Below are 55,997 nucleotides of genomic sequence, written 5' to 3'. Positions count from 1 at the left end.
TCCCTGGTAGCGGTGACCTTTACATTCGGCGGCATCATGTCGATCGGCACGGCAGCTGGCGAGACAGAGCACCCGGAGAAGACGATCCCACGCGCAGTGAACTCTGTTATTTGGCGCATTTTGGTCTTCTACATCGGTGGCATGAGCGTCATCTTGCTGCTCGCGCCGTGGGACGAACAGGATATTTCCGCCAGCCCGTTCGTCAGGGTGCTCTCCTCTGTGGGAATCGACAGCGCCGCCCACTTGCTCAACCTTGTTATTTTGGTAGCGGTTGCGTCAGTGTGTAACACAATGACGTACTCGGGAAGCCGTATGCTGCGCGATCTCGCGCGCAATGGCCAGGCGTCCTCATTTTTCGCAGCAACAACCAAAAAGGGGTTGCCGCTTCGCGCTCTGCTGTTCAACGGTTCGCTGATGGGCATTGTGGTCTTCATGAACTACTTCTTTGAGGGTCGTGTGTTCGCCATCCTGCTTGCCATCATCGTCGGCTCCGAGCTGATTACTTGGGCTGCTGTGTGCTTCGCGCACCTGAACTTCCGGAAGACGCACCCCGATGTGTCGTTCCGCGCTCCGTGGTACCCAGTGGCAAACTGGATCTGTGCAGGGTTCTTCATCCTGGTGCTGGTCCTGATGGCATTCCTGCCTGATTACCGCACCGGCCTGTTCGCTCTGATCGGCTGGGTGATCGCGCTTTCAATCATTTGGGCGTTGAAGCCGAAGTCGCGCGCCTAAAATTTTCTATTCTCTACTCAAGGAGCATCCGAGTTGATTCGCAAAGATCTCGATAGCCTTCCGTCCTACGTCCCCGGCCAGAGGAACGAGCGTGCGGTGAAACTTTCCTCCAATGAGATTGCTGAGGGCCCACTGCCCGCAGTAGAGGAGGCGATGGCACAATCACTGCGGTCGGTGAACCGCTACCCGGACATGGGTGCGATGCAACTGCGCGAGGCGATTGCTGCCTCGCTCGGCGTGCGGTCGGAGCAGGTCGCTGTCGGCACCGGGTCTTCAGCGCTGTGCCAGCAGCTGGTGACCATGACCTCGCAGCCGGGCAACGAGGTCGTCTTCCCATGGCGGTCGTTCGAGGCGTACCCGATTTTCGCTCAGATCGCGGGAGCTACGCCGGTTGCAGTGCCATTGACCGCTGACCACCGGATGGATTTGCCAGCGATGGCGGATGCAATTACCCCACGAACTTCCCTGGTGTTTGTGTGCAACCCGAATAACCCGACGGGCACCACAATCACGGAGCGTGAGTGGGCTGACTTCATGGCCCGCGTCCCTCAAGACGTTATCGTCGCGCTGGACGAGGCCTACTTCGAATACAACGCAGCTACCGACTCCCCGCGCGGTGTCGATGAAATTCAGGTGTATCCCAACGTTGTGTGCCTTAGGACCTTTTCCAAGGCGTATGGGCTGGCCGGAGCGCGCGTTGGCTACGCGTTCGGCCAGGAGGAGACGATCGATGCGCTGAATAAGGTCGCCGTTCCGTTTAGTGTGAGCTCGGTGGCACAGGTCGGTGCGCTTGCTTCCTTGTCTTCACAAGACGAGCTCCACGACCGCGTCGCCCGGACGCGCGCGCAGCGTGAGCGGCTGCAGGAGTTCTTCGCTGCATACGGAACTCCCCACTCCGAGGCGAACTTCGTGTGGGTTCCGGCAGAGAGTTTGAACGAATCACCGCAGGAGTTGGCGGCGCAGCTTGCTTCGCACGGGGTGCTTGTTCGCGCCTTTGATGAAGGCATCCGTATTACGGTGACAAACGAGGAAGAAACCAATGCGTGCACTGCCGCCTGGCGGGCGCTTGACAATGGTGGGCGTCGAAACCTAAGCTAGCTGGGTCTCGGCGAGGGCTGATTTTGGCCGTTATCGACGCGATATGTATCTCAGACTTTGGCCTGTGATCACTCGACGAGCAATTTGTCCGTTCAGTGGTCACAGGTTTTTTGTGGCCCAATTACAAAAGGAGTCACAAACATGGCTATTACCCCAGTTGTTGTCCCAGGTCAGAAGCGCGAAGAGTTCGGCAAGGGCGCTGCACGTCGCCTGCGTCGCGACGGCCGTATCCCAGGCGTTCTCTACGAAGCTGGCATCGACAACATCCACTTCTCTGTCGACCGCATCGAGATGACCTCCATCGTGCGCAACGAGGGCGTCAACGCCATTGTTGAGCTGGAGCTCGACGGCGAGAAGCTGCTCGCGATGGTCAAGCACATCGACCAGAACGTGATCACCCTCGATATCGACCACATCGACCTGCTCGGCATTAAGCGCGGCGAGAAGGTTGTCGTCGAGGTCCCTGTTGTCACTGTCGGCGAGGCTCACCCAGACGCAGTCGTCCTGGTCGAGTCCGACCTGATCGAGATCGAGATCGACGCTCTGAACATCCCGGACGAGATCGAGGTCAACATCGATGGCAAGGAGATCGGCGACCTCATCACCGCTGCCGACGTCACGCTGCCTGAGGGCGCTGAGCTGGTGTCCGCTCCGGATCACCTGCTGGTGAACTTCACCTACGAGCAGGTTGACGAGGATCTCGAGGCTGCAGCTGAGGAAGCTGAAGAGGGCGGCGCTGAAGCTGGCGCAGAGTCCACTGAGGAAGCTGAGTAATCCTCCCGCTGCGTTTCACAACGTTTCGACGCCCCGTTCCACATGCGAGCGGGGCGTTTTGCCATCTGTGCCTATGATGTGGGAATGACTGCTTCACCTATCATCGTCGTGGGCCTTGGAAACCCTGGCCCGAAATATGAGGGAACGCGCCATAACGTAGGCGTGCATGTTATCGAGGAGCTCGCGGGCCGAGCAACGATGTCGCCGGCGACGCTTGCGCTGCACAAGCGCACGAATACCCAGGTTGCGGAGCTCGCCGCAGGCAGGCTTCTGGCGGACCGTCGAGTGGTCCTGGCACGTACGCAAAGCTACATGAACGTGTCTGGCGGCCCGGTCAAGGCACTGCTTGACTACTTCGACGCCTCCCCCGCGGACCTTTACGTGGTCCACGACGAGCTTGACCTTCCGTTGGGAGAGGTGAAGCTGCGCACCGGCGGGGGCGACCACGGGCATAACGGGCTGAAGTCAGTGACCCAGTCGCTGTCGAAGCTGAAAAACGGCAAGAACTACAACAAGCTTGCGGTCGGGATTGGGCGCCCGCCGGGCAAGATGCCGCCGGCGGACTTTGTGCTGCGCCAGTTCGCGGCGAAAGAGCAGATCGATGTCGCGATTGCTGTTGCCGATGCGGCCGACGCGTTCATCGCCCACGCGCAGGGTTAAACAGGGTTAACGGGTACCTGCCATCCACGCTTCCACGGCCGCCGCGGGCCCCGTAGGCAAGGTGCCTCGGCGGGCACCGACTAGGCAGTAGTCATTGCTCGAGGTCATGGGGCGCAGGTAGGGGTAGAGTGGCGGCAGATCGGGGTGTTCGTCTGTGAACGCGCTCTGGATACCCCTGGCGACCCGTCCGCTGAACGCCCTGCTGGCAATCGTCGACCGATCGCTTTGGAGAAGCTCTCGGTTGCGCAGGCTCGTTCCGGCTTCGTCCGTCATGAGGAATATGCTGCCGCAGGATACCGCCGTGGCGCCTGCTTCAATGAGGCGATCGACGTCGTAGGGCGTGCGCGCTCCCCCAGCCGCGATGATTGGCACTCTGATGTCCTTGAGCACGCGGACAAGCTCCAGGGTGTCCCGCGGGTCGGGTGTCTCGTTCGGCGACCACGTTGCGCGGTGGCCTCCTGCAGAAATTCCTTGCACCACAAGTGCGTCAACGCCACGCGCGACGGCAACCTTCGCTTCTTCTTCGTTGGTGACGGTCGCCCAGGCCTGCGCGCCGGCGTTGTGTGCGCGTTGAATTTCGCGCTCGGAAAAACACCCAAACGTCGAGGAGACCACTGCAGGGCCAGCCTCGAGCGCAATCGCAAACTTATCCTCGAAGCCACAGCTCAAGTCAACATCCGGCACCTCCACCCCAAGTTCCGCGGCCAGCGCGCGGACGTCACGCTGATCGGGCGCAATCCGCTGTGGCATGAAGAAGTTCACGCCAAAGTTGCCGGTGACCTCCGCAAGTTCTTCGCGGGCCTGCGAGACGCTGCAGGTCCCAAACGCGAGGAACCCAAACGTCACGGCGTTGACAAGGGCCGGCGTGGAGGGTCCTCCCGCCATCGGAGCCGCAATAATCTTCGGTAGCTGCATACCCATACGCTAACGGCTCCCACCGTGAGAATCGAGAGGTTCTGCCTTACACTAGCCTCCGTGTTGAACTTCTTCCGCCGCTTCAAGCGCGCCAACCCCGCCCCTGAGAACATCGACTGGCTCGTAGTTGGGCTGGGCAACCCTGGTACCGAGTACGAGCGGACGCGACACAACGTCGGCTACCTCGTTGTGGATGCGCTCGCGAAATCGCTTCCGGTCATCGCAGGTCGCGATTACTCGTTCGCGGTGAAGGACGGTGTGGCCTACGCCCGCGCGCACACCTACATGAACGAGTCTGGCAAGGCCATCGCTCCGCTCGCCGCGCGCTACAACCTTCCTCCGGAGCGGATCGTGATCGTCCACGACGAGCTGGACCTGCCTCCGGGCAAGGTTCGTTTGAAGCAGGGCGGCAACGAGAACGGCCACAACGGGTTGAAGTCGCTCACGCAGGAGCTCGGGACGCGCGACTACGTGCGGGTGCGCGTCGGCATCGGCAGGCCGCCGGAAGGAAGCGGCATCGCTATCCCCGATTGGGTGCTTGCGGAATTCACAACCACCCCCACTGACGCAATCGCGTTAGCTGCCGATGCCGTCCACGCAATCACCAGCACCGGGCTTGCGCAAGCGCAAAACGAGATCCACCCGCGCAGCTAACCCGGCTCTCCTACTGGGAAGCGTGGTGGTGACGCAAAAACTGTTCCAGCGCATTCAGCATCTTTGTCAGGTCTGTGTTCTTCTGCGGGCGCGGGGTGAGGGTGCCGTTGGTGGCGTCGTCGAAAAGTGAAAGGGCAACTTGGTTGCGCACGTCGAACATCGAAAAGTTTGCGACGATCTGCCGCCAGTGCTCCACCGCGCGAATCGCGCCGTCGGCACTGTATCCAACGAATGCGACGGGCTTCATGGCCCACTCGCCGCTGAGGCTGTCGTAGGCGTTCTTCATCGCGCCAGGCACGGAGTGATTGTGCTCAGGGGTAACGAAGATGTAGCCGTCGCAACTATCGACTGCGCGAGACCATGCGGTAACACGCTCATCGGCGTACTGTTTGTTCGCGCCCCCTGGTAGCGTCGCCGTGTCGAGCAGCGGGACTTGAAACTCCTGGAGGTCAAGGATTTCGTAGGTGATGTCGGGGCTGTTCGCAGCAGCGTCAGCAACCCAGTGGGCAACTTGCTCGCCGAAGCGGCCTTGGCGAATGGATCCGAGCACGATTCCGACTTTCATCACAAACCTCACAGTGTTGCGTTACGTTGACCTATTTCTTTCCCAACCGCGGCGACTATAGCACCGCCCTCCTCACCCTACCTGCCTCCGGTTGTCTATCTCCCCCGCCTTGCGACTACGCTTGAGCACTTATGAGCACGTCTACTGGTACCCGCGCAGAGGCCCACCGTCGCCGCACGTTCGCAGTCATTGCCCACCCCGATGCTGGTAAGTCAACGCTGACGGAGGCGCTCGCGCTGCACGCGCACGTTATTTCGGAGGCAGGTGCGGTGCACGGAAAGGGCAACCGCAAGTCGACGGTCTCCGACTGGATGGACATGGAGAAGGAACGCGGAATCTCCGTAGCGTCCTCGGCGCTCCAGTTCGAGTACCTCCCCGAAGGCTCAGAGGCAACGACGCCGTACATGATCAACCTGGTTGATACGCCTGGCCACGCCGACTTCTCCGAGGACACCTACCGCGTGCTGTCCGCCGTCGATGCCGCTGTCATGCTTATCGACGCCGCCAAGGGCCTCGAGCCGCAAACCCTCAAGCTCTTCCGCGTCTGCAAGGCGCGCGGCTTGCCGATCGTCACTGTAGTCAACAAGTGGGACCGCATCGGTCGCGAACCGCTCGAGCTGGTGGACGAGATTGTCCAGGAGATCGACCTGCAGCCGACGCCGCTGTACTGGCCTGTCGGCGAGGCTGGCGACTTCCGTGGGCTCGCCCACATCAACGCTGACGGCGAGGCAGACAACTACATCCACTTCATCCGTACCGCCGGCGGGTCCACCATCGCGCCGGAGGAGCACTACTCCCCTGATGAGGCCGCCGATCGCGAGGGCGAAACCTGGGAAACCGCCGTCGAGGAGGCCGAGTTGCTCGCCGCTGACGGCGCTGTGCACGACCAAACCCTGTTCGAGCAGTGCGTGACCTCGCCCATCATCTTCGCCTCCGCGATGCTGAACTTCGGTGTCCATCAAATCCTGGACACGCTGTGCGCGATCGCGCCAGCTCCTCAGGGCCGTGACGCCGACCCCAAGGCCGTCGAGACTTCCACCACCGCGATGGATACTCACCGTGACCTCGACGACGACTTTTCCGGTGTGGTGTTCAAAGTGCAGGCAGGCATGGACAAACACCACCGCGACACACTGGCGTTCATGCGCGTCATCTCGGGCGAATTCGACCGCGGTATGCAGGTCACGCACGCCCAAAGTGGCCGTACGTTCTCCACCAAGTACGCGCTGACGGTCTTCGGGCGTAACCGCGACACCGTGGAAACCGCCTTCCCCGGCGACATCATCGGTTTGGTCAATGCCGGATCGCTTGCGCCGGGCGACACGATCTACGCGGGCAAGAAGGTGCAATACCCGCCGATGCCGCAGTTCGCACCGGAACACTTCCAGACGCTGCGCGCTAAGTCTTTGGGCAAGTATAAGCAGTTCCGTAAGGCCCTCGACCAGCTGGATGCGGAAGGCGTTGTCCAGATCCTGCGCAACGACCTGCGCGGCGACGCTGCTCCGGTCATGGCGGCCGTCGGCCCGATGCAGTTCGAGGTCATGCAGGCTCGCATGGAGCTGGAGTACAACGTGGAAACAGTCACGGAACCAATCCCGTACTCGGTGGCCCGCCGGACTGACGCCGAGTCTGCGGAGGCGCTTGGACGCCAGCGCGGCGTCGAGATCTTTACGCGCTCCGACGGCGAGCTGATCGCTCTGTTCGGCGATAAGTGGCGCCTGGCCTTCATCCAGAAGGAGCACCCGAACCTGACGATGGAGCCGCTCGTCGCGGACTAGGCCTCCAGGTCCTTCTCGACGTCGTCATCCTCCTCCTGCGCTTTGAGCGTTGAGGCACTGCGGTCGATCCAGCGCTGCACTTTCAGCCGGAAGTCGACCGCTTTCGTGCTTCTCGGCGGGACCTGAATGATTGTTTTTGCGTCATAGCCGACCTGCAGCTGTTTCACGCGCAGCACTTCCGCGTCGATCTTGACGCCTTCAAGTAGCACGACGTTCATCACCCACACCAGAACAAGCACGGCACCTGCCGTACCGAACGCCCCGTACGCGCTCGAAATCCCGATCGTGCCGATGAACCACGAAAAGCCAAGCCAAATAATGAAAATCGCCGTCAACGCCATCGAAGATCCGAGGGTGAGCAGGCGAAACTTCTCCGGCCGTACGTTGGGCGAAACGTAGTAGAGCACGGAGATCAACGCGATCGCAGTCACGATGATGACTGGGAAGCGGGCGTAATCCCAGACAGGCAGGAAGATCTTTGTCAGGTAATCAACGGTATCTGTCATCCCTAGAGGTTCTGCGATCGGCTGCAGCAGACCGTTCACAATTGACTCGCGCAAAAACGTGCCGACGATGATCACGATCACCCCAAGCACCATTATCAGCGTGGTGACCCACATGGTGAACCACGTGCGGACCAGGTTGCGCCCCTCTATGCGGCCGTACATGACGTTCGCGTTCCGGGAGAAGGACCGCACGTACGCGGATGCGGAAAGAAGCGAGACCACGATCGATACCACCAGCGCAATCGTGCTCTGCGCCGGGGTGCCAATCACCGTCAGGAGGAAGCGCAGGGCCTCATCCTCCAATGCTTCGGGTACATAGAGTGCAATGAAGTCGTCAATGATGTCATTGACGGCGGCCTCGTCACGTGGCAGCAGCAGCGTCGCGATCGAGTAGACCGCCAAAATCATCGGAGCGATAGACAACACGGCGTAATAGGTCAGCGCAGCCGCGCGGTCAAGCATCGCGTCAACGGAGAAGTCTGCAATGACACGCTTGGCCACGTATACCCAGCCCTGCGGCGTCACTCGGTTATCTTTTGTGAACACGTCAGGCCTGTCGCTGTGCTGCGGCACGTGCACGAGTTCGCCGGGACCATAGGGCACGACGTAGTCTGTCGCCGGAGGCGATTCGCTGTGTTCCATGGCGTTTACCCTAGTACAGGGTATCGTGTGCACCATGAGCGTGTTGGGTCAGATCAAGAAATGGTTCGGGGCGGGCGCTGCTCCTGCACTCGCAGAGTACCCGACGGAGTATGAGCGTGTGGAGCTCCCGGTGCTCAAGGTCACGACTGCGGCGCTCTCTCCAGGTTCGGACGAACGATTGGTCGTCGTGACCTCTACACCGGCGGCACTCGCGGAGCTCCAGCGTATCGACGGCCCGCTCCAAATGATCTGCCCCGGCGCGCGCACCGTGACTTGGGTGCCCGTCAAAAAGCCCGCTGTTCCTGTACTCGACCCCAATGCTGGATGGGTCATCCCGCTGACCGCTGAGGCGCGTCAGGAAATCGCTTCGCTGCCGGCGACCGAAGGCGAGCTCGAGCTGCAGACCATGCACCTCGCGTTCATTCTCGAGTCTGTACAGTAAGCCCCATGGATTCCGTTTCCCAGCTCTCCACCAGTACGCAGGACTATCTCAAGTCACTCTGGGCGCTCACCGAATGGTCAGACACGAAGGTGACCACCAAGGTGCTGGCGGATTACATGGGGCTTCGGCTCTCGAGCGTGTCGGACGCCGTCAAGAAGCTTGCTCAGCAAGGGTACGTACACCATAAGCCTTACGCGCCCATTACGCTGACGGAGGAAGGCCGCGCGCACGCCGTCGCGATGATTCGCCGTCACCGCCTCATCGAAACATTCCTCGTGGAAACGCTCGGATACTCGTGGGACCAGGTGCATGACGACGCCGAGGTCCTCGAGCACGCCGTTTCGGAATTCATGCTGCAGCGCCTCGACGCCCACCTCAACTACCCTTCCCGCGACCCACACGGCGACCCCATCCCCGCCGCCGACGGCACCGTGCCGCAATTCCACGCTGAGCCGCTGAGCACGATCGCCCCAGACAACGACGTCGTGGTCCAACGTGTCTCCGACGGTGACCCGAGTCTGCTGCAGTTCTTCGACACCTCCGGTATCACGGTGGGTACGCACTTGCGTACCCAGCAGGCAGCCCCGTTCTCTGACACCGTCGAAGTGCTTATCGACGGCCAGCAACCTCCACTTGCGCTCGGGAAACGCGCAGCGGACGCCGTGTGGGTGACCGCCGAGTCTGCCGAGTCCACCGGGCCCACAAGGCGCAGCTGAGGAACTCGAGCCCGTAGATGACAGTCATCGTGGCGGAGGTGGGGGCGTCGAGAAGGTAGGCGACGCCGAAGCCTGCGACTGCCCCAACCGCAGCGAGCAGAACCGTCAGGGCCATCATGCGAGGTACCGTCGTGGCCAACTGTTTGGCTGCTGCCGCGGGGATGACCACCAGCGCAATGACCAGGATCGCCCCGACTGCGTTGAACGCTGCCGTTACGGTCAACGACACCAGGAACATAAACGCGATCGACAGCATGCCCACTGGCACACCGATGCTGCGCGCGAACTGGCCATCAAACGTGGACGCGAGAAGCTGCGGGTAGAAAAGACCAATCACAGCCACGTTGAGTACGAGCACGGCAAGCATGATGTAGAGGTACACCGGCCCGATCTGCACCCCGCCGAGGCTGAGCTGGTGCCACGCGGCCAGGTTCAAGTCCCCGACGAGCACCGCGTGCGTATCCAGGTGCACGTTCGAGAAGTGCGAGGTAATCAGGATGACGCCCACGCTGAACAGTGCGGGGAAGATAAGCCCCTGCGGCGCGTCACCAATCACCAGGCCCGAATCCCCGAGCCACTGGGCGCCGAGGACCACCAGCACGCCCGCCAGCGCGGCACACACGATCACCACCGGCGAGTTCAGGTTGTTCGTAAATAAGTACCCCAGGGCAATGCCTGGCAGAATCGCGTGCCCGATGGCATCAATGAGCATGGAATGCTTCCGCAGCACAACGAATACCCCCGGCACCGCGCACGCGCTAGCCGTCACTACCGCTAACAAGAGTGTCCCGACGATAAAACTCACGATCCCACCTCCGCTTTCGTTGCAGTTTCCAGCCTGGCGCGTAGCGCTGCGGTTGCGCGCCGCTGTGCGCGAGCCCGTGCGATAACGCTGCGTTTCGGAGCGAAGAGGAACGACACCAGAAAAATCGCGAACAGGACAAGCACGATGACGGGGCCCGTCGGCACGTTGCCAAGCGCGATCGATAAGTAGGATCCGACACCGCTGCCGACCGCCCCAAACACGCCCGCGAGCACGACCATCGCTGGCACTGTTTGCACCCACTGACGCGCCGCAGCAGGCGGAGTTACAACGAATGCCACCATCAGCACCAGCCCCACCGATTTGACCCCGATCACCGTCGCGAGCGCGATCGTCATGAACATCGCCGTGTCGATGACCCTCGGGTGGAACCCAAGCATCGTGGACTGCACGGGGTCGAAGGAGCGCAGCTCGAACTCCTTAAACAACACGCACATCACGCAGACCGCGAGCACCCCGACGATGATGCTGATTCGCAGGTCCGCTCTGGTAATCACTGACGCGTTGCCGAACAGGTAGTCCTGAATCCCACCTTTGCCTGGGAACGGATTGTTTGTGATCACGTCCAGCAACAACATACCGAAGCCGAAGAAGAACGACAGGCTGATCGCCATCGCTGCATCAATCGACGTCCGTGTCCGGGCAGTAATCGTGTTCGCCACCATCACCGCACTTGTACCAGTGATGACAGCGCCCACGAGCAGCGCAACCATGTTACGGCCGTCGACTCCCAGCCCGACGCACAGCAAAAACGCCAGCAGCGTGCCCGGAAGTGCGGAGTGGGAAATCACATCACTGGTCAGCGATTGCTTCCGCAGGTACGCAAACGTCCCGAGCATCCCCGCCACAGCGCCGATGATGGTGGTCCCCCAAAACACCATGGAGTAGGTGTGGTTTGCAAAGAATGCACCAAGGCTTATCGACGTCCCCATCACAGCACACCCAACAATCCCATAGAGTCCGCACTCAATCCGTACGTCTTCGCGATCATCTCCGGCGTAAATGTCGTAGACACCGGGCCCGATGCAATCACTGTCTTGTCCAACAGCGTCACCGCATCGCAGTACGTTGGTACCGTTGCGAGGTCGTGATGGACCATCACCATCGTCGTACCTGCCTCGCGCATGTCGCGGAGCACGTCGATAATTGTCGCCTCACTTTTCGCATCAATGCCCTGAAACGGCTCGTCGAGGAAGAACAGGTCCGGGTCCTGTACTAACCCTCGTGCGAGGAACACCCGCTGGCGCTGCCCACCGGAGAGCGCACCAATCTGGCGGCTGGCGAAATCCTGCATCCCTACGCGCTCCAACGCACCGTACGCGGCGGCGCGTTCGCGCTTCCCCGCCCTGCGGAACCAACCGAGGCTCCCATACGTGCCCATCGTCACCACGTCAAGCACCGTCGTAGGAAAATCCCAGTCAACGCTCGCGTGTTGAGGCATGTAGCCCACACGGTGGCGCACTGCCTTGAGAGGCTGGCCGAAAAACTCGGTCGCCCCGGTCAACGTCGGAACAAGACCCAGCATTGCCTTGATCAGGGTCGACTTGCCGGCGCCATTCGGCCCGACGACCCCCATAATGACGCCTTCTGGGACCCGCACCTCCACCTGCTCCAGGACCGGATCAAGGTGGTAGGCGACGGAAAGATTATGCGTCGCGCACGCAAACGTCTGCGTAGTCATGGGTTACTTGCCCCCGAGCGCTGCAGCAACTGCTTCAGCGTTATGCAGGAACGCCCCGATGTAGGTATCCGTTGGCGCGGTGGGGCCGAGGGTGTCGGCGAAGAGCTCCTCGTCAGAAATGGCGACATCCCACCCGCGGGCGTGCACAGCCTCCTGCAGGCTCTTAATCGCCTGCGGGTTCGCCTGATTGTCCTGGAAGATCGTCGGCACCTTGTTGTCCGCGATGAGATCCGCAAGGTCCGAAAGTTCCGACGCCGACAGCTTCGCCTCTGTGGAAACAAAGTCCGTCGCGTACACATCCAACCCGTAGGTCTTGCCGAAGTAGTTGAAGGCATCGTGGCCGGTGATCAAGATGCGTGGCCCAGTGATGTTCGCCAGCATGGTTGCAGCCTTTTCGTTCGCATCCGCGATTTCCGCCTGGTATTTCGCGGCGTTCTCGTGGTACTCATCGGACTTCGAAGGGTCGACCTCTGCAAGCTTGTTTGCGACCTCGCCGACAACCAGGCTCCACGCCTCTGGACTGTTCCATACGTGCGGGTCATGCAGAGGGTTGCCCTCAGCATCGGTTTCTGGCCAGTCAAGCAGCAGATTGTTCGGCAGCTTGTCTCCTACTGCCAGCTGGCGGTCCCCGAGGCTCTCCAGCTGCTTGATCATCTGAGCTTCGAGGTGCAGGCCGTTCCAGAACACCACATCGGAGGACTGAATCTTGTCGATGTCCTTCGTTGAGGGCTGGTAGGTGTGCGGGTCCCCGCCCGGGCCAACCATCGTGGTGACCTCCGCCTCAGGCGCAATGTTGGCGATGGCATCCGCGAGGTAACCCGTGGTTGCGTAGACCTGCAGCGCACCGTCGGCGTTGATGCCGTCCTGTGTCGCCTGGTTGTCCTCGGTAGACGAGCAGCCTGCGAGCCCTACGCCCAAGGCAAGCGCGCATGCAGTGAGGATCCTGGATGTGCGTGACATGAAGTGTTTCCTTTCAAACTAAGGTGTACCTCACCAACTCTAAAGTTCGCCCTACCGAACTTGCAACTTATTATGTGCAAACTCACACGAAGATATGGTTGAGCTGCACAAATAGAGAAAGGCCCCGCGGGAGAATTCCCACGGGGCCTTTGTAGAGAGAAGTTTAGAACTTCAGAAGACCTGATGCCCATGCCGCAGCGTAGACCGCCGCCAACACACCGCCGACTGCAGCGATAATGCCGACGATCATCCCCACGTTGTCGGACGCGGACGACTTGTCCGACTGGCCCGTGTTCACACCTGTACCGATCTGGGGATTCTGTGGCGTCGGCGTCTCCACCTCAATACGGTCCGGCTCTTCCGGCGCCTGACGCCCGGCCTTCGGGTCCAGAATGCGGCGCGCGGACTCCTTCAGTCGGTCACTAGCGTTTGGATCCTTCTCGATCTCCTTACGGATGCGCTCCATCTCTTCCGCGGTGTAGTCAAGAACGGAGACCTGGTACTCCTCCTTGAATACTTCCTCGCCTTCGCTGTTGACGATGCGGATTTCAAGCGGCATCGTCGAGTCCCGCAGCGAGGTTGCATTCTTGATCGGGATTTCAACACGTGCAGAAGGTTCCGCACCGCTGGCGTTAATCTGGCCAGGAACAGTGACTTCGATTGGCTCCGCACCCGTGATCGTCGGGTATTTGGCGTACACCGTGAACTTGTGCAGATCCAGACCGAGGTTGCGGATCTCGCCGGTCAGTACGTCGGTCGAACGGTTCGTCACCACCGCTGCATCCTCACCGCCAGCCAGGCGGAAACCAGCCTTCCCAGGGTTCTGATCCGCCGCGATAATTTCAAGCTCGCGAGCAGAAATGTTGTGGCCCGTTTCCGGAATGTCGTCGGTACCAATCGTGCCTTCGCCCGAGCCAATGTACTTACCCTTGAGGTTCAGGTTCTCCCAGTCTGCTGGCACGGAGTACTCGCCCTCGTAACAGACGACGCCGTCCTGCTCGCACTTCTCTGTCGGGTACATCTTATCGGTCTTGGGAACCGACTTATAGACCTGGTCGGAGTAGTCGAAGTGCGACCACTGGTAGAGGTAGTTCATGACCGACTTGTACGTCGGCAAGTACTCCTCGGTGTCCACGGGGTTCGTCGACAGCGCACCGTTGTGGGTGAGGCCTAGGTTGTGGCCGAACTCGTGCAGGATCGTGTTGCGCAGCTGCTCTTGGTTCGTCACGTTCTCGTGATACGACACATAGAACGCAGAGTCGTTGACCAGGCCGGTACCCGTCGACCAGTCGCCTTTCTCCATCTGGTCGCCGATAATGCCGACGCGGAACACCGACTCACGAGTACCGAGCAGCTCCTGGCGCTTTTGCCCTAGCTTGTCTCGCTTCGACATACCATCCGCGAAGTACAGCGGGGTGAAGTCCTCCGTTGGGCCACCGTGCCTGTTCTCGTAGTTAGGGATGGAGGTGTAGAGGTCACCAGCATCGATATGGAGACGAATCCCGTGCGCAGCGAACTTATCCTCCAGCTCCATCAGGGACTCACGGGAAGGCCGGTACACGTTCGCGTTCGCCTCAGCGCACTTCGCAAACTTCTCAAAGTCTTGGATGTTCGCGCCGAACTTATTCACCTCGTTGCAGTTCAGCGTCTCCCACTCAGACTTCATCCAGTTCAACTGCAGGAACAGATCTTTCTGTCCTACTTTCGCCCCCCACCTGTCGAGTGGAAGCTGGGTCCCGTCAGCAGCGGTAAACCCCACCTTCTCCCACTCATCCGGCAGCCCATCCTGGTCAGTGTCTTTCGCCGTGGGCTGCGTCTGGATGAAGATGTTCGCGGTAACCGACGCCGTCCCCTGAACTGGTAGTTCCTTGTTCCACGCCGCGTACTGGTAGCCGGCGCCGTCTTCGGCAACTTCACCCACCCGGCTAGCTTCGCCAGACTCGATCGCGTGCCCCGCCGCCTTTGAGACGTCAGCACCACGGAAGTTCACCGAAACATCGTAGCCAGGTTTTTCGGCAGGACCGAAGTTAAACCTTCCGCCTCGGTAGGTACCTTGATACTGCGCATACTTTGGAACGGCAGAGAACATCTCGATGGCGATCTTGCGGTCGCGCTTCGACTTGTTCGTAGCCTCGACCGTCACGTCCATCGAATTTGTGCCGATCTCAATCGTACGCGTGATCTCGATTTCGGTGTTCGCATCGTAGTGCGTCAGGATGACCTTGTAACCGATCTCGTTTTCTTCAACATCAGACTTCGTCTCAGTCGGGAGGAACGCCACCTGCCGCCCGTCGACGGTCAGTACAGTCTGCAGGCTGCTTTCGAGCAAACCGCCGACCGACTGCGGGTTCTGGAACGTCGTGGTCAGCTTCGACCCGTACGCCAGGTCCGAGATAGCAAAGCCTTCAGTCTTCGAATCGTTCTCGATCCAGACGCCGCCGGGAATCTTTTGAACGCCAGCCTCAGCGATGGGCTGCACCCCACCGAAGGCAAGGCCTGCGCACAGCGCGATAGCAAGAGCTCGTTTCATCTTCACTTTTCTCGTCCTTTATCCCGAAACGTCAAATCCGGCGTTCTTCAACGCATGCGTCACCGCATTAAACGGCGGAACATGCTTATTACTGTCCCACAACCAGAAGAGTAAGACACCAAGGCCCTCAGCGGCGATCATGAACGGCACGATCCACCACACGCGCTCCCAGTTCAGCTCCTTTTGCGTCGCTGTTTGCTTAGGCACAACGTGTAGGTCGATCAGCTGCTGTGAGCCATCTTCCCACGTCACAACAACAGGAACGTTAATCTCTTTTGGCTTCTGACTACGTGGCACCGTAGCTCGCACCTCGCCCGTTTCCGGGTTGATATCGACGTTCGCGTCCTGGTTCTTGTAGCTCTTTGGCAGCCCGTAGTGCACACCAGAGAACTGATCTTTCGGCTTGGCAAAGCCCTCTTGCACAGCGTAGTCGACTGTGTTCTTCCTAGCTAACGAGTTAGCAGTTGCCTTCAACTCGATGATTTGGTGCCCACCGGGGAAGTCAACGCGCAGCTTCGCGGTGTAGGTGCTGTCTGCCTCGGTATCTGCCGGAATCTTTGCAGTGACGCGGCCTGTCGCGCGGTCAATGGTGATCGGAATGCCACCGTCGTTTTCGATGGAGAACACGCTGCCGTAGACAGGATCGCCCTCTGGTTCAGCGGTGAACGCCTTACCAGGGGTCACGATTTGCTGTGCATAGCGCAGCTTGTGTGCCTCGAGTTCCTCCGGGCTGAGTTGGTTCACGATGTGCACAGGCAGTGTTACGTACTCCCTTGACCCATCCATGTAGCTGGCCAGGATGTGTAAGTTGTAATCCTTATCCTCGACGCCTTCGGGAACCACAGCCTCGACGACCCCCGTGGCACTGTCGACGGCGACGTTCCATCCGCGGAGGTCAGCGTTCTTTCTAGCGTCCCAACGGAACTCGGTGCCAACGGGCAGCGGTTCGCGGGAGTTGAGATCTGCAACGAACTTTCCACCTGGCGCCACGCGGGCGTCATCATAGGAGATGTCCGTTACTGTCTTGAGCAGTGGCGGAATCACCTCAAAAGCGGCGTCCGTCTTCAGCTGGCTGCCGTCGGGCATCGTCACGGTCACCGGAATTCTGACGGTCTCCCCGACCTTGGTACCCCTCGAAGCGACGTACTTGACCTCGCCGGTGTTCTTATCGATCGTAGCTTCTGGGTATGAAGTCTCAAACGTCGTCCCACGAGGCACCGGCTGGTTAATGAAGTCGTAGCCGTCTTTACGCAGCGTCAAGCTCGGTGTGATGCTTGAACCGACAGAACCGGGACGAACGTAGCTAGTTGGGTACTTGAAGGCGTACCGATCAGCGCCACTAGCTGATTCCTGCAACTCAATCCTGACGGCAAAGTCAGGTGCATTCGAAGCGCGAATCTTGACGGTGTACACACCGGCCTTCGTCGTTTCGAGTGGTGCAACCTCCACCGTGCCGTCACGGTAGACAGTCACCCATTCAGGAGTCCCACCGATCTTTTCAAACTCGGTACCGGTCTCATTCTCCTCGTTTGGCATGACCACTTTGCGCTCACCTGGCTTCAAGTCAATCTTCGGCCACGTATAGAAAATGGTTTGCTCAGCAGGCAGCTTCAGCGAGGTGATGATGAACGTGTCTTCTTTGACGGTGATCCAACCCGAAATAAAGCGCGGTTTCTCCGGGTCCTTTCCGCCATAGATTTGGTAGCGGTACGAACCTGGGTCGACGATAAACGCAACTGCACCATTCTCGCTGGTGCGCGCAACGTGCGAAGTCTTCCCATCCTGGCTCACGAACCGTACCTCGGTGTCCTGCAGTGGTGAACCATCGGTATCGAGGAAGAGGTACGAGCGCTTCGCTTTCCCTTCCGGAAGTTCCTCAAACCCCAGCGAGTTTGAAGTATCGACGGCAACTTCGTCGATCACTTCCGGAGAATCTTGCTCGGCATGGGCATATGTTGGAGCAATACCTGCGGACACAAGCATGATTGAAGTCGCCGCTGCGACCGCGAGCCCGGTTTTACACTTACCTCGACGCACTCTTGCCTCTGCCTTACACTTCTTCGAATCACCCATACCGAAAGACGTACGCTTCTAACTTAGTGTATGAACGTCAATTTGCGAACTCCCAGCGCAAAACGTACACCCCCCAATAACTCATCATGCCCCAGGAACTGCCATGTGCAGCCTGGGGCATGGAAAGAAATGACTACTTCAGATCCTCCGGAACGGTCCGTGCGGGGTAAATGCGCGGGCGAACACCCGCGATCTCCTCAACAACTCGCACTACCTGGTGGGAGTAGCCATACTCATTGTCGTACCAGACGTAGAGCACGAGGTGCTTGCCGGCCGAAATCGTCGCCAACCCGTCAACGACACCAGCGTGCGTGGTACCGAGCAAATCTGTCGAGACAACCTCAGGCGACTGGATGTAGTCAATCTGCTGGCGCAGGTTAGAATCCGTCGAGACCTTACGGAGGAAGTTATTGACCTCATCCTTTGTCGTCTCGGTTTCGAGCTCGAGGTTGAGCACCGCCATGGAAACGTCAGGCGTTGGAACGCGGATCGCGTTGCCGGTCAGCTTGCCCTCGAACTCGGGAAGCGCCTTCGACACAGCCTTTGCAGCACCTGTTTCCGTCAGCACCATGTTGAGACCAGCAGCGCGACCGCGGCGGTCCCCCTTGTGGAAGTTGTCAGCCAGGTTCTGGTCGTTCGTGTAGGAGTGCACTGTCTCAACGTGGCCGTGCACCACACCGTAGCGATCGTTGATGACCTTCAGCACCGGCGTAATACCGTTCGTGGTGCATGAAGCCGCGGACAGGATCTGGTCGCCGTCCGCAATGTCAGCATGGTTGATGCCGTAGACGATGTTCTTAATATCGCCCTTACCTGGAGCGGTCAGCAGAACGCGGGAGACACCCTTGGACTTCAGGTGCTGGCTCAGCCCAGCCTCATCGCGCCAGACACCGGTGTTATCAACGACGATCGCATCGTTGATGCCGTACTCGGTGTAATCGATGGATGCCGGATCGTTCGCGTAGATCATCTGGATCGGCGTCCCGTTGGCCCAGATGACTTCCTTCTCGTGATCCACAGTGATAGTGCCGTCGAATGGGCCGTGCACCGAGTCGCGGCGAAGCAACGATGCACGCTTGACGATGTCGTCGTCACCCTTCTTCCGCACGACGACGGCGCGCAGGCGCGCTCCCCCGTACATCGCCTCACGAGCAATCAGAATGCGAGCCAACAAGCGGCCGATGCGACCGAAACCATACAGCACAACATCGCGTGGCTCGAGCTCCGAGTCCGTATCGACGACGTCGGCAAGCGCCTCGTTCAAGTAGGCCCGCAGATCGCTCGCGCCGGACTTCTTGTAGTCGCTGGCAAGACGGCCAAGGTCAATCGATGCCGTGCCGAGGTTCATCTGAACAAGCTCACGAAGCACCGGCAACGTGTCCTCGAGCGGAAGCTCCTTCTCCACAATGCGACGCGCGTACCGGTGCGCCTTAATAATGTCGATGTCCGTCACACCTACCAGCAGTCGGCCAAAAATCGAGGTGACAACGTTGTTTTCACGGTGAAGCTGGCTGATGAGCGGAAGCATTTCCTGGGCCAGGGTCAGCTTGTGATTCCAGTCCTGTTGGTGCGTTGTATTCGTAGGCGTAGACACAGTCATCCTCTTCATGCGGTAATTGAACAATTGGGAAACGTTTGCCTTGGGGGTACATGACACAGCTGCCGTACCCCCAATACAGGAATTATCGTAGCGTGTATTGGTCCATCTTTGTTACAAATACTCCAGCTAAACCAACCGCACCGCGAGATATGGTTACATCAGTCGCCTTAGGTGGGCTTTGTAGTGCAACGCCAAGTAAACCCGCACCCCACCCCCAAAACACACCCCCGGTGCTGGATGGCGGTATTTGTCCAACGTGGCGTCGACAAGCTGGCGCGAAACTACCTTCGGTACCCTGTGCACGTACATCAACGCATTGGAGGAAACGAATCTATGCCTTGCCCGAAGATCATCGCCCTCGACATGGACGGCACCCTGCTCAACGAACACGGGCGCATTCCCGACGCCTTCTGGGAGCTCCTTCGCCTTGCCGACGACCGCGAAGTCCTGGTCACGCCGGCATCGGGACGCCAGCTCGCGACGCTTCGTGATATGTTCACCACTCATCAGCCTCACACGTTCATCGCGGAGAACGGTTCCGTCGTCTTCCACGACGGCCGCATAATCGACGTGACTGCCATGCCGGAGCAGCCAGTACGCGAGTTTCTACGCGCGTTTGAAACAGCGCCGTTTTCAGCGTCGGCGGTGCTGTGCACTCCCGAGCAGTCCTACTCGCTGCGCGGTGCATCCAAGGAAGTCGAGCAGGAGATTGCAAAGTACTATCACGCCAACACAAACGTGGATTCGCTTGTCGACGTCCCCTTCGAACAACCCGTGAAAGTCGCGCTCTACGTGGACGGTGATGCAGAGCGTGACGCGCTGGCGTGGGTGCAGGCGCACGCGCCTGGGCTGCACCACGTAGTTAGTGGCCAGCACTGGATCGACATCATGAGCCCAGAGGCAGACAAGGGCAAGGCGCTGCTGGCGATCGCGGACGCCTTGGGCGTGCCTCAGGAAGCAACTGCCGCGATCGGTGATTTCCTGAACGATTACACGATGCTCCAGGCGGCTGGAACAGCGGTTGCGATGGGCAACGCCCACCCGGACCTTAAGAAGGTCGCAGACGAGGTCATCGGAACCAACGCTGAGCATGCAGCAGTGCATCGACTTGCTGCATGGCTCAGTGAGCAATAGCGCTTACTTTGCGGACTTGCGCTCCGCAATAGCTCGCTCAAGCTCAGCTTGGCGCTCTTCGAACTCCTGGACTTTCGCCTTCATCTGCGCCATGAGTTCTTCGTGGTGCTTACGGCCGAGCTCGAGGCGTTCCTCAAGCTCGGCCAGTTCCTTCGCGCGTTGTGATTCATCTAGGGTCATGCCCCTATTGTGGCAAATTTTCCACGCCGAAGCGAAGCGCTACTTCCCTTTCGCTAGAAACGACTCCGCGTTCGCAGATTCCCAGTCCTCGCGCCAGTTCTCCGGGACGTCGCCGTCGACAAGCTGACCGTCGCGAAGCCACTCGTAGCGCTCGCGGTACGTCTGGGGTTTCCCGTAGTCGTCGTTGCAGCGAATCATCTCGGGGCGCAGGTCCTTCGGATCTTGCACTCCCATCGCGGCCATGAGGCGCAGCGCTGACGAAACGGTGGCCTTCTGGTACCGCATCACGCGCATTGATTTGTCCTCGACATCCAGGCCACGCTCACGCCACGGGTCTTGCGTCGCGACACCAGCCGGGCACGTACCGAGGTGGCACTCCATTGCCTGCACGCAGCCGACGGCCATCATCATCGCGCGGGCGCTCAGCAGGAAGTCCGCGCCCTGCACCATGCGACGCACCAAGTCGTTGCCGGCGGCGATCTTGCCGGCAGCACCGATCTTGATCTTGTCGCGAAGGCCGCAGCCCACCAGCGCATTATTCACGAACGTCAGGCCCTCTGTGAGTGGCAGGCCCACGTGGTCCTCAAACTCCTTCGGCGCCGAGCCAGTACCGCCCTCGGAACCGTCGACCACGATGAAGTCAGGCAGAATGCCAGTCTCGAGCATGGCCTTGCACACCGAGAGGAATTCCCGACGAGAGCCTATGCACAGTTTGAATCCAACCGGCTTCCCCCCGGAGAGGGTACGCATCTGGTCGATGAAGTGCAGGAGGCCGATTGGGGTATCAAATTCAGAGTGCGCACCTGGGGACGTGAACGCCTTCCCTTCCTCGATCCCGCGAATTTCAGCAACTTCCTTCGTCGCCTTCGCGGCTGGCAGCTCACCGCCCAAACCAGGCTTCGCTCCCTGTGAGAGCTTGAGCAGCGTCATCTTCACCTGTGGCCGCTTTGCCTTCTCTGCGAAGGTATCTGCATCAAATCCCCCCATCGGGGTGCGTGCGCCGAAGTACCCGGTGCCGATTTCCCACACCAGGTCACCGCCGTACTTTTCGTGGTGCGGGGACAGACCGCCTTCACCGGTGTCCTGGTAGAACCCGCCCAACTTGGCTCCCTTGTTCATCGCTTCGACGGCGCGCCCAGACAACGAGCCGAAGCTCATAGCGGAGATGTTCAGCAATGCTGCACTGTACGGCTGGGAGCACTGCGGGCCTCCAATCAGCACGCGCGGCGGCTCCGCAGGCATATCTACGGGGCGCATCGAATGCACCAGGGAGCGGTGTCCCTGCTCGTAGACGTTTTCTTGCGTACCGAACGCCGTGGTCGAAGTCTGCCCTTTCGCGCGCGAGTAGATGAGACTACGAGTGCGGCGGTCGAATGGGCGGCCGTCCCAGTCACGCTCAATAAAGTACTGCTGAAGCTCCGGTCGAATCTTCTCGAGTGCCCACCGCGCACGCCCCAAGACTGGGTAAATTCTTCGAATGGAGTGTTTCTTCTGAGTCAGATCCACAGCTGCAACAGTTCCTACCCCCAACGCTGCCGCGATCGACGCTGTTGCTGCCCAGTTGCGCTTGCCTGCCATGATGCTCCTTAGACTAAGTGGCGTGTAGAAAAGCGTTCCTGTGTTCACCGTACGCAAAAAAATAACAAAACAAACTCCAGCCACACTTCATGTGGTGTTTCCCCCTTTCGTTCAACCACCATTGGGGAACTCTCGTTAGGGTGGGGCCATGATTGACTTTTCCCGCCCCGCAAACATCGTCGCGCCCAAACTACTCGGGTGCACACTCACTCATGGCGGGGTCAGCATCGTATTGACCGAGGTCGAGGCATACCTCGGCGAGGAAGACGCCGCCGCGCACACCTATCGCGGCAAAACGGCACGAAACGCTGCGATGTTTGGCCCTCCCGGACGTTTCTACGTGTATCTTTCGTACGGCATTCACCACAACGTCAACATTGTGTGCGCACCGGAGGGCATCGGCCAGGGATGCCTACTGCGCGGAGGCAGGGTCATCGAAGGCCACGATATCGCCTATCGACGCCGCCAAAAACCCGACCGCCTTCCCATCGAAGAAGACAACCTGGCGCGTGGTCCCGGAAACCTGGGCGAAGCGTTGGGGTTTGAACTCACCGACAACCATAAATCCGTCTCTTTGACCGCACCTACCGCTCCCCCGGAGTGGGTTTGTGGCCCCCGTATTGGCATCTCGAAGAATGCTGATGCCCCCTGGCGATTCTGGATCCCCGGAGACAAAACTGTTTCCACGCCACGCGGTTATAAAACGAGCAATAAATACAAGGCATCAATCCTAAACTTTTGGGCGATTTTCTTTAGGTAAGCCTTGCCTTACTATTGGTGCGTCAGCTTGGAGCGCTCGCTCCCCACCTACACACGATCGGAGTCACCGATGACCCTCATCGCCCCTGCACAGATGCCACTGTCCGTCGCCCTGAAGGAGCAGACCACAGCCGCACACGCAAGTGCCGAGACCTCCCGCTTCATGTCTAACCTCAGCGGAGGTCAGCTCAGCGCAACAGCCGTCGCCGAGCTCACCGTGCAGTACTTCCACATCTATTCCGCACTCGAAGCCGCGGTGCGCCGCACAGCCACTCACCATGCCGTAGCCCAGATCGCCGACCCGAGACTTGAGCGGGTAGACGCAATCTCCGCCGACCTCACAGCGCTACTCGGCGCGGATTGGCAAAATCACCATCACCCACTCGAGGCAACGTCACGCTACGTTGCCGAACTCAACGCACTCACCCCCAACAACGGCCCCGAGGTGATAGCACACCACTACGTTCGCTACCTCGGCGACATCGCTGGTGGTCAGGCGCTTGCCCGGGTATTTCGCAGCGAATACAACCTCGGCGATAACGCCCTCAACTTCTACGACTTTTCCGCGATTGGGAAAATCCCGCCATATCGTGCGCAATACAAAGCATCCCTGGACGCCATGCAACTGAGCGACGACGAACGCGCCCAACTCATCGAGACAGCAAAGCACGTCTTCACGCTGAATGAAGCGGTGTTCCAGGAGCTCACATCACGACTCGACTAGCCCTCGACACTTGGCGTCACTGCTGTCGAGATACACAAGCACACCCCACACGGCACTTGCCGCCACAAAGGCGGCAAGCACGCCCCCGGTAAGGGTGTAGCTCTCAGGCACCGCAAACAACACCATCAGTGAGACTGCAATCACCCCAGCCCATACCACCCCAACGAGAAGGCCGGAGCGACGATCTCCGCGTGGTGCTGCCTGATAACTACGTCGCGACGGCAGCGCTGCTAGCGCAAGAACTAGCACAATTAACCCCAAGCAGGCCAAGGAGCTTACCCACACATTTCCGGCGCTCACGCCAAAGACCACAATCCCAGCAATCACAGCTGCCAGTGCACGCTCCCACGGCGCGAACCGCCCTCGAGGCACCTCTGAGACGACTGGTATGAGCTCGGTTACAGGCTCCTGATCCACTACCACAACAGCATCCTTCCATAAGGCTACGCTTACCTAATTTTTATTAGGTAAGCTTACCCTCATTTATCCCGACGACGAAGAGTATTTTCCAAGAACTATGTCTATCCGCTACGTATGCGCGTTGGCCGCTTCTGCCTGCATGCTTGGCTTTGCAGCAACAGCGTTCAGCCCGCTCCTCATTACCCCTCCCCCTGCTCCGGCACAGGAACAAACCGCGTCACACCGCACTGTATCCACGGGAACAATGGATTGGGGTGTGCGGGAATCGTTCCGTAAGTACATCGAAACTGGCGTCGCCAAGGGGTCCATCTCCACAGATGAAGGGGCGACTCGCTCAGGGGCGGCATTCGAATTCCCAGCCGAATCCTCCGCGATTACTGGCCCATCCTCCGGACAATTCAACTTCACCGGCTCAGTCCACTTCAGTGGCCACGATGGCTCTCTCGAGCTGACGCTCAGCAACCCGATCTTGGTGGTCAACGGCACTAACGCAGAACTCCGGGTGGACTACAGCACACGGAAGTATGTCGGCGCAGGAGCTGTGGGCCCTGTCGAAGAAGGACAAAAAGAAGTACTGGCCACCATCACCCTTGATGCCGCACCGGACTTCACCGCAAACCAAGTGACGATAAGCGGCCACACCTCACTTACCGCTTCTGGGGAAACTATCTTCGCCGGATTCTACGAAGCAGGCGAGCCCCTCGACCCGATCAGTATCGATCTCTCACTCACGGAGGCTTCGGGTGCCGGACCAGTCCCGGACTTCACACTCGGGTCCCCATCAGGAGACAATAGCAACGCAGCTGCTCAGGGGCACAGTGGCGCCACACGTTCAAAGGCGACAAGCGGACCGGCTTTCTGGCTCGGACAGGTAAACGACACGCTCATCGAGGTCAACGGGCTGTTTACCAACGCCGACAAGGTCTTGCGAAGCGCAACGTCGTTACACGAGCGCGCTACATCGTCGCAACAGTCAGCCCGTCCCAACCGCTCTTCGACGGCGCCGGGGACGACTGCTTCGGCTGCCAACACGGCCCCGGCGCGCAACCAAGCATCAGCGCCGACTTCCCCATCGAGCAACGCATCGGCCCACAGCAATCGCGATGCCTCAGCCACAGCACCGTCAGGCGGTAATGCATCTTCAAATACCGTCTGTGATGCTGGCACCTCACACGGAGTCACCTCTGCTGAGGCACAGTGGGGAATCCGGCAGTCGTTCCGTACATACATCCGTGGCAATATCGCGAAAGGAAAGTGGGAGCTCCAAGGCGTTGGAGACAGCGGTAACACCTTTACTTTCAACGGCAATTCGGGAGCAGTTGATTCTGCGACGCGGTCGGGGTCCATCCTCTACCCCGGTTCGATCCGTTTTACCGGGCACGGGGGCGTATTGGACACTCGTTTTTCCAACATGGAAATCCAGTTCTCCGGCAATACCGGCCAGCTGATCCTCAACGCGACGTCGAACACCATGGAAGGCGACCCCCGCGACTACGGGCGCATCGCCATCGCAGACCTCACTTTCACGAACCTCGATGTGAGCGACTCTGCGGTAACCGGTACAGCAGAAGCAACGCTTACGAGCACAGGTTCGGAAGCGTTTGGGCAGTTCTACCCTCCTGGCGATCCGCTCGACACAATTCACTTCACCGCTCAACTCGGCGGATCGGCTAACTGCGCCGAAGGCCAGGGCTCCATCGGAGGGGCGTCCTCTCCATCCAACAATGCGGCGGGGGCCGACGCTCGAGCGAAACTTCGGAAGTCTACAACATCCTCGTCTACGCCTTCCCGCGGAAGCGTTCTCGACGAGCATTTGGGGGACGCAACTGTTTCGTCCTCTGATCAGCCAGAAGGCGGAAAGTTCCAGATTAAAAACACCGCGCCCAATTCGCGTACAGGGGCGGATGGTTGGGATGACGCGACCGTCGCGACGCTCTTGGTGCTCATTGCCTCGCTGCTTGGCGCAGGCGGTGCGCTCATCAGATTCGCGGTCATCGGATAGGGAGATATGACACTATGAAAATGCTGCAAACCACTCTTTCCTTGGTTACCGCGACTGCGATAACGCTGAGCCTCGGCGGGTGTGCGGAGTGGGACAACCCAACACAACACACCACCAACGAGCTCGCGGAGTCGCTGCAGACAAACGGGGACCCACACCAGGCGCAAGGGGTTTCGATGGTCTCTGAGATCTCCGAGGTCGAGCCAATCGATACGCCACGGGAACAAGCTCTGCCCGTCGAAGTGACCGATGCGGACGGTTACGACGTCACTATTACTGATACCTCCCGCATCCTTGCACTGGACCTATACGGCACATTCACCAAGACGCTTCGTGGTGTCGGCATGGCAGACAACATCGTCGGGCGGACCGTAAGTTCCTCGGAGCCGTCGCTTGCGCATCTGCCCGTAGTCACGGAAAACGGGCATTCGCTCAACGTCGAGGCCATTCTGAATCTTCGTCCCACCTTGGTGCTTGTCGACCGCTCAGTAGGACCAGTTGAGGCGATCGACCAGCTACGGGCAGCCGGTATCACCACTGTGATGCTGGAGCCGACGCGTTCGCTGGCCTCGATCGCGGAGGACATCACTAATGTGGCAACCCTCGTCGGTGAGCCTGAGGCAGGCCGCCTCCTCGCCGAACGCAGCGAGAAAGAAGTCCAGCAAGCGCTCGACGCAATCGCTGCGGTGGCACCTGAAGAACCACTGCGAATGTCGTTTTTGTATGCTCGCGGCACCGGTGGCGTCTTCTATCTACTCGGGTGTGAAGAAGGAACTGAAGAACTCATCACTGCTCTAGGTGGCAGGGACGTCAATTCCGAGCACGGCATCGGTCAGCCTTCGCCTGCAAGCCCTGAGGCGCTCGCCGAGGTAAACCCCGAAGTGTTCGTCATGATGAACGGTGGGCTCCAGTCCACAGGCGATATTGAAGGCCTCCTCCAACGTCCCGGCGTCGCACAAACCACCGCGGGGCAGCACCGGCGAGTCCTGGCGCTTCCCGACGGTGACTCACTTGCGTTCGGACCTCAAACTGGCGAACTGCTGCTGCGCGCGGCGCACGCTCTCTACGGAGAGCAGCTATGAGCGAGCACCACGGAGCAATCCATGCACGACGCATTGGAAGAATTGTGCTTTTCGCAGCCACCGCTTCCCTGCTAGTGCTCACGGCCATTGCCTCTCTCGTTGTAGGCCAGTTTGAGTTCTCCCCCGGCGAGCTCTGGCCGATCCTTACCGCAGGGCCAATGTCAGCGTCCACACTCGAAGCATCAGTATTGTGGCAAATCCGCATCCCGAGGCTCGTTCTAGGACTCTGCGTCGGCGCGGCACTGGGAACAGGCGGGGCGCTCATGCAGTCCGTGTTTGCCAACCCCCTAGCAGAACCAAGCGTCGTTGGCGTCAGTACCGGGGCAGGTGTAGGCGCAGCAATCGCCACCGTATTCGGCATCACCACATTCGGAACGATGACCGTGCCGATCTTCGCGTTCGCAACGGGCATATTCGTCACCGTGGTGGTGTACCAGCTAGCGCGTTCAGGTGGCAGAGTCCGCGTCCTGAACCTGGTTCTAGTAGGCATCGCAGCGAACGCTATCTGCGGCGCATGCATTTCAGCACTCACATTCATCGCCCCCACCACGGCGCGGGAACAGATCGTTTTCTGGCAGATGGGCAGTCTCGCTGGGGCGAGTTGGGCGCAAACTGGGGTGGTAGCTGCTGTTGTCACCTTCGCATTGGCATGTGCCATGTGTTTTGTGCGCAAGCTCGACATCCTCGCTTTGGGCGACCAAGCTGCATTCCATGTAGGCATCAACGTCGCACGCCTGCGCATGTTGGCGATCGCACTATCGACATTGCTTACAGCCGCAGCAGTCTCCTTCGCTGGGTTGATCGGGTTCGTAGGACTCGTCGTCCCACATATCGTGCGCACTGCGGTCGGCCCGTCCAATACGGTGCTTGTCCCGGCTTCTGCACTCGGTGGCGCGCTTTTGATCGGTGCTGGCGATATCCTCTCCCGCACAATCATTCCATTCGCTGACCTGCCAATCGGTATTTTCACAGCGCTGATTGGCGGGCCGACCTTCTTCTTCCTGCTGCGGCAGATGATGCGAAAGGGCCATGCACAATGACAGTTACCGCTTCACATGTCACAGTCCATAGACAGGGGCGCGAAATACTCCACGATGTCAGCATGTCCGCGCAGAGTGGAGAGGTCACCGGCCTCATCGGCCCCAACGGAGCTGGCAAGTCTACATTGCTCGCTGCGCTCTCCGGCGATACATCCCTCTCGAGCGGAAGCGTCCAGCTTGTAGGTCAGGATGTATCTGGGTGCACCGCTCATCAACTCGCTCGGACGCGTGCCGTCATGCTTCAGGATGTCAGTGTCGCCTTTTCGTTCTTGGTGCGCGACGTCGTCGAGATGGGGCGCCATCCGTGGGGCACTCAGCCTGACGACGCCACCATCGTCAACCAAGCGCTCGCCGCGACGGGCATCACGCACCTCCAGGAACGAGAGATGTTCACGCTTTCCGGTGGTGAGCGCGCCCGTGTGGCCTTTGCCAGAGTCTTGGCACAGCGAACACCTGTGGTGTTTCTCGACGAACCAACTGCCGCGATGGACGTGCGCTTCCAAGAGCAGACGATGGGCGTCGCCCGCACCTTGGCACGTGATGGCGCGACCGTGATCGTCGTGCTCCACGATCTTCAGCTTGCTGCGCGGTACTGCGACCACGTGGTGTGCTTGAAGCAGGGGGCTGTTGCGGCAGCGGGGCCGGTGGCCGAGGTGTACCAGGACCACATTCTGAGCGAGGTCTACGACTGGCCTATCACGGTCCTGCACGACGGAAATCGTGTTTTCATCGCGCCTCATGAGGTGAACTGCTCCCCTATGACAGGTGCGACCTAGCCCCATTACCCCCGGCCGTTGACCAAACCCCAACCAATATTTAAGGTTAGCCTAACCTCACCATTCGGTGTGGTTGCGATTACTCATGAAAGGACGTACATGTCTCGCTCCACCACTCTGGCAACCCTCACCGCTGCCTTCCTTGCTTCTACTGCCCTCGTCGCGCCGAGCGCATTCGCGGAAGCCCCAACGCTCGAGTCCGGGCACGCAAACTGGAACATCAAGGGATCATTCCTGAGCTACATCCAGAAGCCGTTTGCCGCAGCAACCATCACGGCGTCCGATGGGGCAGAAAAGGTACTTGACGCGAGCAAGCTGGTTGACTTCGCCTTGCCAGTAAATGCAAAGGAGTCCAAGCTCACGGCAACTGGCGAAGGGGTCATAGACCTCGACGGCGCTATCAGTATCAACGCACACCACGGTGCGATGGATATCCAGCTGTCTGATTTCAAGGTCGTCATCGAAGGGGCTAAAGGGTTCCTCCAGGCAGACTATGTCCGCAAGGGCGCTATGCCCGGTGCAGAGACCACCACGTTGACCGGCGACGATAAGCGCATCGTCGAGTTCGACGTCCAACAGCCGCTGAAGGCTAACAAGAACAACCAATTCGCTGCGACCTTCACCCCGACCAAACTGACAGAGGACGGCTCCGCGATCTTCGATAAGCAGTACAATGCCGGTGAGCCTTTCGCGGATTCCAAGGTAGCCCTTGCACTGAAATTCAAGGATGCTCCCGCACAGACGACGCCCACTCCCACGCCGGAAGGATCAAGCCTTGGAACCGGCGCGATCGTCGGAATCGTGCTTGCCGCAATCGCGGCCCTCGGTGGCCTTGCATTTGCAGCGAGCCAGCCAGGTTTCCAGGCGATGCTCGGGAAGCTCGTATGAGCGCCGTCGATAACGTCGGCGGACACATCACCACGGTGATCACTTCACTCATGGCGATCGCTGGCGTCGTAATGACCGTCGCCGCACTCGCCCAGGGCGCAGGGACGATTCTCGGGATCCAGCTACCAACGATTCCTTGATATACAGAGATATACAGACCGCAAAACAAGAAACCCAGCCACCTCATGGTATGGCTGGGTTTCTCCATTTGGGCAACACACCAAACTAGGAGTTCTTCTTGCCCTTCTTCTTTTTCTTGCTGCTCACCTTGGAGAGTTCCAGCTTTGCAGCAGCATCGGGCACGTAACGGAACTCGTCGCGCGGAGGTCGCTCGTAGTCAATAATCTCTGGGCGTTCAGGGATCTCTGGCAGATCAGGGTCAATGTGCTCGTAGGGGATCGTCGACAAGAGGTGAGAAATCACATTGATGCGCGAGCGCTTCTTATCCTCCGACTCAACCGTGTACCACGGCGCCGCAGGAATATCCGTGTGGATAAACATCTCATCCTTGGCTCGGGAGTAGTCCTCCCACTTTGTAATGGACTCGAGGTCCATTGGCGAGAGCTTCCACTGGCGCAGCGGGTCTTCCCGGCGGGATTGGAATCGCTTGTACTGCTCTTCATCCGATACAGAGAACCAGTACTTACGCAGCATGATGCCGTCCTCAACGAGGAGGCGTTCAAAGATCGGTGTCTGGTGTAGGAACCGACGGTATTCCTCCGTGGTGCAGAACCCCATCACGCGCTCAACGCCGGCGCGGTTGTACCAGGACCTGTCGAAGATGACGATCTCGCCTGCGGCGGGGAGCTTTTCGACGTAGCGCTGGAAGTACCACTGCGTCTGCTCGCGCTCAGTTGGCTTCGGCAGCGCCTCAATACGGCAGGTGCGCGGGTTCAGGTACTGGGTGATGCGCTTAATTGCGGAGCCTTTGCCTGCCGCGTCGCGCCCCTCCATCACGATGACAACACGCGCTCCGGTCTTGACGACCCACTGCTGCATTGCCACCAACTCAGCTTGAAGGCGTACGAGTTCTTTCTCGTACGCCTTCTTGGAAAGTTTCGGGGGCTTGGTGGAATTCTTCTCTTCACTCATAGGTACTAACCGTACCCATAAAGCGGGGAGAAATTAAGCCGATTCGGCTAGTCCACCTTGAATTCAGCCATGGTATCCCACTCGGTCTTACCCTCGATCAGGGTATTGATGATGGTCGGGGTTTCCTTCAGAATCTTCGGGAACAGCTCCTGGGCGGCGCGGAAATGATCGGAGTTCACGTGCGCTTCCGCGGCATCGTCGTGGAATGCCTCGATGAGCAGGTATTCGTTCTTATCCTCTTCACTGCGGTACCAGTCAAAGAAGATGCAGCCCGGCTCTGCGCGGGTTGCGTTGGTGAATTCCTCTACCTCTTGACGAAATGTCTCGACGTATTCTGGCAGTGGCTTGTAACGAACGTTGATCAAAATCATGCCACCACCCTACGCATATCTCGCATTGTTGTCAGCCGACGCTTTTGGCTACGAAGCTGCTCAGTTAATTGTTCAACAATAGATGCGTTATACTCGTAACAGTTGTCGGCCGATGGTTCTATTTACCATTGCTGACTAGCTTAAATAAATAGTTCTACACTTACGGATGCCATGCTTGCTCAAAACGTTGCCTCTGAGGTCCGCCGCGCGATTTCGCGTGGTGAGTTCTCCCCAGGCCAGAAGCTCAACGAGGTTGCCCTCGCTGAGCGTTTCGAGGTATCCAGAAATACCCTCCGCGAAGCATTTGCAATGCTTACGTCAGAAGGTCTTTGTGAGCGCATTCCGAACCGTGGCGTATTCCTCGCCACTCCTTCCCCGGACTTCGTCACTGACACCTACCGTGCGCGCGCCGCAATCGAGCCTGCGGCTCTCCTTTGGGGCGAAGAGCTCGATGTTGACCGTCTCGAAAAACTCAACACTGAAGCCCGCGAGGCAATCGCACAGGACGACGACGACCTGCTGACTGCTGTGAACCAGGCATTCCACCACGTGGTACTTTCCGCAATGGGTTCGAAGACCCTCGGTGACACCATGGACCAGCTTGACGCGTTCATGCGCTTGGCAACGCTTCCGATTATTCAGCAGCAGCCGTCGTTTAACCGCCAGTTCATCTCCGTCAACGAGCACATTGTGGAGCTGCTGCGCGAAGAAAAGCGCCACGAGGCGTCCGACTACCTGCAGGAAGCACTTCTCGAGCAGGGTCGTATTGTGAACGACCTGATCGAGAAGATCAATAACGGGTACCCAATTTAGTGCTCGAGCTGCTCCCCAAGCTCAAGCCACTCCATCTCTAGCTCATCGCGGCCATCGTTGGTGCGCTGCAATTCCTGCGTCTTCGCGCCGATCGCTTCGAAATCCGGCGCGTCTTCACCCGACATGTCGGCAATCTGCGCTTCCAACTCCTTGGCACGAGTTTCTGCCGTCGCGATCTTGCGCTCAAGCGCTTTCATCCGCTTCCGGATCTTACGTTCTTCCTGCGATGAAAGCCGTGGCTCCTCCACGGGAGCAGCTTTTTCGGCGTTCTCGGTCTTCTCCCCCAAATCGAGTGGACCCGTTTGGGTGTCCATGGCAGCTCGCTGCTCGAGGTATTGCGAAATCCCGCCCGGCAGGTTGCTGAGTGTTCCGTCGCCGAACAACGCGTACGTGGTGTCTGCAATACGCTCGATGAGGTAGCGGTCGTGCGAAATCACCACGAGCGTCCCTGGCCAACCATCAAGCAGGTCTTCCAACTCTTGCAATGTATCGATGTCGAGGTCGTTGGTGGGCTCGTCGAGGAGCAAAACGTTCGGCTCGCTCATCAGCACACGCGTCAGTTGGAGCCGACGACGCTCACCGCCGGAGAGGTCCCCAACAGGTGTGCGCTGGCGCTTCGGGCTGAACCCGAGGCGCTCCGCGAGCTGTGAGGCCGAAACCTCTTTCTTGCCCAACGTGATGTAGTGCGCGACATCCTCCACAGAGTCGAGCACCGTCCTCGTTGGGTCGAGGTCGTCGAGTTCCTGTCGCAGCCACCCAATCCGTGTGGTCAGGCCTTCGATGCGCTTGCCGGCAGCAAGCGGGTAGTCACCGGCAAGCGTCCGCAGCAACGTCGTCTTTCCGGAACCGTTGACACCAACAAGGCCGATGCGCTCGCCCGGCGCGAGCCGCCACGTGAGGTGGTCGACGAGCGTGCGCCCGTCAGGAGCGTCGATACGGGCGTCCTCAAACTCGATGACGACGTTGCCCTGGCGTTGCTTGGAAAACGCCATCAGCTCGACCTTGTCGCGTGGTGGCGGGACATTCGCGATGAGAGCTTCGGCTGCTTCGATGCGGTAGCGCGGTTTTGACGTGCGTGCGGGGGCGCCTCGGCGCAGCCACGCGAGCTCTTTGCGCGCCAAGTTCTGACGACGCTGCTCGATGGCGTCGGCCTGGCGGGCACGCTCGGCGCGGGCGAACGTCCAGTCATTGTAGCCACCCTCGTAGACGTCGACGGTGCCGTCGTGGACCTCCCAGGTCAGCGTAGCGACGGTATCGAGGAACCAGCGGTCGTGCGTAACCACCACGACTGCGAGTTTGCGCTGCATGAGGTGGGATGCCAGCCACTGCACACCCTCGACATCAAGGTGGTTCGTCGGCTCGTCAAGCACGACGAGATCTAAGTCCTGCACAAGGGCCGCGGCGAGGCTCACGCGGCGCCGCTCACCACCAGAAAGCTCCCCGACCGGGGTGTCCAGCCCGAGGGCAGCCACGCCTGTTCCTTGGAGAACCTCTCGCACCTTGCTATTCGACGCCCACTCGTACGTCTCGAGACCCAAGGGTTTGACGACGACGTCGCCGACGGTGGCGTCGTCGTGAATTTCGAAGCGTTGTGTCACCACCGCCATGCGTAGGTCAGAGTTGTGCGACACGCGCCCGCTGTCCGGGGCTTCGATGCCGGTGAGCACCTCAAGCAACGTTGTTTTCCCGCCGCCGTTGACGCCCACGATGCCGATGCGATCGCCGGTCTGGATTCCGAGGGAGACACCGTCGAGCAGTGTTTTTAAGCCCCAGGTTTTGGATACGTTTTCGAGGTTGATCAGGTTCGCCATAGCAAACCCATCGTAGCCTACGCCTCGAGTTGCGCCCCCGCAGACGGGCCGGAAGTACAGAACACCTCGACGCCCTCGACGCTGTCACGCAGCACCGTTTCGAGGGTCCGCGCGGCTTCTTCGTCGAAGCACAGTGCGGCGATCGTCGGCCCGGACCCGGAAACGATCGCTCGGGCTACAAGTTCAGTTTCGGATTCGATGCGTGTGATCAGGGCTGCGATGCGTGGGCGCATCGCCACCGCTGCAGCTTCCAAATCGTTGTGCAGGTGCTTCGCTAGCTCGCGCGGGTCGCCCGTCACGAGTGCCTGCGACAGCGCGGCCGTGTCCAAATGCGGTACGAGCGCCGGGTTGTCGTGGCGCAGATCATCGAGCGTTTCGAAGGCCTTGCCCGTCGAAATCCCAATCTTCGGGTTGCAAAACACCCACCAGTACGTGCCACGTCCGAGGACCTCAACGAGGGCGTCGCCACGCCCGGTGCCAAGCGCTGTGTGGCCGTGGAGTGCGAACGGCACGTCCGCTCCCAGCCCGGCTGCAAGGTCGTAGAGATCTTCTTCGCTGAGCCGCTCACCGCAGTACCGCTCCACGTAGGCGTTCGCCGCGACGAGCCCAGCCGCGGCATCTGCGGAACCGCCCGCCATCCCGCCTGCCACAAACACATGCTTGTCGACGACCAGCTTCGCCTTCGGCAACGACAATCCTTGCACGCCACTGCGGGCCCGGACGGCGTCGACGACGGCATCAACCGCACGCCACGTCAGGTTTCGAGGCGTATCGATATCCTCGTCTGGTACGTCCACGTGGAAGTGCGTCTGCATCCCAACGACCACGGAGCCAGATTCGACGCATGCCGACTCATCCTCGACGACGATGCGAACTCGCTCGCGGCGCTCGACGGCCTGGAAAACCGTTACCAACTCGTGGTAGCCGTCGGCACGCGCGTTGCCGACGCCGAGGTGTAGGTTCACTTTGCCGGGCGCTGATGCAACAAACTCCCGCGTGTTGCCGCTCATCGGGCCTCCCCTAGCCTGACAAAGTCCTCCACTCCAAGCTTCTCGCCACGCAGTCCAGGATCGATGCCGACCTCACGCAGGGCTGCCTCGGCCTCCACGGGGGAACCGTACACCGATGCGAGCGTTGAACGCAGCGTCTTGCGGCGTTGGGCGAAGGCGGCGTCGATAAGTGGGAAAACCTTGTCGCGCACGCTGCGGTCGCGCCCCGGATCGACGTCGATGCGAACAAGCCCGGACTCGATATTCGGAGCCGGCCAGAAGACGTGCTTGCCGATGGTCCCTGCCTGCGAGACCTCGCCATAGAACGCTGCTTTTACGCTAGGAACGCCGTAAATCTTCGTGCCTGGCTTCGCTGCGAGACGATCTGCCACCTCCTTCTGCACCATCACGAGCACGCGGCGAATGGAGGGGAACTCCGCAAGCAGGTGCAACAACACCGGCACAGAAACGTTGTACGGCAGGTTCGCAACGAGGGCCGTTGGCTCCCCGGGAACATCACGCTGCGTAGTCTTCAGTGCATCCATGTGCACGATATCCAGCTTGCTCGCGGCCGAAGGTGCGCGAAGCTCCACGGTTTTACCCAGCTGCTGTGCCAGCCTGTCATCGATCTCAAGCGCTGTCACGTGCGCTGCCTCATCGAGCAGGCCAAGCGTCAGTGACCCGAGACCAGGACCGACCTCGACCACGCGGTCGTCTGGGGAAAGCTCCGCTGCGGCAACGATACGCCGCACGGTATTCGGGTCGTGCACGAAGTTCTGCCCCAGCCGTTTCGTTGGGGTGACACCTAGTGCAGCCGCAAGCTCACGGATTTCTACCGGGCCAAGCAGTTGGGTTTCGCTCATACCTGACGAGGTTAGCGCAACCCCATCCGTGCGGTACATGCAGGCCACGCACCCCACCCCTGGGATGCCTGCGTTTTCTGGGCGATTGCGATCTGCTGCTCGCGGGTCGCCTGGTCAGCGGTCGGCGCGTACTGGGTGCCGCCGTACGCTGCCCACGTCGACGCAGAAAATTGCAAGCCGCCGTGGTAGCCATTACCCGTGTTGATGGACCAGTTGCCGCCAGACTCACACTGCGCCAACGTGTCCCATACCGAACCAGCTGCTACTGCGGGAGCATTCGCCGACTCCTTGGTACCGCGTCGCACCTTCGCCGCCTTCGGCGCACGAACCTCGCGCTCACCTGCAATGCCCTCGGATTCAACCTTGCCATTGACCAGAACGGTCTCGTGGAGAATTTCCTTCTCCCCGTCCTTGCCTTCCTCCAGCACCTCTTCGTTGCCGGTTTCCAGCTCTTCATCATCGACGTACTCAACCGGTGCCTCGATTGGCAGGACCTCAGCACGCTTCACCACGTTGACGCGGTCGAGCACGATCTCCATGTTCGGGTACACCGCGGCATCAAGCGGGTGGTTCAAACGATCATCGGAGTCGAAGGTGATGCCACGGTCCGCGAGGAGCTCGCCTACGGTTTTCTTCGCAACCGACGCGTAGGTCACGTTCCCGCCGTCATTGATCGCGATGATCTTCGGGGTGGTCACGTCGACATTGAGGCCGTCGACAAGCTTGGTGTCCTTGTCCAGGTCCGACGAGGAAGCCGGGGACACACCCACCTCGTCCATGACTTCCCCAACAGTCAGCGCTGTCGAGGTGATTTCCTTTGCCACCCCGTCGACGACGACGGCGACTGGCTTCGCAGTACGAACGGTCACGGTATCGCCGTTCGACAGCTTCTCAGCAGGCGCCGGGTACACAACGTCACTGTCCTTGACCTCAACGCCCGCAGCCTGCAACGCACCCGCGACGTCACCCGAGAAGGTCTTCAGCGAGGTCGCCTCACCGTTGACGTCCACTGTGACGTCCTTCTGCGCGGCGAGCGCCGTGGTGGTACCGGCTGCAATGACAACACCTGCGAGTGCCCCGACGGCGATTCGCTTCGTTGCGGTGTTGTTGTGCTGGATACGCGAGCCCATAAAGCGTCATTCCCCTTCGTCACGAAATAATACTTCGATAACAATACGGTAACTTCTACCGTTTTACCAGCACATGTTTGCACACCATGGTGGACACGTTCACTCGCGCCACGCGATTCACACCACTCACAGCCGACCTGGGACAACGCTTACTTGCGCCCAGTGTGTTCCCGGACACGTGCACAGCATCATCCCAGACCATAGACGCGATCGAAGGTAGCGGATACCTCGCTCGCCAGCGTCTCGACGTCCACTCCCCGAGCTTGCGCAACCACGTGTGCCGTATGCCCAATCAGCGATGGCTCATTGCGCGAACCTCGAAACGGCTCCGGGGTCATATACGGCGCATCGGTTTCGATGAGCAGCTGGCCCACCGGCGCCAGAGCCGCGGCCTCCCGCAGCTCCTCATTGCGCTTAAACGTAACGTTGCCGGCAAAGGAGAGCACATAGCCACGCTCAATCGCCTCCCGCGCCACGTCAAGGGGCGAGGAGAAGCAGTGCAAAATCACATGCTCCGGTTTCGGCGTATCCGCGAGAATCCGCATCATGTCCGCATCCCCCTCACGGTTATGGATCATCAATGCCTTGCCGGAGTCCACGGCGAGCTGAATGTGCCAACGAAACGCCTCTTCTTGCGTGGCAAGGTCAGCGGTGTTCTCGGCGTCGTGGCGGATCCAATACGTATCGATGCCTGTCTCCCCCACCGCAACACACCGAGCGTCCGAGGCCATCTGCGTGAGCCGTTCCCGCGTCGCGTCGTCGAGCTCGGCGGCTCGCGTCGGATGGATCGCGCACGCTGCGAACACGCCCTCATGCATGTGCGCGGCAGCAAGCGCCTGCTCTGCTTCCGCGAGCCCATCGCCCACGGTGCATACCCGCTCCACACCGGCGCTCAACGCACGCTCCATAATCGCATCGATATCCGCCTGCGTGGTGGCTCCGGTAGAGGCCAGGTGGGTGTGGGCGTCGATAAGCCCTGGTATAGGGGCTGCTGGTACTGGTGTCGGGCGAGGTTTCTTTTTGCTCATACGATAGAGCCTATGACATTCCACGCGATTGACGCACAGACCCAAACCAGCATCGACAACGCACTCGCCGAGGCAGCGGCGCAGAGGCTCAATGGCCCTGCACGAGTAATCATCGAGCGGTTCGAAGGGCTACTCGAGGATTTCCTTGCACTTCCCCGCGACGCACAACGCAGCTACCCGCGCGGCGACACAGCCCGTATCGTCGGCACCGCCCTCGGCGACGCATTCGTCCGCGACTACGGATTTACCTGGAAACTCCTGAAAGATGACTACGGCACGGACCTCGTCGTCGTCCGCGATGCCGACACCAACTCCCCCAAATACACCGCCCCCATCATGGTTGTCGACGCCCGCTTCGACGACGACGCAACCGGCAAACTCACCACGTTCCTGGAACAGTTCCTCAGTGGCTTGCAGCACTAAGCTCGTCGTCAATAACGACGTGACGCGCCGCCACGATGCCAACAACCCCCATGACCAACGCCATGATGACCAGCGCGATCAGGATCGGCTGGAACTCCCCAATCCGCCCATAGGCCACGCCAATGAGCAGCGGACCCGTTGCCGCGAGCACGTACCCGACCGGCTGCACAAAACCCGACAGCCGTGCAGTGACTAGCGGGTCGCGTGTGCGCGCCGGGATCAGTGCGATTGCTAGCGGGAAACAGCACCCGCCGAAGCCCAGGAGGAAGCTCCAGCCCAGCGGTGATGCTGCCGGTGCGAAGTACAAACCGAGATACCCAGTGGCCGTCGAGAGCGCAAACAGCACCACCAGCGGCGTCAGCGTCCGCGCGCGAGAGATGACCGTCGGCAGCACAAGCCCACCAACCATGCCTACCGCGCCAAGCAGCCCGAGTCCCGTGGCTGCGGTGGAAGGGGCAACCCCGGCGTCAATGAAAATGGCGGGCAACCACCCCATCTGGATATACGCGCTGGTTGACTGCAACCCGAAGAAGAGCATCAAGGCCACCGCAGTGAGCGACTTCCACACCGGCGCTTCTGGCGTAGCAACCGCGCCGTCCTGCGGGGTCGAAGCCTTGCTCCCGGGGATGTCCCTCCCGAATTTGAAGAGCACAAATACCCAAACCGCCAGCTGCACGACAGCCGTCACCGCCCACAGGCCGAGTGCCGACTGCCACGAGGGTGTCACCAACGCGCTGAGCGGGCCAGCCGCCGACGATAAGCCCAGGGTTACGGAGTACACCGTAGTCAGGGCGACGATGTAGCGCCCACCGTGCTGCTTGATCCACGCAGGCAGCAACACGTTCATAAGTGCGATGGCGCCGGCCGCGCCCACCGTCGCGAGTAAGAACATCGCGATATCGGGTGCGAAGGGGCGCAACCCCAAGCCCGCGGTCAGCAACCCCGCAGCGCCCAGAATGACGGGGGTGAGGCCAAACCGCCGCGCAATCGGTACCGCACAGATACCGACCAGGAAGAAGAGCGTGCCGGGGATCGCCGTGATGACGCCACCGACCCATGCCGGGGCGTCATAGTATGCGCTGACCTGGTCAAGTACAGACCCGACGGAGGCAATGCCCGCACGCAAATTCAGTGAGGCACTAATGACAGCGACGAAAAGTACAAGAGCAAACACTCGAAGCACTCTAGCGCTGCCGCAGCGTTACTGCACAGGCGCCCACTCCGGGCCGGTCTCCCCGAGCTCCGGATCGAGCTTCGCCACCAGTGGCTTCGGCTTCGACAGTGCCACGCCGGGCTCCATTGGCACGCGCTTCCATGTCGCCTGCTGCTCGGAGTAGTCGCCGGTGATGGTGAGGTAGGTCTGGCCGCGCTCCGGCAGGCCGACGCCGACGAGATCGTAGTCAGCGTCATCGCGAACCTCAACGATGGACGGCTCTGCCGCCCACACACCAGTCCGGCCGAGGGTCTCGTGTACCTTCTGCGCCGTGTGCGGAAGGAACGGGGTCAGCATCGCATTGCAGTCGCTGACCACCTGCAGTGCGGTCCACAGGACCGTCGCCAGACGAGTGCGCTGTTCCGGATCCTTCGCGAGCTTCCACGGCTCCTGGTCCGCGATGTACGCGTTGGTCTCCCCGACCACGTGCATGATCTTGGTGATCGCGCTCTTAAAGTGAGCCTCGGCCAAGTCCTTGCCTGCGGAAACAAACGTGGATTCCGCCAATTCAAGGATTTTCTCGTCCACTTCGGCGAGCTCTCCTGGTTCTGGAACCTCGCCGAAGTTCTTGTGCGCCATCGACACAGTGCGGTTGACCAGGTTGCCCCAGCCATTCGCCAGCTCGTTGTTCACGCGACGCACGAACTCGTCCCAGGTGAAGTCCGTGTCGTTGTTCTCCGGTCCGGCCACCGCAATGAAGTAGCGCAACGGGTCCGCACCGAACTCTTTCAGGAAGTCCTTGACATAGATGACTACGCCCTTCGAAGACGAGAACTTCGAACCGGACATGGTCAGGAACTCCGAGGACACAACCTCAGTCGGAAGATTCAGGGTGCCCAGCTCGTGTTCCTGTCCACCATGCGAGCCCTTGCCCGCGTAGCCGAGCAGCTCCGCTGGCCAGATCTGTGAGTGGAACGTGATGTTGTCCTTGCCCATGAAGTAGTAGCTCGCCGTTTCTGGGTCCTGCCAGAACGTCTTCCACGCATCCGGGTTACCGCTTCGCTCCGCCCACTCAATCGAGGCAGACAAGTAGCCGACCACCGCGTCAAACCATACATAGAGCTTCTTCGATGGGTTGTCCTGCCAGTCCTCGACCGGGATAGGGATGCCCCAGTCGATGTCACGCGTCATTGCGCGCGGACGCATGTCCTCCAAGAGGTTCAACGAGAACTTCAGCACGTTCGGGCGCCACTTCTCACGGGTGCTCAGCCACGTCTTCAACGCGTCGTGCAGCGCCGGGAGATCCAGCATGAAGTGCTCGGTCTCAACAAACTTCGGCGTCTCGCCGTTGATCTTGGAGACAGGGTTGATCAGATCTGCTGGGTCCAGCTGGTTACCGCAGGTATCGCACTGGTCACCACGAGCGTCAGTCGCGCCGCAGATTGGGCAGGTGCCCTCAATGTAGCGGTCCGGCAGCGTACGGCCATTCGAAGGAGAGATCGCGCCCTGCGTCGTCTCCTTGATCATGTAACCGTTGGCGTACAGTCCCTTAAACAGCTGCTGCACCACGGCATAGTGGTTACGAGTCGACGTGCGAGTAAACAGGTCGTAGGACAGACCCAAACCGGCCAAGTCGTGCACGATCTGTTCGTTGTAGCGGTCTGCGAGCTCCTTGACGCTCACGCCTTCCTTGTCCGCCTGCACCAACAGCGGGGTCCCGTGTTCGTCGGTGCCGGAGACCATCAGGACGTTGTTGCCAGCCATACGCTGATAGCGCGCAAACACGTCAGAAGGTACCCCGAAACCAGCTACGTGGCCGATGTGGCGGGGGCCGTTCGCATATGGCCACGCAACGCACACAAGGATATTTTTTTGAGTCTTCGCAGAAGTCATGCCCTTAAGCATAAGTTATGGCCCCGACACAACCCATGTTTCGGGTCATATCGGGGCCATGAGCGGTATTCACCGCAGGATGTCAGAGCTTAGTTACGCGGACGCAACATGCGCTTGACCTGCTCCTTCTTCCTATCAAGCTCGAGCTGGTCGCGGTGCATACGGCGTTCAATAGCCAACTGGCGGTTGAAGCGATCCTGTTCCTTCTTGTCCAGGTAAATAGTGTCGTTGGACACGTCCTTCACAATCGCGAACATCAGCAAGATCAGGATGAGCAAGAACGGCGTTGCTGCGACAATCGTCACCGACTGCAGCGCACCCAGCGCGTCAGAGCCGCCAGCGATCAGCAGCGTCAGGCCAACGAATGCGGTGCCAAGGCCCCAGACAGCTGCGATCCATGGGTTCGCATCCGACTTACCGTTCTGCGACATAGACGCCATCACGGTCGAAGCCGAGTCCGCCGAAGTAATAAAGAACGTACCCAGCAGGATCACCGCGAAAATACCAATGTAGAAGCCACCAGGCAGCTGGTGCAGCAGGTTAAACAGCTGCTCCTCAGAGGTACCTTCACCGTAGATGGAGCGGCCCTCCTGCTCGAACTTGATCGCAGTACCACCGAAGATTGCGAACCACACGGTGGACAGGCCTGCCGGGATCAGCATGACACCGAGGCAGAACTCGCGGATGGTGCGGCCACGGGAAATACGTGCCAGGAAGGTACCAACGAATGGTGACCAGGAAATCCACCATGCCCAGTAGAAGATGGTCCAACCGGACAGGAAGTCTCCTGCTTCACCGTTCTGATTCTCAGCGGTACGGCCAGCCATCTCAAAAAACTGGGACAGGTATGCGCCGACGCCCGTCGGCAAGAAGTTCAGGGTGCTGACGGTTGGGCCGAAGACGAACACGAAAATAGCCAGCAACGCAGCAATCGCCATATTGAAGTTCGACAGCCACTGGATCCCCTTGCCGACGCCCGACATCGCGGACAGCAGGAATGCAAGAGTCAGGACGGACACGATGCCGACCGTCAGCTTCGTCGACGGCGAATCCACAAAGCCGGAAGCGTTCAGGCCCGAGCTAATCTGCATCGCGCCCAAGCCCAGCGAACATGCGGTACCGAAAATCGTTGCAAAAATTGCAAAACCATCAATGAGCTTGCCCCAGAAACCGTTCACGCCCTTTTCACCAATCAGCGGGATGAAGGCGCTAGAGAGCAGTTGCTTGCGGCCGAGGCGGAACGTCGAGTACGCGATCGCAAGGCCCAAGACCGCGTAAATCGCCCATGGGTGCAGGCTCCAGTGGAACATTGTCTGCGCGAGCGCAGTGCCCACTTCGTGTGGCTGGTGGCCAGGGACACCATCGCGGTACATCGCCAGCGGCTCAGACGCACCGTAGAACATCAGACCAATGCCCATGCCTGCCGCGAACATCATCGCAATCCATGACGACGTTCTAAACTCCGGTTGTTCGTCCGACTTGCCCAGGCGGATCGTACCGAAGTTCGAAAACGCGATTACCAAGACAAAGAACACAAAAATCGTGCCGAAGAGCACGAACGCCCAGCCAAGGTTGTTAATCACCCAGCTGAAGGACGTATCAGCAAAGCTCGAGAAACTATCTGTTGCTAACAGGCCCCAAGCGACGACGGCCGCCACCACGACGAGAAGCGGAACAACGATGCTCCAGTCAATCTTCGCGTTCTCGTCCTCCGCAGCAAGCTCAACCTGCTCCTCTGCGTCGACCGATTCTTTACGCTCCCCGCGCCGCTCTGCAACGATGAGCTCGGCAAGCTCGCTCGTCGCAGACGGTGCGGCAATTTCGGTTTCATCGGAATTTATCTGTTCAGTACTCCGAGTTTCTGCATCAGGATCATGCGGATCCTGGGTCAGGTCTCCCTGAGACATGAAAAATTCTCCTCAATTCCATAGAAAATAAGAAAGCTTTAGCAGGTTAACTGAATTCGGCTGCTATATCTAATCCAATTCGTCCACGTAGTGCCCATTTTCAGCCAAAAAGTCTGACTATTCCGCGCTGCGAGCTTCCTGAGCGAGGTCATATAATTCGCCCGATTTCACCCCGTGCTGCTTCGCGATAGTCTTCACTGCATCCTTCATCCGCATACCCCCGCTTACCAGCTCTAAGACGAGTTCCACAAGGTCTTCGGGCTCCGCTGTTGCGGCGTCACCGCCCTCGATGACAACGGTGACTTCTCCCCTCACTCCGTCCTTGGCCCACTCGGCGAGTTCACCAAGTGTCGCGCGCTTTACTTCTTCGTACGTTTTTGTCAGTTCGCGGCACACCGCTGCACGTCGATCGCGGCCGAGGACCGAAGCGGCGTCGGCAAGCGTCTGTGCCAGTCGGTGCGGTGATTCGAAGAAGCACACGGCGCGCGGTTGGTGCACAAGCTCCTTGAGCCAGGCTTCCCGCGCGCCTGCCTTGCGTGGAGCAAAGCCATCGAAGATGAAGTGCCCTACATGCAAGCCTGAGAGCGCAAGCGCCGTCGTGACAGCAGAGGGGCCAGGCAGGCAAGTCACGGTGACGCCGGCGTCGTGTGCCGCTGCAACGAGTGAAAGGCCAGGGTCGGACACAATCGGCATGCCGGCGTCGGTCACCACGAGCACAACGCCATTGCGAGCAGCCACGAGCAACTCGTCCCGCCGCTGCTCTTCGTTGTGGTCAAAATTCGAGATGATCTTCCCACGCGGTTCCACCCCCAAGGCTGCCGCTAGCGCGCGGGTGCGCCGCGTATCCTCCGCCGCAATCACGTCTGCGTTCGCGAGTGCGTGCTGAAGCCGCTGCGAGGCGTCATCAATATTGCCGAGCGGCGTAGCGGCCAGCACTACCCCACGTGTTGGAAACTGGTGTTGCAACGTCGCTTGAGTGTCTGCACTATCCATGCAATAGATACTAGGTGCAGCTACAGATAATGCGGCGAACACAGTAGTATCCATTCACGTGAATACCAATGCGCCCATCGATACCGTCCAGAGTGAAGCGTCGCCAACGCCCGCGTTGATGAAGCCTGGCAGGCCCCAGCCGGGAGCACCAGTCAGTGTGCCATGGCATCGCAGGGACACCGTGACGCTGGCGGTACTGACGGTCCTCGCGCTGTTCACCCGCTTCCTCGGGCTGGTGCAGCCGACGTCTTCTGGCACCCCGGTCTTCGACGAGAAGCACTACGTGCCGCAGGGCTGGGACATGGTGCGCAGCTCCTTTAACCCAGTGCTGGGCGGCATCGAGTCCAACCCCGGCTATGGACTGGTGGTGCACCCGCCGCTGGGCAAGCAGCTCCTCGCGCTTGGTGAAACCATCTTCGGCTACACCCCGATGGGTTGGCGCATCATGACGGCGCTCTTTGGTACCGCAGTCATCGTGTTCACGTTCCTGCTCGCTCGCCGCGTGAGCCAGTCGACGTCGATCGCAGCCATCGCAGGCGTCATCGCGCTTTTCGACGGCGTGCTGCTGGTCGCAGCCAAATTCGGCATGCTGGACATCTTCCAGGTGCTGTTCATCGTCGCCGCCGCGTGGACGCTCGCAGGTGACATGCGTCAGGTGCACCAGCGTTGGCACGACGCCTGGCTGTCAGGTGCTGTGCAGTCCTCGGGTCCGTACGGGCCGCGCCTCGGGTTCCGCTGGTGGCGTTTCGCAACCGGTGTGTTGCTCGGACTGGCACTCGGTGTGAAGTGGTCGGGGCTGTACTACATCGCGTTCTACGGCCTAATGTCTGCGTTTTGGGATCTGTGGCTGCGAAAGCGTTATGGCGTCGAGAAGCCACTGGCTGGCGCACTGGTGCGCGACGTGCCCTCTGCACTCGCCTCGATCGTGCTGTTGCCCGCACTCCTCTATATCTGGTCGTGGCGCGCATGGTTCGCCTCTGAGACTTCTGTGTACCGCCACTCCCTGGCGGACGGCACGATCGCAGGATCCGACTGGCCATGGCTGGCCAACCTGCCGGATGCCGCTGCTGGATGGCTGTACTACCACTTCTCCGTGCTTGAGTTCCACGGCTCCCTCACGAGCTCTAGCGGGCACTCGCACCCATGGGACTCCAAGCCGTGGGCGTGGCTCGTCGCAGCACGCCCGATCCTCTACTACTCCTCCACCGACATCGAGTGCGGCGACGGCAACACCTGCCGCGAAATGATTTCGCTGTTCGGCACCCCGGCGATCTGGTGGCTCACCATCCCCGTGTTGCTGTGGGCAGCGTGGGTCTGGATTACCCGACGCGACTTCCGCGTCATCGTGCCAGTCATCGGCTTCGCCGCAGGCTTCCTGCCGTGGCTTGCGGCGTTCGACCGCCAGATGTATTTTTTCTACGCCACCGCGCTCATTCCGTTTACCGCAGTGCTGCTCGCGCTGGCGCTCGGAAACATCGCGAAGAAAGGCACGCTACGGGAACCTAAGTGGCTGGTGAAGCTGACCGGCGCCCCGATTCGCACCGGCCAAATCATCGTGATTGTCTACCTCGCCGTTGTGGCGGCAAGCTTCGTCTACTGGGGCCCGATCCTGTACGGCCTTCGAGTCACCGACGGCTACTACGAGTCCCTCATGTGGTTCCCGAGCTGGAAATAGTTCGCTAGAGGCCGGTCGGGTCTGCGTTGAGCAAATGCCACGCGCGGCGCATGGCCACGCCTTTGTCCGCGATCCACGTCCAGGCGAGCGCCAACAACGCGATTCCCGGAGCGATGACCGTCATCGGTGCCACTGCTCCGATACGCTGCACAGCATCAAGCACCGCAAACCCCAGGGTAAACGTGAACATCGTCCCCACGATCAACACGATGCCGGGGATCTGGGCAGGCTTCCAGGACGCGAGCCCCAACGACAGGCCCACGCCGAAGCGGACCGCAACCCCCATCAGCGTGGCTGCGGCGACCTCGGGAGTCTGCGCCAACGCCTCGCCCACACCGACGACCCCAACGATGGCCCACACAATCCAGCACACCGCGATCGCACACAGCGCGGCCCTGCCAATCATCACGTTGACTTGTCGGCGCTGCATCATCGCGTGCCACGGGTCGTTGACCCCGGCGAGGATCGCATCAGCGAGGTCGCTCGGAGGAGCCACATTGCCGTCAACCTCTGCAAAGCGCACCGTCTGCGACAAGGAAAGCGCCTGCTCCCAAAACGCGGCGCACTCCTCGCACTGCGCCAGGTGGGCGTCCACGATGGCGTCGTCAAGCGATGGTTGCTCCCCGTCGAGCCGCGCGGACAGGCAGGCCTGAATCTCGTCATGGCTAATCACGTGTAAGCACCCCGTCCAAGCTTGCGCGCCCCGGCCCGAACACGATGACCACGAACAACGCCGCGGCGAGCACCATCGTGTATTCAATACCGCCATCGGCAATGAAGAAACCGTTGCTCAAATGCACGAAGTAGGTTGCCGCCACCGCCAACAATGCAAGTACCGACGCGACGATCGTAGTCAGCAGACCAATGACGAGGAACGCTCCCCCAACCAGCTCAACGAATCCCGCCAGGTACGCCGACAGCGTCGGCTGAGGCACCCCAATCGCCGCAAAGTCCTCCGCAGTGCGCCGCATTCCCAGCTCAAACCAGCGCTGGTACCCACGCGCAACAAACACGATCCCGAGCACCGCGCGGATGACTAAGAGCGCAAAATCTCGAACTGCTGGCCTGTTCATGCACACTAGAGTACTCAAGGAACCGAACTAGACAGAAAAACGTCAAACTACGTATGGATAAAGAAACGAAGCAACAATTCCCAATCACCGGCGACGACGGACTCAGCCGCCCACCCTGGGCCGCACACGATCCGCTCCTACGCCACTACTACGACACCGAATGGGGCATGCCCATCCGCGACGAGGCCGGAATGTTCGAGCGCCTCTGCCTCGAGGGGTTCCAAGTCGGATTGTCGTGGAAGCTCATTCTGCAAAAGCGCGACGCCCTACGCGAAGCCTTCTACGGATTCGACCCCGACGCCCTCGCACGGATGGACTCAATCGAACATCTTCTTGACGACGCCTCCCTGATCCGCAACCGGCGCAAACTCCAGGCGGTGCTCACCAACGCGTCCGCCACCCGCGAGTTGCGGGAATCCGGCACGGATCTTGCAACCTTTATCTGGTCCTACCAGCCAGAAACCACACCTGCACCCCGCACAATGGAGGAGGTTCCAACGCAGTCTGAGGAGTCACGCCGCCTCGCGCGCGATCTGAAGAAGCGCGGCTTCACCTTCGTCGGCCCCGTCACGATGTACGCGCTCATGGAATCCACCGGCATCATCGACACGAACTTGGTCGGCACGCACCGGCGAGGAGCCTCCGGGGTGTGGAGCTAGTCCTCATCCATCTCTGCGAAGGCTTCCTCCACCGAGTCGTACTCCTCGCGGGACGCCTCCCAGACTTCCTTCGCAGCTGAGAAGTTCACCGCTGCGATGATGGCGCCAACGATGATGTCGAACCAGGCAGTGGACCACACGAACGTCAGCAACCCGGCCGCAATGATGAGCAGGTTCGCCAGTGCGTCGTTGCGCGCCGCCAGCCACGCCCCCGTCGCCAACGACGACCCCTGGTCCCGCAGCCTCAGCAGAATCACCGCGCACACGACATTCACCACGAGCGCACCAACCGCGACCCCCGTAAGGCCCTCCGGCGATGGCGGCTCCGGGTCCAGCACCTTCGCAACAACGGTCACCACCGCCGCGACCGCCGGAATCAGAATCAACGCCGCCAACACACTGCCCGCCGTACGACGCCGCGATGCCGGCCAAGCGACCGCGAAGAACACCAGGAAGTTAATCGCTGTATCCTCCAGGAAGTCCGCCGAGTCCGCAAACAACGACGCCGACCCAATCGAGACAGCCGCCACAAACTCAACGAAGAAGTACGCCAAGTTCAGCAGCGCAACCACCAGTACTGCTCGGCGGATCCGTTCTGTAGCCACGAGGTTCTCCTTTTCTTCGGCTGTCTTGCGTGTAGCACTCCTGTAGCACTCTAGCGACGTTGGTTGCTCTGTTCTAAGCGTTCCTGAACGTTGGCTGGGCACCGCAATCCACTAGCCCAATCATGCGACCTGGGCTTTTGCCAGCCCGCTTGCCGAAAAACCCGGAATTTGGAGCCAGCACAAACACAACAAAACCCCAGGCCACCAACGACCTGGGGTTTTACGGAACTGTGGAGCTAAGGGGAATCGAACCCCTGACCTTCGCATTGCGAACGCGACGCTCTACCAACTGAGCTATAGCCCCTCGCTGGAGAAGAGGTTACTCCTCTTCTCCGCTGATGCTAAATCGTCCGGTTACCCAGGCGATTTAGCTCGCTCGTGGGGTGCGGTTGCCGTCCTCGCCGTATGGGTAGGGGCGAGTATCCGTGGGGTCTTCGAAGATCACGGAGGATGCTTCGGGGAGGTCGGCGAAGTCGGGGTGGGCGTCGTCAAGGTCGATGGCGACGGATTCACCGTATCGACGTGGCCACTCCTGCCTGGGGTGCGTCGAATCTGCAGTAGCGACGCCGAGGCGGGCGCGGCGCAGCTGGCGCATGCGGCGGCGGGGGAGCTGTGTCTTATACACATCCAGGAGGGTATAAGAGACAGGCGCGGATGACTAAGAGCGGAAAATCTCGAACCGCTTGCCCGTTCACGCACACCAGCGGACCCAAGGGACCCGAGGGCGCGGCGCAGCTGGCGCATGCGGCGGCGGTGCAGCGCGCGCTCCTGCCGGACGACGCTACGAAGCACGACCATAAACCAGACGGTCAGGGCGACGGAGGCCGCCGGCAGGATCCATGTCCAGCCGCCTGCGACGAACGCGACCACAAACGTGATCACGCAGGCGATGATGAGGCCAAGGAACGTGCGCTGACGGCGCATGAAGCGATCTTCGCGCGCTCTGCGCGCGCGGTCGGGGTCCCACCCGCCACGGCCACGGCGGGCCTCAGCGAACGCAAGGTCTTCGTCAGTGACGGCGACCTCTTCCTCTTGAGCGCCCTGCTGGTCCTCGACGTCCTCCGAGGCAATCTCTTCGACGTCCATTTCCGCCGTGACCCCGGTGTCGTATCCGAAGTCTGCTGTGGAGTAGTACGAATCCGGGATGCTTTCAGCTTCTGCTGCCGAGGCTGCCGAATCCTCCGCAGCGCTGAGCTCTACAGCCTCAGCGTCGTCGGAAGCATCGTCCAAAGCATCCTCCACCGCATCTGCAGACTCAGCCTCAGCGGTCTCGGCCTCAACCGACTCGTCCTCGGCTGGTTCCGCTTCGATGACCTCTCCCTCAATAACGTTTGAGTCGGTATCTTCTTCGGAGCCAGCGTCTTCCTGGTTCTTCGAGAAGAAGTTTCGGATGACCGCACTGTCATCGATGAGCACTTCGCTGGCAGCTGGCTCGTGTTCGACGGCTTCGACGAGTTCCACGTCCGCAGTGTCTTCGTCGTGCAGGTGCACGTCCGCAGCGGTCACGCGTGGGCGGCGACGAACCTCCATGGGTTCCGTACCACCGGTGTGCAGGACCCTCGTCTCGTCGTACCCTTCGCCGGAGCGGCGAATTGGTTTGTTGTTGCCAAATACGAGTGGTGCCAGCACGATGACCCACACGACGATCATCAAGATAATGATCAAGCTCGGGCTACCCATACAGCGAAGCCACCTTCCTAAAACTACCCTCGAAACTGACCTTTAACGGTAGCGAGCAATCCGCTCTTCCGGCCCGAGCCACGCCGGGGCCGCGTCATCGAATTCGGCCGGAACGCCGCAGCCTGTCTACGGCCGTGGTCGGGTAGTCATCTTCGGTCATTGCGACGAAGTAGTGGTCGCGCCAACGGCCGTCGATATGAATGTTTCCCCGCATGAATCCTTCTTCGCGGAAACCCACGGTCTGCAGGACGTGGCCGCTGGCCGGGTTGTCTGGAAGGTACGTCGCAGTCACGCGGTGCAGGCCCACCCGCGCAAAGGTGTGGTCAACGCCCAAGGCGCACGCGGCCGTGGCGACGCCGCGCCCTTGATACGGGCTGTGCACCCAGTAGCCGATCCAGCACTCGTCGACGGTTCCGCGCTGAATACCGCCGAGGGTCAGTTGGCCGGCAAAGTGGCCGTCGACCTCTATCACCATCGGTACGACGGTGCCATCTGCAGCCATTTCTTTGAGCATCGTCCACTGCCCCGCCCAAGCGCTCTTGGTGTGAGCAGCTTCCCATGTGGAATGGATCGTTGGTTCTACCGGCTGCAACCACTGCTGGTCGAGCAGGCGGGTACGGCACCATTCCCCGCCATCCTGCAAGCGCAGGGGCCGCAGCGTGACGGTTTCTCCACTCGGAAGTCTGACGAACGGGGTGCGTTCGGGCCAACCAGGTGTGGGTCCGTGCAGCCAAGTTTCAATCCTTCGCAGCAGGCCCAACGTCTATCCCCGCTGCTGGAGGAATTCGACGTCCACCACGTCGCCTGGGCGGATCTCCGCGGTGGACTCCGGCAGGCGAATCATGGCGTTGGCTTCCGCGAAGCCTGCGAAGAGGTGGGAGGTTTCGCCACCGGCACCGCCGAGGCCTTCGACTAAGTAGTCGCCGGTCTCCGTGTCTCGCATGAGGCGTGCACGGATGTAACCACGCCGCCCCGGCTGCGAGGTAATTGCCCGCATCGAGCGTGCGCGAACCACCGGGCGCTGCCAAGACTGCTTGCCCAGCGCTTGGCGGATTGCCGGTCGCACGATGGTTTCGGCGATCACGAGCGCGGCCGTCGGATTGGACGGCAGCAGGAAGACCGGCACATGTTCCTCACCCAGCGTGCCGAAACCCTGGACGGACCCGGGGTGCATGGCCACTCGAGTGGTGTCGATTTCCCCGAGGTCATGCAGCACTTCTTGGAGTGTCTGCGCGCCTGAACCACCAACCGCGCCGGTGATCACTATCATCTCGCTGCGCCCAATGTAGCCAGCCAGGATTTCCCGCATTTTCCGCGGTTCAGCGTTCATGATGCCGGCACGGTGTACATCTGCACCCGCTTCTTCGGCGGCAGCGGAAACGACGTAGGAGGCGACGTCGATAACTTGGCCCAAGCCTGGCTCTCGTTCGATGTCAACGAGTTCCATGCCGAAACTCAGCACGGTGACCCTCGGCCGGGGATACACCAGTACTTTTGTGCGCCCAGCAGCGGCTAGCAGCCCAATTTGTGCAGGTCCGAGGACCGTGCGGGGGCGCACTGCGATGTCGCCTGGCTGGATATCAGCCCCCGGCGTGCGTACGAACTCGCCACTTGCAACTGGGCGTTGCGGCGTAACCCGCTTGGTGCCCCGGTCGCTCCATTCCAGTGGCAACACGGCGTCGGCAAGTGTGGGAAGCGGGGCACCTGTTGCAACCCGCACCGCTTGGCGTGGCTGCAGGCGCAACGGCTTCTGGGAACCGGCGGGAACCTCCCCCACCACGGGTAGAGCACGATCGGCGTTGGTGCGTGGGCGCGAATCGCGCTCCGGCTCGCCGTCTTCTTCCGCCTGGCGCGGCTTCACCCGCAGGCCTGCGGATCCTCCGACGTCGACCGCGCGGACGGCGTAGCCGTCGATGGCTGCTTGCGAAAAGCCGGGCAGCGCGCGTGTCGCTACGACTTCCTCGGCGCACATCAGCCCCAGCGCGTCGTCGATCCCCACTCGGATCGGCTCGGGGGTCCGGATTGCGTCGCCAATTATGGCAAGCTGCTCATCAACACCGCGCATCAGCCACGCCTCTTTCTACGCCTTCGTTAGCGTTGTTCATCACCCGTGAGTTCGGGGTGTTCGGCCTCAAAGTCGTTCATGATCTGCTTGAGTGCCGTGTACAGTGCAGGTCCGTACTTCGGGTCGTGCAAACCAAAGTCCACATTAGCGGGAATGTAGCCGCCCGGGTTGCCCAAATCGTGGCGCTTGCCGTGGTGCACCACGATGTGCACTGGATGACCTTCCTGGATCATCAGCTCGATCGCATCGGTCAGTTGCAGCTCCCCGCCCTTGCCCGGCGTGATGCGACGCAGCGCATCAAAAACTGCCCGGTCAAGCAGGTAGCGTCCGGTGGCCACGAGCGTCGACGGCGCGTCTTCCACGGCTGGCTTTTCCACCATGCCCTTCACGCGCTTGACCTCGACGCCCTCAATAGTCTCGTCGACGTCTTCGACATCAAACACGCCGTAGTTAAAGACTTCCTCCGGCGTCACGTTGAACGCACACAGCACGGAGCCGCCGAGCTTCTCGCGGGTGCGCACCATTTTCTCCATCACGCCGGTGGGAAGCACAAGGTCATCTGGCAGCATGACGGCGACAACGTCCTCGTTTTCGTCGAGGGCAGATTCCGCGCAGCTCACCGCGTGGCCAAGGCCCAACGGCTTCTCCTGCGTCACGGCGACTGCATTAATAAGGTCCGCGGCGCGGGCGACCTTCTTCACTTGGTCGTCTTTCCCGCGCGCCGCGAGGGTCTCGCGCAGCAGTTCGAACTCGCCGAAGTGGCGCATGATTTCTTCTTTTGCCGGAGCTGTCACGATCACCAATCGGCGAGCGCCGAGCTCTGCCGCTTCCTCGGCAATCAGCTCGATACCGGGTGTATCCACCACGGGCAGGAGTTCCTTAGGAACAGTCTTCGTAGCTGGCAAAAACCGTGTACCCATGCCAGCTGCCGGCACCACGACGGTCTTCACGCCACGCGACGCAGGCTGCTGGGAGGTTTCTTCATTAGACTTCCGCATAAAGATCTACTTTACCTCTGTATGGCCCGACTATCGTTTCCGACTCGTGAGGAGGCTCCCCCACTTGCACACCAAGCAAACTATCCGCGAAGCACACACTACTTTTCGACGCCACCTCGCCAGCAAACCCGACGAAAAGCGTCAACGCGACGCCAGCATCCTCCAGCACACGCTCAAGGCTCTCGATCACTTCGGCGCCGTGGGCAGTGAAATCAGCGCCTACCACCCGTTGCGCACGGAACCCGCTGCAGCTGACTACCCGCTGCAGCTCGCCCAACACGCAAGAACGGTGTGGCTGCCAATTTCGCTTCCTGGCGGTGTGTTGCAATGGGCCGCGTGCACCGAAGAACAGCAGCCGGGCGCGCTTGGCATCGCGGAGCCAGTCGGTTCCCGGTTCTCAAGCGAGGTGCTCAAAGGTTGCGCTGCGCTGGTGATCCCGGCGCTCGCTGTGGACCGCCGCGGGCAACGTTTGGGTAAGGGCGCCGGCTATTACGACCGGGCGCTTGAGCAGGTCCGCGACCACCGCATCCCTATTGTTGCGGTGGTGTTTGACGAAGAGGTCGTCGACACGCTGCCAGCGCAACCTCACGATGTGCCCGTCGATGCAATCGTGACAGACCGCGGATTTTTCCCACTCTAAGGAACCTTCCGGGCCACACCCGCGTCTAAAGACGCATGAAGCCCGCCTCATTCCTTCGCGACCTCCGCATGCCCGGTTACCACCGCACCGTCACAGTGCGCCGCACGATCGCAGTAGTGTTGCTGCTGGTAGCAGGCGCAAGCATACTTTTCGACGCCCGCTCCGCCGACCCACCCGCTGTTGTCTTCGCCCGCGACGTTGAGGCCGGCACAGTGCTCACCACGGCGGACGTGGAGCTTCGCAGGCTGCCGCCCTCTGTTGTTCCCGCGAACGCCTTGGGCAGTACAGACCTCGCCGTCGGACAGGTCCTCGCGGCTGGTGCATCCGCGAACGAAGTAGTTACCAACACCCGTCTTGTCGGACCGGACCTTAAAGCTTCGCTGATCGAAAGCGATGACGACCCGCACGACTTCACCATGGTTCCGGTCACGCTCGCGGAACCGGAACTCATCCCGATGCTGCATCACGGCGCCGGCGTAGACGTGGTCGCGCCAGGCCCGCGAGTTATTGCGCGTGGCGGAAGGGTGGTCACGACGAACGAGGAGGGGTCAATCCTGGTACTGCTGCGCAGTGTCGATGCAGCCAACGTTGCGGCCGCATCACTGACGGACCCGTTAACAGTTGTATTGACCACACGATAGTTTGTTGCCTATAGTTTTTAGGTCCAAATCCAAACCTTACAAAGGAGACCCTAATGCTTGAGGGCTTTAAGAACTTTATTCTGCGCGGCAACGTTATTGACCTCGCAGTCGGTGTTGTTATTGGTGCTGCGTTCACCGCAGTTGTTACCGCTTTCTCCGACAACATCATCAACCCGCTGATCGCTTCCGTCGGTGGCGCTGATTACTCCGGCCTTGGCTTCCACATCATTTCCGGCAACGACGCAACTTTCCTCGACTTCGGCGCGCTGATCACTGCAGCGATTAACTTCCTGCTGATCGCGGCAGTCGTCTACTTCGTGATCGTCGCTCCGATGAACAAGCTCGACGAGATGCAGAAGCATAAGCGCGGCATCCAGCCAGACGCCCCGGCTCCGACCGAGACCGAGCTGCTCACCGAAATCCGCGACCTGCTCTCCGAGAAGCCCGCGCAGCAGTAGTACTGCTATTCTCCGTAATGGGGTGGTCGCTCGTACTCATAAAAGGCTTTGCCTGTGAGTTCTGGCTCGCCGTCGCCGTCGATATCGACGCTGCGCCCGGCATCATAGCCCGTCCGCCCAGAAGCCGCGTCACCAAATAGTTGCGTGCGTTCAGGACTACGGTCGTACTCTGCTTCCGACCGTCGCTCCACGCGCCTCCGCTGGTGGCGCGGCTTTTTCATGCTCGCCATCGTTCCTGATTACGACTGTACGGAGTAGGTATTCAGCTCGCCGATCAGGTGCTGGACTAGTGGTGCGATCGTCGATACGCCGTCGCGTATCGCTTGGCGGCTTGCGGCAAGGTTGACCACCACGGTCGAACCAGAGACGCCACACACACCGCGCGACGTGCAGGCATCCACCGCTCCACACGCCTGGCCCGACGAACGAACCGCCTGCGCTACGCCCGGCACGTTCTTGTCGATCACAGCCTTCGTCGCCTCTGGAGCCGTATCACGTGGCCCGACGCCAGTGCCACCGACGGTCAGCACCAGGTCAACCCCACCAACGACACCGGTTTCGATCGCTTTGCGGATCTCCGCCTCGCTCGAATTGACGTGCACCACCGCGTCAACGGTAAACCCGAACTCGCTGAGCAACTCGACGAGCATGTCACCCGTGGTATCCCCTTCTGAGCTGTATCGGCGGTCTCCCACCAGCACCGCGATGGCCGCAGGAGGCGTCGGAGTCTGCTCGGCGAGCTCTGCGGCCTTCAGCGATGCTTCGTCGGGCTCCCCAACCGTGTCAAGCAATACTTCTGTCGTTGGCATGCCAGGTCTCCTGTCGTGTCGTTGCGAAATCGCACAGTTTCATTTTCATTGTTTGCTTCAAAACTTACCCGTTGCTCAGGGTTACATCTACGGAATGAGGAGCTTCTTCTCCCTCCCCCAAGACTTCAAGCTGAACGACCTGCCCGAAGTCCTTCGACCGCGTCGCCGCAATCAACGCATCCGCTGAATCAATCAGCCGACCGTCCAGTTTGGTAATCACATCACCTTCTCGGATACCGGCCTTTTCTGCTGGACTACCAGGCTCAACTCCGGCGACCACGGCGCCGTCGATACGAGTGCCGCGAATCGAAACGCGGACGCCCAACATCGGCTGCGACGCCTTGCCGGTTTCAATGAGCTGCTGCGCGACACGCTTGGCAAAATTCGACGGAATCGCGAACCCGAGACCAATCGAGCCCGACGACTGCTCGCCACCAAAGCCGCCCGCCGAGAGCGAAGCAATAGCCGAGTTCATCCCGATCAGGTGCCCCTGCAT

General features: G+C 60.3%; 58 protein-coding genes and 1 tRNA gene (2 of these 59 only partly in view). 24 read left to right on the top strand and 35 right to left on the bottom strand.

Going from position 1 to position 55,997, the window contains the following annotated elements; translation table 11 throughout:
- The 4 genes from BQ4436_RS07355 to pth (BQ4436_RS07340) form a co-directional block, all read left to right on the top strand.
- Positions 1-732: the 3' portion of an amino acid permease gene (locus BQ4436_RS07355; protein WP_070976174.1), read on the top strand. The gene continues 627 nt to the left of window position 1, outside the view; only the last 732 of its 1,359 coding nucleotides appear in the window; the start codon falls outside the window, past its left edge; it ends in the stop codon at positions 730-732.
- A gap of 33 nt (positions 733-765) precedes the next feature.
- Positions 766-1,830 carry a histidinol-phosphate transaminase gene (hisC, locus tag BQ4436_RS07350; RefSeq protein ID WP_070976173.1) on the top strand — a complete coding sequence of 355 codons (1,065 nt, stop codon included), beginning with the start codon at positions 766-768 and terminating at the stop codon, positions 1,828-1,830.
- 141 nt (positions 1,831-1,971) lie between these two features.
- Positions 1,972-2,604 (top strand): 50S ribosomal protein L25/general stress protein Ctc, encoded by a 633-nt coding sequence (locus BQ4436_RS07345; RefSeq protein ID WP_070362778.1) that lies wholly within the window; start codon positions 1,972-1,974, stop codon positions 2,602-2,604.
- A gap of 84 nt (positions 2,605-2,688) precedes the next feature.
- On the top strand, positions 2,689-3,264 hold the full coding sequence (gene pth, locus BQ4436_RS07340) for an aminoacyl-tRNA hydrolase (protein ID WP_070976171.1): 576 nt from the start codon (positions 2,689-2,691) through the stop codon (positions 3,262-3,264).
- Between the two features lie 6 nt (positions 3,265-3,270).
- On the opposite strand, the gene BQ4436_RS07335 is transcribed toward pth (BQ4436_RS07340), so the two are convergent.
- Positions 3,271-4,185 (bottom strand): nitronate monooxygenase, encoded by a 915-nt coding sequence (locus BQ4436_RS07335; RefSeq protein ID WP_070479309.1) that lies wholly within the window; start codon positions 4,183-4,185, stop codon positions 3,271-3,273.
- 54 nt (positions 4,186-4,239) lie between these two features.
- On the opposite strand from BQ4436_RS07335, the gene pth (BQ4436_RS07330) reads away from it, so the two are divergent.
- On the top strand, positions 4,240-4,833 hold the full coding sequence (gene pth / locus BQ4436_RS07330; RefSeq protein ID WP_083329493.1) for an aminoacyl-tRNA hydrolase: 594 nt from the start codon (positions 4,240-4,242) through the stop codon (positions 4,831-4,833).
- A 10-nt stretch (positions 4,834-4,843) separates the two neighbouring features.
- Here the strand turns inward: pth (BQ4436_RS07330) and BQ4436_RS07325 are convergent, their stop codons facing one another.
- Positions 4,844-5,398, bottom strand: coding sequence for an NADPH-dependent FMN reductase (locus BQ4436_RS07325; RefSeq protein WP_070976170.1), 555 nt, complete (start codon positions 5,396-5,398; stop codon positions 4,844-4,846).
- A 131-nt stretch (positions 5,399-5,529) separates the two neighbouring features.
- Here BQ4436_RS07325 and BQ4436_RS07320 point away from each other — a divergent pair, with 131 nt between their 5' ends.
- Positions 5,530-7,176, top strand: coding sequence for a peptide chain release factor 3 (locus BQ4436_RS07320; protein ID WP_070976168.1), 1,647 nt, complete (start codon positions 5,530-5,532; stop codon positions 7,174-7,176).
- Here BQ4436_RS07320 and BQ4436_RS07315 read toward each other — a convergent pair.
- A complete protein-coding gene (locus tag BQ4436_RS07315) occupies positions 7,173-8,324 on the bottom strand; it encodes a YihY/virulence factor BrkB family protein (RefSeq protein WP_070976166.1) in 1,152 nt (383 codons plus the stop codon). The genes BQ4436_RS07320 and BQ4436_RS07315 overlap by 4 nt on opposite strands.
- On the opposite strand from BQ4436_RS07315, the gene BQ4436_RS07310 reads away from it, so the two are divergent.
- Complete coding sequence (locus BQ4436_RS07310; RefSeq protein WP_070479302.1) at positions 8,323-8,766, top strand: hypothetical protein; 444 nt, start codon at positions 8,323-8,325, stop codon at positions 8,764-8,766. The genes BQ4436_RS07315 and BQ4436_RS07310 overlap by 2 nt on opposite strands.
- A 5-nt stretch (positions 8,767-8,771) precedes the next feature.
- Complete coding sequence (locus BQ4436_RS11680; protein WP_083329492.1) at positions 8,772-9,482, top strand: metal-dependent transcriptional regulator; 711 nt, start codon at positions 8,772-8,774, stop codon at positions 9,480-9,482.
- Here the strand turns inward: BQ4436_RS11680 and BQ4436_RS07300 are convergent.
- The 7 genes from BQ4436_RS07300 to BQ4436_RS07270 form a co-directional block, all read right to left on the bottom strand.
- Entirely contained in the window at positions 9,376-10,287 is a 912-nt protein-coding gene (locus BQ4436_RS07300) for a metal ABC transporter permease (RefSeq protein ID WP_070976163.1), read from the bottom strand. The two genes, BQ4436_RS11680 and BQ4436_RS07300, sit on opposite strands and share 107 nt — an antisense overlap.
- Positions 10,284-11,237, bottom strand: coding sequence for a metal ABC transporter permease (locus BQ4436_RS07295; protein ID WP_070976161.1), 954 nt, complete (start codon positions 11,235-11,237; stop codon positions 10,284-10,286). The genes BQ4436_RS07300 and BQ4436_RS07295 overlap by 4 nt, the downstream gene beginning before the upstream one ends.
- Entirely contained in the window at positions 11,237-11,986 is a 750-nt protein-coding gene (locus tag BQ4436_RS07290) for a metal ABC transporter ATP-binding protein (RefSeq protein WP_070976160.1), read from the bottom strand. The genes BQ4436_RS07295 and BQ4436_RS07290 overlap by 1 nt, the downstream gene beginning before the upstream one ends.
- 3 nt (positions 11,987-11,989) lie before the next feature.
- Positions 11,990-12,946 (bottom strand): metal ABC transporter substrate-binding protein, encoded by a 957-nt coding sequence (locus BQ4436_RS07285; protein ID WP_070362790.1) that lies wholly within the window; start codon positions 12,944-12,946, stop codon positions 11,990-11,992.
- 163 nt (positions 12,947-13,109) lie between these two features.
- Positions 13,110-15,476, bottom strand: coding sequence for a zinc metalloprotease (locus BQ4436_RS07280; RefSeq protein ID WP_176754831.1), 2,367 nt, complete (start codon positions 15,474-15,476; stop codon positions 13,110-13,112).
- 18 nt (positions 15,477-15,494) lie between these two features.
- Positions 15,495-17,549, bottom strand: coding sequence for a Rib/alpha-like domain-containing protein (locus tag BQ4436_RS07275; RefSeq protein WP_070976156.1), 2,055 nt, complete (start codon positions 17,547-17,549; stop codon positions 15,495-15,497).
- Positions 17,550-17,682: 133 nt separating this feature from the next.
- Positions 17,683-19,149: a glyceraldehyde-3-phosphate dehydrogenase gene (locus BQ4436_RS07270; protein WP_070479355.1), complete on the bottom strand. Its 1,467-nt coding sequence runs from the start codon at positions 19,147-19,149 to the stop codon at positions 17,683-17,685.
- Between the two features lie 333 nt (positions 19,150-19,482).
- On the opposite strand from BQ4436_RS07270, the gene BQ4436_RS07265 reads away from it, so the two are divergent.
- A complete protein-coding gene (locus BQ4436_RS07265; protein ID WP_070976155.1) occupies positions 19,483-20,283 on the top strand; it encodes an HAD family hydrolase in 801 nt (266 codons plus the stop codon).
- A gap of 3 nt (positions 20,284-20,286) precedes the next feature.
- On the opposite strand, the gene BQ4436_RS12265 is transcribed toward BQ4436_RS07265, so the two are convergent.
- Together BQ4436_RS12265 and BQ4436_RS07260 are read right to left on the bottom strand one after the other, a co-directional pair.
- A complete protein-coding gene (locus BQ4436_RS12265) occupies positions 20,287-20,463 on the bottom strand; it encodes a hypothetical protein (protein ID WP_168156190.1) in 177 nt (58 codons plus the stop codon).
- 39 nt (positions 20,464-20,502) lie between these two features.
- A complete protein-coding gene (locus BQ4436_RS07260) occupies positions 20,503-22,041 on the bottom strand; it encodes an FMN-binding glutamate synthase family protein (RefSeq protein WP_070362795.1) in 1,539 nt (512 codons plus the stop codon).
- 148 nt (positions 22,042-22,189) lie between these two features.
- Here BQ4436_RS07260 and BQ4436_RS07255 point away from each other — a divergent pair, with 148 nt between their 5' ends.
- Both BQ4436_RS07255 and BQ4436_RS07250 read left to right on the top strand, forming a co-directional pair.
- Positions 22,190-22,801 (top strand): DNA-3-methyladenine glycosylase, encoded by a 612-nt coding sequence (locus BQ4436_RS07255; RefSeq protein ID WP_070976153.1) that lies wholly within the window; start codon positions 22,190-22,192, stop codon positions 22,799-22,801.
- Positions 22,802-22,870: 69 nt separating this feature from the next.
- On the top strand, positions 22,871-23,524 hold the full coding sequence (locus BQ4436_RS07250) for a biliverdin-producing heme oxygenase (protein WP_070976152.1): 654 nt from the start codon (positions 22,871-22,873) through the stop codon (positions 23,522-23,524).
- Here BQ4436_RS07250 and BQ4436_RS07245 read toward each other — a convergent pair.
- Positions 23,510-23,947, bottom strand: a complete 438-nt coding sequence (locus tag BQ4436_RS07245) for a hypothetical protein (protein WP_070976150.1) — start codon at positions 23,945-23,947, stop codon at positions 23,510-23,512. The two genes, BQ4436_RS07250 and BQ4436_RS07245, sit on opposite strands and share 15 nt — an antisense overlap.
- 94 nt (positions 23,948-24,041) lie before the next feature.
- Here BQ4436_RS07245 and BQ4436_RS07240 point away from each other — a divergent pair, with 94 nt between their 5' ends.
- The 6 genes from BQ4436_RS07240 (at position 24,042) to BQ4436_RS12260 (ending at position 29,872) form a co-directional block, all read left to right on the top strand.
- Positions 24,042-25,946, top strand: coding sequence for an HtaA domain-containing protein (locus BQ4436_RS07240; protein WP_083329491.1), 1,905 nt, complete (start codon positions 24,042-24,044; stop codon positions 25,944-25,946).
- Positions 25,947-25,960: 14 nt separating this feature from the next.
- Complete coding sequence (locus tag BQ4436_RS07235; RefSeq protein ID WP_070976147.1) at positions 25,961-27,028, top strand: heme/hemin ABC transporter substrate-binding protein; 1,068 nt, start codon at positions 25,961-25,963, stop codon at positions 27,026-27,028.
- Positions 27,025-28,068, top strand: a complete 1,044-nt coding sequence (locus BQ4436_RS07230) for a FecCD family ABC transporter permease (protein ID WP_070479285.1) — start codon at positions 27,025-27,027, stop codon at positions 28,066-28,068. The genes BQ4436_RS07235 and BQ4436_RS07230 overlap by 4 nt, the downstream gene beginning before the upstream one ends.
- Positions 28,065-28,844 (top strand): heme ABC transporter ATP-binding protein, encoded by a 780-nt coding sequence (locus BQ4436_RS07225; RefSeq protein WP_070976145.1) that lies wholly within the window; start codon positions 28,065-28,067, stop codon positions 28,842-28,844. Before BQ4436_RS07230 ends, BQ4436_RS07225 begins: the two co-directional genes overlap by 4 nt.
- A gap of 99 nt (positions 28,845-28,943) precedes the next feature.
- Positions 28,944-29,732 (top strand): HtaA domain-containing protein, encoded by a 789-nt coding sequence (locus BQ4436_RS07220; protein ID WP_070976143.1) that lies wholly within the window; start codon positions 28,944-28,946, stop codon positions 29,730-29,732.
- A complete protein-coding gene (locus tag BQ4436_RS12260) occupies positions 29,729-29,872 on the top strand; it encodes a hypothetical protein (RefSeq protein WP_168156192.1) in 144 nt (47 codons plus the stop codon). The genes BQ4436_RS07220 and BQ4436_RS12260 overlap by 4 nt, the downstream gene beginning before the upstream one ends.
- 85 nt (positions 29,873-29,957) lie before the next feature.
- On the opposite strand, the gene ppk2 is transcribed toward BQ4436_RS12260, so the two are convergent.
- Together ppk2 and BQ4436_RS07210 are read right to left on the bottom strand one after the other, a co-directional pair.
- Positions 29,958-30,824 carry a polyphosphate kinase 2 gene (gene ppk2, locus BQ4436_RS07215; RefSeq protein ID WP_070362803.1) on the bottom strand — a complete coding sequence of 289 codons (867 nt, stop codon included), beginning with the start codon at positions 30,822-30,824 and terminating at the stop codon, positions 29,958-29,960.
- Positions 30,825-30,871: 47 nt separating this feature from the next.
- Positions 30,872-31,195: a putative quinol monooxygenase gene (locus BQ4436_RS07210; RefSeq protein ID WP_070362804.1), complete on the bottom strand. Its 324-nt coding sequence runs from the start codon at positions 31,193-31,195 to the stop codon at positions 30,872-30,874.
- A gap of 171 nt (positions 31,196-31,366) precedes the next feature.
- On the opposite strand from BQ4436_RS07210, the gene BQ4436_RS07205 reads away from it, so the two are divergent.
- Positions 31,367-32,008 carry a GntR family transcriptional regulator gene (locus BQ4436_RS07205; RefSeq protein ID WP_070479279.1) on the top strand — a complete coding sequence of 214 codons (642 nt, stop codon included), beginning with the start codon at positions 31,367-31,369 and terminating at the stop codon, positions 32,006-32,008.
- Here the strand turns inward: BQ4436_RS07205 and BQ4436_RS07200 are convergent.
- The 5 genes from BQ4436_RS07200 to BQ4436_RS07180 form a co-directional block, all read right to left on the bottom strand.
- Positions 32,005-33,819, bottom strand: coding sequence for an ABC-F family ATP-binding cassette domain-containing protein (locus BQ4436_RS07200; protein WP_070976142.1), 1,815 nt, complete (start codon positions 33,817-33,819; stop codon positions 32,005-32,007). The genes BQ4436_RS07205 and BQ4436_RS07200 overlap by 4 nt on opposite strands.
- 17 nt (positions 33,820-33,836) lie before the next feature.
- Positions 33,837-34,829, bottom strand: coding sequence for a 4-(cytidine 5'-diphospho)-2-C-methyl-D-erythritol kinase (locus BQ4436_RS07195; protein ID WP_070362807.1), 993 nt, complete (start codon positions 34,827-34,829; stop codon positions 33,837-33,839).
- A complete protein-coding gene (gene rsmA / locus BQ4436_RS07190) occupies positions 34,826-35,671 on the bottom strand; it encodes a 16S rRNA (adenine(1518)-N(6)/adenine(1519)-N(6))-dimethyltransferase RsmA (protein WP_070363551.1) in 846 nt (281 codons plus the stop codon). Before rsmA ends, BQ4436_RS07195 begins: the two co-directional genes overlap by 4 nt.
- 11 nt (positions 35,672-35,682) lie before the next feature.
- Positions 35,683-36,801, bottom strand: coding sequence for a resuscitation-promoting factor (locus BQ4436_RS07185; protein ID WP_070362808.1), 1,119 nt, complete (start codon positions 36,799-36,801; stop codon positions 35,683-35,685).
- Positions 36,802-36,989: 188 nt separating this feature from the next.
- Positions 36,990-37,829 carry a TatD family hydrolase gene (locus tag BQ4436_RS07180; RefSeq protein WP_070362809.1) on the bottom strand — a complete coding sequence of 280 codons (840 nt, stop codon included), beginning with the start codon at positions 37,827-37,829 and terminating at the stop codon, positions 36,990-36,992.
- A gap of 12 nt (positions 37,830-37,841) precedes the next feature.
- Here BQ4436_RS07180 and BQ4436_RS07175 point away from each other — a divergent pair, with 12 nt between their 5' ends.
- On the top strand, positions 37,842-38,252 hold the full coding sequence (locus tag BQ4436_RS07175) for a DUF3806 domain-containing protein (protein ID WP_070976140.1): 411 nt from the start codon (positions 37,842-37,844) through the stop codon (positions 38,250-38,252).
- Here the strand turns inward: BQ4436_RS07175 and BQ4436_RS07170 are convergent.
- The 4 genes from BQ4436_RS07170 to rsmI form a co-directional block, all read right to left on the bottom strand.
- Positions 38,233-39,426 carry an MFS transporter gene (locus tag BQ4436_RS07170; protein WP_143000850.1) on the bottom strand — a complete coding sequence of 398 codons (1,194 nt, stop codon included), beginning with the start codon at positions 39,424-39,426 and terminating at the stop codon, positions 38,233-38,235. The two genes, BQ4436_RS07175 and BQ4436_RS07170, sit on opposite strands and share 20 nt — an antisense overlap.
- A 27-nt stretch (positions 39,427-39,453) precedes the next feature.
- Entirely contained in the window at positions 39,454-41,298 is a 1,845-nt protein-coding gene (metG, locus tag BQ4436_RS07165; protein WP_070363552.1) for a methionine--tRNA ligase, read from the bottom strand.
- Between the two features lie 89 nt (positions 41,299-41,387).
- A complete protein-coding gene (locus BQ4436_RS07160; protein WP_083329489.1) occupies positions 41,388-43,205 on the bottom strand; it encodes a BCCT family transporter in 1,818 nt (605 codons plus the stop codon).
- A 117-nt stretch (positions 43,206-43,322) separates the two neighbouring features.
- Positions 43,323-44,198, bottom strand: a complete 876-nt coding sequence (rsmI, locus tag BQ4436_RS07155) for a 16S rRNA (cytidine(1402)-2'-O)-methyltransferase (RefSeq protein ID WP_070976136.1) — start codon at positions 44,196-44,198, stop codon at positions 43,323-43,325.
- A 118-nt stretch (positions 44,199-44,316) separates the two neighbouring features.
- Here rsmI and BQ4436_RS07150 point away from each other — a divergent pair, with 118 nt between their 5' ends.
- Complete coding sequence (locus BQ4436_RS07150) at positions 44,317-45,873, top strand: dolichyl-phosphate-mannose--protein mannosyltransferase (RefSeq protein WP_070976135.1); 1,557 nt, start codon at positions 44,317-44,319, stop codon at positions 45,871-45,873.
- A gap of 4 nt (positions 45,874-45,877) precedes the next feature.
- Here BQ4436_RS07150 and BQ4436_RS07145 read toward each other — a convergent pair whose 3' ends face one another.
- The gene (locus BQ4436_RS07145; protein WP_070479267.1) at positions 45,878-46,546 is read right to left on the bottom strand and encodes a zf-HC2 domain-containing protein; all 669 of its coding nucleotides are present in this window, start codon (positions 46,544-46,546) and stop codon (positions 45,878-45,880) included.
- Entirely contained in the window at positions 46,539-46,946 is a 408-nt protein-coding gene (locus BQ4436_RS07140; RefSeq protein WP_070976133.1) for a DoxX family protein, read from the bottom strand. Before BQ4436_RS07140 ends, BQ4436_RS07145 begins: the two co-directional genes overlap by 8 nt.
- Before the next feature lie 53 nt (positions 46,947-46,999).
- Here BQ4436_RS07140 and BQ4436_RS07135 point away from each other — a divergent pair, with 53 nt between their 5' ends.
- Positions 47,000-47,605, top strand: a complete 606-nt coding sequence (locus BQ4436_RS07135; protein ID WP_070976131.1) for a DNA-3-methyladenine glycosylase I — start codon at positions 47,000-47,002, stop codon at positions 47,603-47,605.
- Here the strand turns inward: BQ4436_RS07135 and BQ4436_RS07130 are convergent.
- The 6 genes from BQ4436_RS07130 to BQ4436_RS07105 form a co-directional block, all read right to left on the bottom strand.
- Positions 47,602-48,210: a cation efflux transmembrane domain-containing protein gene (locus tag BQ4436_RS07130; protein WP_070976129.1), complete on the bottom strand. Its 609-nt coding sequence runs from the start codon at positions 48,208-48,210 to the stop codon at positions 47,602-47,604. The two genes, BQ4436_RS07135 and BQ4436_RS07130, sit on opposite strands and share 4 nt — an antisense overlap.
- A gap of 231 nt (positions 48,211-48,441) precedes the next feature.
- A tRNA-Ala gene (locus tag BQ4436_RS07125) sits at positions 48,442-48,514 on the bottom strand.
- 137 nt (positions 48,515-48,651) lie between these two features.
- Positions 48,652-49,890 carry a divisome protein SepX/GlpR gene (glpR, locus tag BQ4436_RS07120; RefSeq protein WP_070976127.1) on the bottom strand — a complete coding sequence of 413 codons (1,239 nt, stop codon included), beginning with the start codon at positions 49,888-49,890 and terminating at the stop codon, positions 48,652-48,654.
- Between the two features lie 94 nt (positions 49,891-49,984).
- On the bottom strand, positions 49,985-50,650 hold the full coding sequence (locus tag BQ4436_RS07115) for a GNAT family N-acetyltransferase (protein WP_336621661.1): 666 nt from the start codon (positions 50,648-50,650) through the stop codon (positions 49,985-49,987).
- Between the two features lie 3 nt (positions 50,651-50,653).
- On the bottom strand, positions 50,654-51,955 hold the full coding sequence (glp, locus tag BQ4436_RS07110) for a molybdotransferase-like divisome protein Glp (RefSeq protein ID WP_070976125.1): 1,302 nt from the start codon (positions 51,953-51,955) through the stop codon (positions 50,654-50,656).
- A gap of 26 nt (positions 51,956-51,981) precedes the next feature.
- Entirely contained in the window at positions 51,982-52,953 is a 972-nt protein-coding gene (locus tag BQ4436_RS07105; RefSeq protein ID WP_070976124.1) for a UTP--glucose-1-phosphate uridylyltransferase, read from the bottom strand.
- A 64-nt stretch (positions 52,954-53,017) separates the two neighbouring features.
- On the opposite strand from BQ4436_RS07105, the gene BQ4436_RS07100 reads away from it, so the two are divergent.
- From BQ4436_RS07100 to mscL, 3 genes are read left to right on the top strand one after another with little or no spacing between them, the layout of a single operon-like run.
- On the top strand, positions 53,018-53,593 hold the full coding sequence (locus tag BQ4436_RS07100) for a 5-formyltetrahydrofolate cyclo-ligase (RefSeq protein ID WP_070976122.1): 576 nt from the start codon (positions 53,018-53,020) through the stop codon (positions 53,591-53,593).
- Positions 53,594-53,628: 35 nt separating this feature from the next.
- Positions 53,629-54,234 (top strand): SAF domain-containing protein, encoded by a 606-nt coding sequence (locus BQ4436_RS07095; protein ID WP_070362821.1) that lies wholly within the window; start codon positions 53,629-53,631, stop codon positions 54,232-54,234.
- 53 nt (positions 54,235-54,287) lie between these two features.
- The gene (gene mscL, locus BQ4436_RS07090) at positions 54,288-54,692 is read left to right on the top strand and encodes a large-conductance mechanosensitive channel protein MscL (protein WP_070362822.1); all 405 of its coding nucleotides are present in this window, start codon (positions 54,288-54,290) and stop codon (positions 54,690-54,692) included.
- A gap of 5 nt (positions 54,693-54,697) precedes the next feature.
- Here the strand turns inward: mscL and BQ4436_RS12045 are convergent, their stop codons facing one another.
- The 3 genes from BQ4436_RS12045 to BQ4436_RS07080 all read right to left on the bottom strand — a co-directional run.
- On the bottom strand, positions 54,698-54,913 hold the full coding sequence (locus BQ4436_RS12045) for a hypothetical protein (RefSeq protein WP_255366152.1): 216 nt from the start codon (positions 54,911-54,913) through the stop codon (positions 54,698-54,700).
- An 18-nt stretch (positions 54,914-54,931) separates the two neighbouring features.
- Complete coding sequence (locus BQ4436_RS07085; protein ID WP_070976120.1) at positions 54,932-55,501, bottom strand: MogA/MoaB family molybdenum cofactor biosynthesis protein; 570 nt, start codon at positions 55,499-55,501, stop codon at positions 54,932-54,934.
- 64 nt (positions 55,502-55,565) lie between these two features.
- A protein-coding gene (locus tag BQ4436_RS07080) for a S1C family serine protease (RefSeq protein WP_083329488.1) crosses the window boundary here: on the bottom strand, positions 55,566-55,997 show its end. It continues 777 nt past the right edge of the window; only the last 432 of its 1,209 coding nucleotides appear in the window; its start codon lies off the right edge, out of view — the gene reads right to left on this strand; it ends in the stop codon at positions 55,566-55,568.

Source organism: Corynebacterium sp. MC3 (genome assembly GCF_900099485.1).
GTDB classification, from domain to species: Bacteria; Actinomycetota; Actinomycetes; order Mycobacteriales; family Mycobacteriaceae; genus Corynebacterium; species Corynebacterium pseudogenitalium.
This window is presented reverse-complemented; position numbering and strand designations above follow the sequence as displayed.

Coding starts and splice junctions, on each gene's coding strand:
- BQ4436_RS07345 (WP_070362778.1), top strand. CDS start 1,972: ATGGCTATTACCCCAGTTGTTGTCCCAGGTCAGAAGCGCGAAGAGTTC.
- pth (WP_070976171.1), top strand. CDS start 2,689: ATGACTGCTTCACCTATCATCGTCGTGGGCCTTGGAAACCCTGGCCCG.
- BQ4436_RS07335 (WP_070479309.1), bottom strand. CDS start 4,185: ATGGGTATGCAGCTACCGAAGATTATTGCGGCTCCGATGGCGGGAGGA.
- BQ4436_RS07325 (WP_070976170.1), bottom strand. CDS start 5,398: ATGAAAGTCGGAATCGTGCTCGGATCCATTCGCCAAGGCCGCTTCGGC.
- BQ4436_RS07320 (WP_070976168.1), top strand. CDS start 5,530: ATGAGCACGTCTACTGGTACCCGCGCAGAGGCCCACCGTCGCCGCACG.
- BQ4436_RS07310 (WP_070479302.1), top strand. CDS start 8,323: ATGGCGTTTACCCTAGTACAGGGTATCGTGTGCACCATGAGCGTGTTG.
- BQ4436_RS07315 (WP_070976166.1), bottom strand. CDS start 8,324: ATGGAACACAGCGAATCGCCTCCGGCGACAGACTACGTCGTGCCCTAT.
- BQ4436_RS11680 (WP_083329492.1), top strand. CDS start 8,772: ATGGATTCCGTTTCCCAGCTCTCCACCAGTACGCAGGACTATCTCAAG.
- BQ4436_RS07295 (WP_070976161.1), bottom strand. CDS start 11,237: ATGGGGACGTCGATAAGCCTTGGTGCATTCTTTGCAAACCACACCTAC.
- BQ4436_RS07290 (WP_070976160.1), bottom strand. CDS start 11,986: ATGACTACGCAGACGTTTGCGTGCGCGACGCATAATCTTTCCGTCGCC.
- BQ4436_RS07285 (WP_070362790.1), bottom strand. CDS start 12,946: ATGTCACGCACATCCAGGATCCTCACTGCATGCGCGCTTGCCTTGGGC.
- BQ4436_RS07280 (WP_176754831.1), bottom strand. CDS start 15,476: ATGAAACGAGCTCTTGCTATCGCGCTGTGCGCAGGCCTTGCCTTCGGT.
- BQ4436_RS07275 (WP_070976156.1), bottom strand. CDS start 17,549: ATGGGTGATTCGAAGAAGTGTAAGGCAGAGGCAAGAGTGCGTCGAGGT.
- BQ4436_RS07270 (WP_070479355.1), bottom strand. CDS start 19,149: ATGACTGTGTCTACGCCTACGAATACAACGCACCAACAGGACTGGAAT.
- BQ4436_RS07265 (WP_070976155.1), top strand. CDS start 19,483: ATGCCTTGCCCGAAGATCATCGCCCTCGACATGGACGGCACCCTGCTC.
- BQ4436_RS12265 (WP_168156190.1), bottom strand. CDS start 20,463: ATGACCCTAGATGAATCACAACGCGCGAAGGAACTGGCCGAGCTTGAG.
- BQ4436_RS07260 (WP_070362795.1), bottom strand. CDS start 22,041: ATGGCAGGCAAGCGCAACTGGGCAGCAACAGCGTCGATCGCGGCAGCG.
- BQ4436_RS07255 (WP_070976153.1), top strand. CDS start 22,190: ATGATTGACTTTTCCCGCCCCGCAAACATCGTCGCGCCCAAACTACTC.
- BQ4436_RS07250 (WP_070976152.1), top strand. CDS start 22,871: ATGACCCTCATCGCCCCTGCACAGATGCCACTGTCCGTCGCCCTGAAG.
- BQ4436_RS07240 (WP_083329491.1), top strand. CDS start 24,042: ATGTCTATCCGCTACGTATGCGCGTTGGCCGCTTCTGCCTGCATGCTT.
- BQ4436_RS07235 (WP_070976147.1), top strand. CDS start 25,961: ATGAAAATGCTGCAAACCACTCTTTCCTTGGTTACCGCGACTGCGATA.
- BQ4436_RS07230 (WP_070479285.1), top strand. CDS start 27,025: ATGAGCGAGCACCACGGAGCAATCCATGCACGACGCATTGGAAGAATT.
- BQ4436_RS07225 (WP_070976145.1), top strand. CDS start 28,065: ATGACAGTTACCGCTTCACATGTCACAGTCCATAGACAGGGGCGCGAA.
- BQ4436_RS07220 (WP_070976143.1), top strand. CDS start 28,944: ATGTCTCGCTCCACCACTCTGGCAACCCTCACCGCTGCCTTCCTTGCT.
- BQ4436_RS12260 (WP_168156192.1), top strand. CDS start 29,729: ATGAGCGCCGTCGATAACGTCGGCGGACACATCACCACGGTGATCACT.
- ppk2 (WP_070362803.1), bottom strand. CDS start 30,824: ATGAGTGAAGAGAAGAATTCCACCAAGCCCCCGAAACTTTCCAAGAAG.
- BQ4436_RS07210 (WP_070362804.1), bottom strand. CDS start 31,195: ATGATTTTGATCAACGTTCGTTACAAGCCACTGCCAGAATACGTCGAG.
- BQ4436_RS07205 (WP_070479279.1), top strand. CDS start 31,367: ATGCTTGCTCAAAACGTTGCCTCTGAGGTCCGCCGCGCGATTTCGCGT.
- BQ4436_RS07200 (WP_070976142.1), bottom strand. CDS start 33,819: ATGGCGAACCTGATCAACCTCGAAAACGTATCCAAAACCTGGGGCTTA.
- BQ4436_RS07195 (WP_070362807.1), bottom strand. CDS start 34,829: ATGAGCGGCAACACGCGGGAGTTTGTTGCATCAGCGCCCGGCAAAGTG.
- rsmA (WP_070363551.1), bottom strand. CDS start 35,671: ATGAGCGAAACCCAACTGCTTGGCCCGGTAGAAATCCGTGAGCTTGCG.
- BQ4436_RS07185 (WP_070362808.1), bottom strand. CDS start 36,801: ATGGGCTCGCGTATCCAGCACAACAACACCGCAACGAAGCGAATCGCC.
- BQ4436_RS07180 (WP_070362809.1), bottom strand. CDS start 37,829: ATGAGCAAAAAGAAACCTCGCCCGACACCAGTACCAGCAGCCCCTATA.
- BQ4436_RS07175 (WP_070976140.1), top strand. CDS start 37,842: ATGACATTCCACGCGATTGACGCACAGACCCAAACCAGCATCGACAAC.
- metG (WP_070363552.1), bottom strand. CDS start 41,298: ATGACTTCTGCGAAGACTCAAAAAAATATCCTTGTGTGCGTTGCGTGG.
- BQ4436_RS07160 (WP_083329489.1), bottom strand. CDS start 43,205: ATGTCTCAGGGAGACCTGACCCAGGATCCGCATGATCCTGATGCAGAA.
- rsmI (WP_070976136.1), bottom strand. CDS start 44,198: ATGGATAGTGCAGACACTCAAGCGACGTTGCAACACCAGTTTCCAACA.
- BQ4436_RS07150 (WP_070976135.1), top strand. CDS start 44,317: ATGAAGCCTGGCAGGCCCCAGCCGGGAGCACCAGTCAGTGTGCCATGG.
- BQ4436_RS07140 (WP_070976133.1), bottom strand. CDS start 46,946: ATGAACAGGCCAGCAGTTCGAGATTTTGCGCTCTTAGTCATCCGCGCG.
- BQ4436_RS07135 (WP_070976131.1), top strand. CDS start 47,000: ATGGATAAAGAAACGAAGCAACAATTCCCAATCACCGGCGACGACGGA.
- glpR (WP_070976127.1), bottom strand. CDS start 49,890: ATGGGTAGCCCGAGCTTGATCATTATCTTGATGATCGTCGTGTGGGTC.
- glp (WP_070976125.1), bottom strand. CDS start 51,955: ATGCGCGGTGTTGATGAGCAGCTTGCCATAATTGGCGACGCAATCCGG.
- BQ4436_RS07105 (WP_070976124.1), bottom strand. CDS start 52,953: ATGCGGAAGTCTAATGAAGAAACCTCCCAGCAGCCTGCGTCGCGTGGC.
- BQ4436_RS07095 (WP_070362821.1), top strand. CDS start 53,629: ATGAAGCCCGCCTCATTCCTTCGCGACCTCCGCATGCCCGGTTACCAC.
- mscL (WP_070362822.1), top strand. CDS start 54,288: ATGCTTGAGGGCTTTAAGAACTTTATTCTGCGCGGCAACGTTATTGAC.
- BQ4436_RS12045 (WP_255366152.1), bottom strand. CDS start 54,913: ATGAAAAAGCCGCGCCACCAGCGGAGGCGCGTGGAGCGACGGTCGGAA.
- BQ4436_RS07085 (WP_070976120.1), bottom strand. CDS start 55,501: ATGCCAACGACAGAAGTATTGCTTGACACGGTTGGGGAGCCCGACGAA.